Here is a 57,223-nt window from a genome sequence, read left to right as displayed (position 1 = left end):
GTTCTCGCCGTCCGCCTCGCTGTGAAAATAACGCAGGTCGGTGCTCAGGCTGCCGACCGGCAGCGCCAGGGTGTGGGTCAGGCCGAGGAAATGCTGCTCGTAGAAGTCTTCCAGGGTCGCGTAGTAGTACTGCAGCAGCAGATCCTTGCCGACCCGGTAGTCGACGCCGGCGAAATGGAACTTGTTGCTGCGCCGAGTCGTGTTGCCGGGCACGCTGAGCGCCTGGCGGTCGGTGGAGGAACGGCCCTTGGCGCGCTCCAGGGTTCCGCCGATCAGCGTCAGGTTGTCGAACTCCCTGGAGGTGATCTGCCCGCCCGAATAGGTCTGCGGCAGCATGCGGCCGTCGTTGAAGACCACCACCGGCAGGCGCGGCTGCAGGGTGCCGATGTGCGCCTCGGTCTTGGAGATGCGCAGCTTGCCGGTCAGGCCCAGCGAGCTGTAGTGATCCACCGCGCTGTTGTCGTGATCGAGCGGGAAGAGCTGGCCGGGGTTGCGGCTGCGCCCGGCCTTGTCGGTGCGTCCGCCGGAATCCAGCTTGACGCCGAGCATACCGAGGGCATCGAGGCCGAAGCCGACCGGTCCCTGGGTGTAGCCGGAGCGGAAGTTGAGCATGAAGCCCTGCCCCCACTCCTCCTGCTTCGAGGGCGCCTGCGCGCCGCTCTTGTAATCCTGGTTGAAATAGAAGTTGCGCAGGCCGAGGGTGGCCTTGCTGTCGTCGAAGAAACCCGCGGCGGACGCGCATGGCAAAGCCACGACGCCCGCCATTGTGGCCATGGCCAGAATGGACGCTCTCATGCTTCGGCTCCGGAAGCTTGTAATGGTCGGGTCGGCCGGGAGAACGTTTCGTCGTCGAATGGGCTGTCGCGGACCGACCCCCGTGAAGGTGTCGGTTCGAGGAGGTCCCGCGGCGTCAGGCGACGGCCTGGCGCCGGGTGAAGTCCTGCAGGATGTCGCTGCGCAGCTCGGCGAGCCGCGGATGGTCGCGTCGCCGCGGATGGGGCAGATCGACCGGGATGATGCGCCGGATGCGGCCGGGGCGCGGCTCCATCACCACCACCCGGTCGCCGAGCAGCACCGCCTCGTCGACGTCGTGGGTGACCAGTACCGTGGTGATGCCCTCGGTCAGCCAGATGCGCGCCAGTTCGTCCTGCAGTTGCGCACGGGTCAAGGCGTCGAGGGCGCCGAAGGGCTCGTCGAGAAGCAGCACCTTCGGCCGGTTGACCAGCCCGCGGGCGATCGCCACGCGCTGGCTCATGCCGCCGGAGAGCTGCGCCGGCCAGGCCTTGGCGAAGTGGCGCAGACCGACCAGCTCCAGGTGCGCATGGACCCGGGCCAGGCGTTCGGCCTTGTCCAGGGGCGAATTGGCCAGCGCCAGCAGCACGTTGTCCTCCACCGTCAGCCAGGGGTACAGGCGATGGTCCTGGAAGACGATGCCGCGCGCCGGGTCGGTGCCGTGGATCGGCGTGCCGTCCAGGCGCAGGCTGCCGCCACTGGCCTCCTCCAGGCCGACCAGAAGGCGCAGCAGGGTGGACTTGCCGCACCCGCTGCCGCCGACGATGCTGACGAACTCGCCCTGGCGGATATCCAGGGAAATGTCCTCGAGGACGTGCAGCTCGCCGTCCTTGAGGGGAAAACGCTTGTGCACGCCGTGCAGACTCAGAAAACCGCTACCGCTCATCGAAAAGCATCCCTCTCGTTGATTGCCAAAAACAGTGAATCCCGAACTGTCCGTTGCGTCGGGCGGGAAACGGCCGCAGGCCTTTCCCACCATCGGTGCCCTCAGGTGGAAAATCGCTGCGCGCGTTTTCCACCCTACGGCCCTCCCCGCTCAGCGCCCGCCGTCGCGCCAGGCCAGCGCGCGCGCTTCGATCCAGGCGGCCAGGCGGTTGAGAACCAGGCCGACGGCACCGACCACCAGCAGGCCGTAGATCACCTGATCCATCTCGAAATGTTCGCGGCCGTCGATCATGGTGTTGCCGATCCCCGGCGCGGCGGAAAAGAAGTACTCGGCGCCGAGCGTGGCCAGCCAGGCGTAGATCAGCCCCAGGTGCAGACCGGTGAAGATCGCCGGCGCGGCGGACGGCAGCACCAGGCGCAGCAACCGTTGCGTCGGGGTCAGGCCGAGCACCCGGGCCACTTCGAGCAGTTCGCGACGGGTGGAGCGGATGCCCTCGAAGCTGTTCAGCGCCACCGGGTAGAACACCGCCAGGGCGATGAACGCCACCTTGGCCGGCTCGCCGAAGCCGAACCAGGCCGAGAGCAGCGGAATCCAGGCGAACAGGGCGATCTGCTTGAGCGCATGGAAGGTCGGCCCGACCAGCCGTTCGGCCAGCCGCGACAGCCCGAGCAGGCCGCCGAAGGCCAGCCCCGCCAGGCTGCCGAGGGCGAAGCCCGACAGGTTGCGCCCGAGGCTGGCGGCGAGGCCCCGCCACAGCTCGCCACTCACCGCCGCCTGCCAGGCCGCTTCGAGCACCGCCGCGGGGCTGGCGACCAGCCGGGTATCCACCCATTCCTGCGCGGTGGCCAGCCACCAGAGCGCCAGCAGGGCCGCCGGCACCACCCAGCCGCGCAGATCGGGCCGTTTGCGGGTTGCTTCGGACATGCGCGCGCTCCTTCAGAAAGCCTGGCGCTGCCAGCGCCGCAGGCGGGTCTCGATCAGCGCCAAGCCCTGGTCGAGGACCAGACCGACCAGTCCGATCACCAGCATGGCGACGATCACCAGATCGAGCTGGAACATCTGCCGGCCATCGACCATCAGGTAGCCGATGCCCTCGCTGGAGGCCAGCAACTCCACCGTGACCAGGGCGATCCAGCCCTTGGTGAGGGCGAAGCGCACGCCGGTGAAGATGCTCGGCAACGCCGCCGGCAGGATCACCCGGCGCAGGCGCAGCAGCAGCCCGAAGCGGTACACCCTGGCCACCTCCAGGTAGCTCGGCGGGATGTTGCGGATACCGGAGAAGGTGTTGATGGTCAGCGGCACCAGCACCGCCTTGGCGATCACCAGGTACTTCAGCGTCTCGTCGATGCCGACCAGCATCATCAGCAGCGGAATCCAGCCCAGCACCGGCACCTGGCTGATCGCCTGGAACAGCGGCAGCAGATAGGCCTCGACCCGGCGCGACAGACCCATGGCGAGGCCGAGCAGCAGGCCGAGGGCGCCACCGATGGCCGAACCGACCAGCACCCGCTGCAGGCTGATCGACAACTGGAACCAGAGATCGCCGCTCGCCCACAGCTCGCCGAAGGTTTCCAGCACCCGCGACGGTGGCGGCAGGATCTGCGCCGATACCCAGTGCCGCTCGACAGCGACCTGCCAGACGACCAGCAGCAGCACCGGCAGCAGCAGCCCGGCCCCTCCGGCGCCAGCCCGGCGCAGGATGCGGGCGAAAGTCGGCCAGGGGCGGGCCGGTAAGGTGCGGAACGGGTCCGAAGCCTGAAGCGTGCTCATCGGGAAATCCTCCTTGCGCAGAGCGCGGGTTGCGGGTGCTGCGGCAAAGGCCGCAAGAGAAAACCGAGAAACAGCGGAACGAACAGCAGGAACAGCGGCTGCAGACCGAGCCAGCCGCCGAGCGCGCCGCCGAGCAGACTGCCGGCGAGACTGCCGCCCGGACCAGCCAGCACCGCCAGGCCGGCGACGCGGCCGTGACCGAGCTGCGCGCCATGCCGGGCATAGGCGGACAGAGTGACCACCTGCAGCATGCCCAGGCCCAGGCCGAGCAGCAGCGCCCCGCCCCACAGCAGTGGCGCCCGGCCGCTCAGGCCGAGGCCCGCGAGAGCGACGACGCAGAGCAGCAGGCTGGCGACGAAACCGCCCTGGCCGCTGCCGCCGAGCAGTCGGCCGAGACCGAACAGGGCGAAGATATAGGCCAGGCCATGGGCGCTGAGCAGCGCGGCGGCCTCGCCGGCCGACCAGCCGTAGTCCTGCACGGTGATGACGACGATGAAGTAGGAAAAGAACATCGCCGCCGCCTGCACGCAGAACTCCAGCAGGCAGTTGTCGCGCAGCGCCGGCTGTTCGCGCAGCAGTCCCAACTGGCGGCGCAGCGCGGCCAGGCTCAGCCGCTCGGCGCCCTGCCGGCGCGCCGGATAGATATGCAGCACCCGTGGCGCCAGCAGCGCCGGGATGACGAACAACAGGCCGATCGGCAACCAACTGCCGCCCGCGCCCAGCCAGCCGGCGAACAGTGCCGCCAGAGGCGGCGCGAGCAGCAGCATGCCGATCATCTGCGAACCGCGGAACCAGCCGGCGCGCGCCTCGCCGACCAGGGCCAGTTGCTGCATGAACACCGCGTTGAGCGAAACCAGCCGGCACGGCATGCACAGGCCGATCGCCAGGGTCGGCAGCAGCAGGAGCAGCGGCTGGCCGACCAGCGGCAGGAGCTGGAACAGACCGCCGGCCAGCAGGCTGCCGAACACGTACAGGCGCAGCGGACCGAAGTGCTCCACCAGCATCCCGCACGGCAGGCTGGCCAGCAGCAGACCGGTGGTCTGCGCCCCGGCCACCAGCCCCATCTCCAGCGGCGAGGCATCGAGGCTGAGGGCATAGAGCGCGAAGTTCACCTTGGCCAGCCCCACACCGATACCGGACAGGCTGGCCAGCAGGATGAAGCCCATCAGGGTGCGCGTATCGGCGAGGCCGGAAGCGGTCCGGATCATGCGCGCCTCACCTGGCCTGCGGGCGGTTGTCGGCATCGTAGACCGGCCACAGCGTCTGCAGGCCGAGCCGGTCGATGGCGGCGTTCACGTACCCGGGCTCGACCCAGCGGTCGACGTCGACATCGCCGCGCAGCAGGCCCAGCTCCCGGGACTCGCGGACCGTGGCGCGGTAGCGGTCGAGGAAGAAGTCGTCGAGGCGCGGCGAATAGATGCGCGCCAGGGACTGTCCTTCCTGTTCGGCGCGCAGCGCCTCGATCGGTGTGCCGGAGTTGGCCCACAGGCCGAAGGCCGCCTCGCGGTTTTCCTCGGCGGAAACCCAGGCGGCGGTCTTGACCAGCCCGTCGACCACCTTCTGCACGATCTGCGGATACTGGCGCTCGAAATCGCCGTCCACCAGCACGTGGGTCTGGCGGGTCAGCTTGGCGTCGACCGCGCGGGTGTCGTAGACGATCCGGCCGACCCCGGAAGCCTGCAGGTCGAAGGCATGCGAGCCGAACCAGCCGCCGTCGATGTCCTTGGAGGCCAGTGCGGCGATCATGGTGGGAAAGTCCATGTTGATAGTGCGGAAGTCGCGTTCGCGCAGGCCCTCGACCTTCAGCGCGCGCGCGGTGGCCAGTTGCAGGTTGGTGCCCTTGAACTGCGCCACGCGCTTGCCCTTGAGGTCCTGCAGGGTTTTCGCCGGCGAATCGACCGGCACCACCAGATAGGTGGAAGTGAGCAGGCCGTCGGCGGCGATCAGCCGGGTGTTCAGGCCGCCGGCCTTGCCGATCACCGCCGGCAGGTCGCCCTGCCAGGCGAAATCCAGTTGCTTGTTGGCCAGCGCCTCGTTGACCGCGGGACCGGCGCCCTTGAAGTAGATCCACTCGATCCTGATGTTGTCGTCCTTCAGCTCGGCCTCGATGGCCTGGCGCTGGTGGGCCAGACTGGCGATGCCGTTGGAGGCGACCGGCTTGCCCCCCTTGCCGACGGTGGCCAGGCCGAAACGGATCACCTGCGGCGGGTCCGCGGCGCCGGCCGGTGCCACGCCCAGCCAGGCTCCGGCGAACACGGCGATGAGGGAAAGGAACAACTTGTGTTTCATGGATTGGCTTCCTGTGCCCGTATGCCGGGCTGCCCCGTGCAGCCCTGGCGGGTGGAGGCCTGTTCTGCAGGGGTTATGCCAACTATTTCTATTTCTTCATGGTAATGATGCAGAAAAGTCATAAATAGCCGTACCGACCGGCGTAGAGGCGTCGCCCGGGTCCCGACGCGCCCTGGCCCCTCCTCGGGCCCGCGGCCGGTGCTGCGGGAATCCCGGCAGCGGGCTCCGCAGGCTGCGGGAAATGCCACAGTTCGCGGCCATGGCCATGAGGCATGAAGGAGGATCGCGGGTCCGGCGTCGACCGCCGGCTTGCTGGCTATGTCCCGGTCGCCTCCCATTCGCGGATAAATCCGCTCCCACTCCCCGGCGATCGTTCCGATCGCCCGGCACGCCGCTCACGGCCTTCCGCCATGAATAGCCGTCCACGTCGGGAATCGCAGCGTGCCGATACCCTGTCCCGGGAATACGGTCGAGCACTTGTCAAAGCCGAAGGCAGTTCATAAGATAGCGCTGTCTTTAAGATCGATGCAGTATACGTATGACTTTAACTGCATCGTTATCGCTTACTGACGGCAAAATACGCCATATTTCCTGCCAACGAGACAAGGTAGTAACGGTATTATCCTGCGATTACTTTCAATTCTAAAAAGATAGCGCTATCTACCGAGGTGCCTTATGTTTCCATCTATCCATGCCCTGGTGATCATGGGCGTCGCCGGCTGCGGCAAGTCCAGCGTCGGCCAGACGCTCTGCCGGCTCAACGGCGCCACGCCCATCGAGGGCGACGCCTTCCATCCGCCGGAGAACATCCGCAAGATGAGCGCCGGCATCCCGCTGACCGACGAAGACCGCAGCGGCTGGCTGGGCATTCTGTCCGACGAACTGCGCCACGTCGTGGCGGCCGGACGGCTTCCGGTGCTCGCCTGCTCGGCGCTCAAGCGCAGCTACCGCGAGCGCTTGCGTAAAGCCGTGCCCGGGCTCGGCTTCGTCTATCTGGAACTGACGCCCAGCGTCGCCGCCCGTCGCGTCGCCGAACGCCCCGACCACTTCATGCCGGCGAGCATGATCGACAGCCAGTTCGCCACCCTCGAAGCGCCGCATGGCGAACCCCTGACCCTGGTCCTGGACGCCTCTTGCCAGGATGTGCCGCAACTGGCCGCGGCCGCCGATGAGTGGTGGCGTCGGCACCGGCCGAACTGATCGAGGCCGTATATTCTTGATTGAAAGATAGCGCTGTCTCGCACTGCTCCACCCAAAACAACGACAAAGGAGACTTCCCATGCTGGGCCTGTCCCACAACACCCTGCTGCTGCTCGATGCGCTGATCGCCATCGTCGGCCTGATCGTCCTGATCACCCGCTTCAAGCTGCATCCCTTCCTCGCCCTGATCATCTCCGCCCTGTTCCTCGGCCTGACCTCGGGCATGCCGGTGGACAAAGTCGTCAAGGCGTTCCAGGAAGGCTTCGGCGGTGTCCTCGGCTTCGTCGGCATCATCCTCGCCCTCGGTACCATGCTCGGCAAGATGATGGCCGAGTCCGGCGGCGCCGATCAGATCGCCCGCACCCTGATCCAGGCCTTCGGCAAGGAACGCGTGCAGTGGTCGATGATGTTCGCCGCCTTCCTGGTCGGCATCCCGCTGTTCTTCGAGATCGGCTTCGTCCTGCTGATCCCCCTGGTGTTCATCGTCGCCCGGCGCACCGGGGTCTCGCTGATCAAGGTCGGCATCCCCCTGCTCGCCGGCCTCTCGGTGGTCCACGGCCTGGTGCCGCCGCATCCCGGCCCGCTGCTGGCCATCGGCGTGTTCGGCGCGGACATCGGCAAGACCATCCTCTACGGCCTGATCGTCGCCCTGCCGACCGGCATCATCGCCGGCCCGCTGTTCGCCTCCTTCATCGCCCGCCGGGTGCCCGGCACGCCCTCGCCCGAACTGATGGAGCAACTCGCCCATGAGTCCGAGGCCGGCAACCTGCCGAGCTTTTCCGTGACGCTGGTCACCGTGCTACTGCCGGTGTTCCTGATGCTGCTGAAGACCTTCGCCGACGTGGTCCTGCCCGAGGGTCACCTGCTGCGTGGCTGGATGGACCTGATCGGCCACCCGATCAGCGCCCTGCTGCTGGCCCTGCTGCTGTCGCTGTATACCTTCGGCTACGCCCGCGGCTTCGAACCCAAGCGGGTGGCGCGCCTGCTCGAAGAGAGCCTGGCGCCGACCGCCGCCATCGTCATGATCATCGGCGCCGGCGGTGGCTTCAAACAGATGCTGGTGGCCAGCGGGGTGGGCAACGTGATCGGCCAGATGGCGGTGAGCGCGCAGGTCTCGCCGATCCTGCTGGCCTGGCTGGTCGCCGCGCTGATCCGCATCGCCACCGGCTCGGCCACGGTCGCCACCATCACCGGCGCCGGCATCGTGGTGCCGGTGATCGAGATGGTACCGGGAGTCAACCGCGAGCTGCTGGTGCTCGCTACCGGCGCCGGCTCGCTGATCCTCTCCCATGTCAACGACGCCGGTTTCTGGATGGTCAAGCAGTACTTCAACATGACCGTAAGCGAAACCTTCAAGACCTGGACCGCCATGGAAACCCTGCTTTCCGTGGTCGGCCTGGTGTTCATCCTGCTGCTCTCGCTGGTGGTCTGAGCGAAGGCAGAGGCGGTCCCGGCAAGCCGGGATCGCCGCTTCCTCCGCTGCCGTCCAGCCCCAGTCCGGGCGGTTCGCTCCGGCCGGACAGTACCGGCAACGACCGATAACCCCTTTTTCCCGTGGCGGCAGCCTTGGATGCCGCCCGGACATCCGTTCGATCACCAGGCCAACAATAATGAAAAATGCTCCCAAACCCTCTCTGCAGGCTCGCCCCCATACTCTCGTCCTGCCCCTGATTCTGGCGGGAGCCCTGCCAACCGCCCAGGCCGAACTCCTCGAGGATGCCAAGGGCACCCTGACCCTGCGCAACTTCTACATCCACCGCAACTTCGTCGACGACCGCGCCACCCGCAGCAAGGCCGAGGAATGGACCCAGAGCTTCATCCTCGACCTGCAGTCCGGCTACACCGAAGGCCCGGTCGGCTTCGGCATCGACATCCTCGGCCTCCGGTCGGTCAAGCTCGACGGCGGCAAGGGCACCGGCGGCACCCAGCTTTTGCCCGTCGGCAAGGACGGCAAGCCGGCCGACGACTTCGGCCGCCTGGCGGTGGCCGGCAAGCTGCGCTTCTCGAAGACCGAGGCGAAGCTCGGCGAGTGGTCGCCGGCGCTGCCGATCCTGCGCTCCGACGACGGCCGCTCGCTGCCGCAGACCTTCCAGGGCGGCATGTTCACCTCCAAGGAGGTCCGCAACCTGACCCTCTACGGCGGGCGCTTTCGCGGCAACAGCCCGCGCGACGACAGCAGCCTCGAGGACATGAGCTGGGTCGGCAACGCCAGCGTCACCTCCGACCGCTTCAGCTTCGCCGGCGCCGAATACGCCTTCAACGACAACCGCACCCAAATCGGTGCCTGGTTCGGCCAACTGGAGGACATCTACAAGCAGCGCTACTTCCAGGTGCTGCACAGCCAGCCGCTGGGCAAGGACTGGACCCTGGGCGCCAACCTCGGCTACTTCGACGGCGAGGAGGACGGCAGCGCCCAGGCCGGCGACCTGGACAACAGCCTGCTGACCGGGATGTTCTCGCTCAAGCATGGCGCGCACATCTTCTACCTGGGCCTGCAGCGGGTCGGCGGCGACGACCGCTGGCTGCGGGTCAACGGCACCAGCGGCGGCACGGCGGCCAACGACAGCTACAACGGCAGCTTCGACAACCCCCGCGAGCGCTCCTGGCAAGTGCGCTACGACTACGACTTCGCGCCCCTGGGGATGCCCGGCCTGACCCTGATGACCCGCTACATCAAGGGTCACAACGTGCATGCGGGCGGTATCGACGACGGCGAGGAGTGGAACCGCGAGACCCAGTTGAGCTACGTGGTGCAGAGCGGTCCGGCGAAGAACCTGGCCCTGCGCTGGCGGAACTCGACGGTGCGCCGCGACTGGGGCGCCGACAACAAGTTCGACGACAACCGGCTGATCGTCCAGTATCCGCTCTCGCTGTTCTGACAGCGCTTCTGCGGGGCCTGTCGTTCTCCGCGCGCCGATATCCGCACATGCAGCGTTCGTTCAGCGCCACGACAGGCCTTTTTCCAGAAACCGGCCGGAGTCGACTTCCCTCCGCCAGCCGGCGGCATGCACGGCGAAGTCGATCTGGGAAGTCAGGGAGCGGCCACGATCCTTCAGGTATCCGACCATGGAGAGGATCAGGGAAAGGTTATGGCCGATATCACGCAGAGAGCTGCCTTCCCCCGCCCGTCCGAACCTGAACCCATCCGCCATGGATTGGATGTGCCGTTTTTCGAGGTCGGCCACATCGGGCGGAAAACTGAACAGCGAACCGCCTCTGGCGAGAGCGAGCAGTCCATCGCTCGCATAATCGTATACGGCCGCCAGGATGGAGCCTTCCCCGTCGGGAAGGGTCATCGTCCATGAGCAGCTTTTCACCCGCGACTCGACCGCCGCCTTCAGATAATTCCGCCGCCTGAAACGCTCCTGCTCGTCCGCGATGATCCGCATCACCTCCGTCGGACAGGCGGACGCCTCCGCCACGAAACGCTCCTTCACCGGCCGGATGAGCTCGACGAAGCCGGCAGCCGTGATATAGCCATGCCGGTTCCCGGCGATCTTCCGCTCCAGATGCGCCGAAGCGATGGAAACGCCTGCACCGACGTAGAAAGTCGCGCGATCGGCGGCCAGTATCGCGCAATCCCCCATGCTGACTGCCGCAATGAATGTCATATCGCTCTCCCGTCCCATGGGCATACGACAGGCCATGGCGCATCGCCGAGGCTGGAGACGGAAGGCTCGCACCGCTCCTGTCATCCATTCACGATAGGCGCACTTCACGCCCCCATCGCCAGGCGCTCCGGCACCGATGCGAGCTAGAGGCTGGACAGGCTGAGCACCAGCCCCGAGGCGAACAGCAGCCAGAGGACCAGGTAGCGGAACTGCCAGTCGCTCACCCGCCGGTACAGGCGCACGCCCAGCCAGGAGCCGAGCAGGGTGGCGGGCAGGCAGAGCGCGGCCAGCTCCCAGACCTGCCGGGTCAGCAGGCCCTGGCCGGCGTACAGGCCCAGCACCACGCAGAGGATGCCCAGGTTGTAGGGCTGATAGACCCCGCGCTGCATGTCCGCGCTCCAGCCGCGCAGGCCACACCAGATGGTCGGCAACGGGCCCGACAACCCGGCTACCCCGCCGAGGGCGCCGCCACCCGCGCCGACCAGCCCGTCGGCCAGACGCCCACCCCAGAGCGCGACGGTCGGCAGGCGACGCAGAGCGAGCATCAGGCCGGTATAGCCGATCAGCAGGACACCGAGCAGCAGCTTGAAGGTCTGTACCTCCAGAATACGCAGTGCGGCCACGCCCAGCGGTACGCCGGCGAGACCGCCGACGAGGAAGGGCCAGGCCCGCTCCCAGGCGAAGGCACGACGCAGGCTGCACAGAGACTGCACCTGCCCGACCACCGAGCAGAGCACCACCAATGCGGCGGCGATCGCCGGCTCCACGGCATGCAGCCAGAAACCGAGAGCGGTGAGGCCGGTGCCGAACCCGGCCAGGCCGGTGACGAATCCGCCGCTCAGGGCGCCGGCCAGGATGATCGCTTCCGTCTGCACGCATGCCTCTTCATCATGATCCTTGCCGCTCGCATCTTGCGAAGCGGCAGTCCGAGCGGATGCAAACAGCCGAGCGGATGAAATGCAAGCACCGGGAGCCGTTCGCGGCGGCTGCTCCAGGGCGGCGATCAGCGGACGATGGGACGATTTCCGGCGTCGTAGGGGGTCCACAGCTTCTGCAGGCCGAGTTGCTCGATGGCGGTGTCGACATACTTCGGCTCGATCCATCGGGCCACGTCGACGTCGCCGCGGATCAGGCCCAGCTCCTTGGACTCCTGCACCGTGGCGCGGTAGCGGTCGACGAAGAACGCGTCCAGCAGCGGCGAATAGCGGCGCTGGAACGACTGCCCTTCCTGCTCGGCGCGCAGCGCCTCGATCGGCGTTCCGGACTTGGCCCAGAGCGAGAGCACCGTTTCCTTGTTTGCCGGGTCCGAGGTCCAGGCCGCGGTCTTGACCAGCGCGGTCACCACCTTCTGCACCAGCTCGGGATGCTCCCGCTCGAACTCGCCGCGCACCAGCACATGGCCCTGGCGGGTCAGGCGCGGATCGACGGCACGGGTGTCGTAGATGATCCGGCCGACGCCGGAAGCCTGCAGGTCGAAGGCCCGCGCGTCGAACCAGGCGCCGTCGATGTCCTTCGAGGTCAGCGCGGCGCCCATGGTCGCGAAATCCATGTTGAGGGTGCGGAAGTCGCGTTCGCCGAGGCCCTGCCGCTTCAGCGCGCGCAGGATCGCCAGGTGCAGGTTGGTGCCCTTGAACAGCGCCACGCGCTTGCCCTTGAGATCCTGCAGGGTCTTGGCCGGAGAATCGGCCGGCACCACTAGGTAGGTCGAGGTGAGCAGGTTGTCGGCGGTGATCAGCCGGGTGTCCAGGCCGCCGGCCTTGGCGACCACCGCCGGCAGGTCGCCCTGCACGGCGAAGTCCAGTTGCTTGTTGGCCAGCGCCTCGTTGACTGCGGGGCCGGCGCCCTTGAAGTAGAACCACTCGACATTCACGTCGCTGCCCAGCTCCTGCTGGAGGGCCTTGCGCTGGTCGGCCAGGCCGGCCACCCCGCTGCTGGAAAAGGGCACGCCGCCCTTGCCGACCTGGGCGACGCCGAAGCGGATGGTCACGGGTTCGGCATTGAGCGGCAGCGGCGCCAGCAGCAAGGCCGCGCTCAGCAGTCCGGGCAGCAGAGCGGCCAAGGGGTTGTTCTTTTTCATCGCGGATTTCCTTATTCGGCTTGGAAGACTCGGCGGTACGCAAGGCGACTGCCCGAAGAGCGGAGAGCAAGCGCTGTGCCCAAGCACATGCGGCGTCGGGCGCTTTCCCGCCCGGCAAGGCGTGCGGGCCGGATGTCGCGGCCGGGCCGGCCGGGTCCGTGCCCTGCCCGAGCGCGGCAACTGTTGCAAACGGCGCAGTTGCCGCGGCCAAGTGTTGAAAATCCCCCAGCACCTTTTCGCCGCCTCCGCCGGGCGGGCCGCCGGAAACCCCGGCGTTCTCCCGCAGCCCAGGGCCGGCGCGGCCTGCAGCGGCAAAGCGGAACGCTGGCATGCATTCTGCCTCGGCAGTCTGCGCCGCTCTTCCGGCACTGCCCGGAAGCCTTCTTCACGACTCCCTGCCAAGGAACTGTGTCATGAGTAAACGCCAGCTTGCGCTGAACGCCTTCATCCTGCCGACCGGCCACCACATCGCCGCCTGGCGCCGCGCGGACGTGCCGGAGCACGCCAACCACGATTTCGGCGAATACGTCCGCGTGGCGCGCCTGGCCGAGGCGGCCAAGTTCGACGCGGTGTTCGTCTCCGACTCGGTGGCGGTGAACGCGGGCAACGGTGGCAGCGGCCTGGAGGAACTGGCGCTGACCGCCCGCGGTACCCGGCTGGAACCCTTTACCCTGCTCTCGGGGCTGGCCGCGGTGACCGAGCGCATCGGTCTGATCGCCACCGTCAGCACCACCTACAACGAGCCCTATCACCTGGCCCGCAAGTTCGCCTCGCTGGACTGGATCTCCAGGGGACGCGCCGGCTGGAACCTGGTGACCTCTTCGGCGCCGGCCGAGGCGCTGAACTTCAACCAGAGCGAGCTGCCCGAACACGGCGAGCGCTACCGGCGCGCCGAGGAGTTCCTCGAGGTGGTGCAGGGCCTGTGGGATAGCTGGGAAGACGACGCCTTCGTCCGCGACAAGGCCAGCGGCCAGTTCTTCGATCCGGCCAGGCTGCACGTGCTGGACCACCAGGGCGAGCACTACCGGGTGCGCGGTCCGCTGAACGTGGCGCGCCCGCCGCAGGGCTATCCGGTGCTGGTGCAGGCCGGCTCCTCCGAGCCGGGCAAGGAAATCGCCGCGCGCAGCGCCGAGGCGATCTTCACCGCACACCAGACCCTGGAAAGCGCCCAGGCCTTCTACGCCGATGTGAAAGGCCGTCTCGCCAAGTACGGCCGCGCGCCCGAGGAGCTGAAGATCCTCCCGGGCATTTTCCCGGTGGTCGGCCGCAGCGAGGCCGAAGCCCAGGCCAAGTACCGCGAACTGCAGGAACTGATCGACCCGCGGGTCGGCGTCAACCTGCTCAGCGCCCTGATCGGCAGCGACCTGTCCGGCTTCGATGTCGACGGCCCACTGCCCGAGCTGGCGACCACCAACCAGAACAAGAGCCGCCAGGCCCTGCTGCTCGAACTGGCGCACCGCGAGAACCTGACCATCCGCGAACTCTACCTGCGCATCGCCGGCGCCCGCGGCCACTGGACGGTGGTCGGCACCCCGACGCAGATCGCCGACCAGATCCAGACCTGGTTCGAGCAGGGCGCGGCCGACGGCTTCAACGTGCTGGCGCCCTGGCTGCCCGGCGGCCTGGAGGAGTTCATCGACCAGGTGGTGCCGGAACTGCGCCGCCGCGGCCTGTTCCGCGAGGAGTACAGCGGCGCCACCCTGCGCGAGCACCTGGGCCTGGCCCGTCCGGAAAACCAGCATGCCGCCGGGCGCCAGCGGCGCGCGGCGAGCTGATCCCCCGTCCCGGCGGGCCGCCACACGGCCCGCCCCAGCGATTCATCCGCACAAGGAGTTGCCCATGCCGTCTTCCGCCCGCCTGCATCAGGCCGCGCTGCCCGCCGCCGAGGCGATCGTCGTCACCCCGCTGTCCCTGTACATCGGCGCCCAGGTCGACGGGGTCGACCTGTCGCGCCCGTTGCCCTCCGCCCAACGCGAAGCCATCCGCGCCGCCCTGCTGCGCTGGAAGGTGCTGTTCTTCCACGACCAGCACCTCGACCACGCCCAGCAGGTGGCGTTCGGCCGGCAATTCGGCGAACCGACCGTCGGCCACCCGGTGTTCGGCCATGTCGAGGGTCACCCGGAGATCTATTCGGTCGGCCGCGACCGCTTCAAGGCGCGCTTCACCGACGAGCGCCTGGTGCGCCCCTGGAGCGGCTGGCACACCGACGTGAGCGCGGCGCTCAATCCGCCGGCGGCGGCGATCCTGCGCGGCGTGGACATCCCGCCCTATGGCGGCGACACCCAGTGGACCGACCTGGTGGCCGCCTACAATGGCCTGTCGCCGACCCTGCGGGCCTTCGTCGACGGCCTGCGCGGCGAGCACCGCTTCACCCCGCCGGAAGGCGCCGAGGCACGGCCGGGCTTCAGCGAGCCGCTGGCGGTCAGGCCGCTGGTCAGCGAGCATCCGCTGGTGCGCGTGCACCCGGAAACCGGCGAGAAGGCGCTGTTCGTCAGCCCGACCTTCCTCAAGCGCATCGTCGGCCTCAGCCCGCGCGAGAGCGAACAGTTGCTGGAACTGCTCTTCGAACACGCGATCCGCCCCGAATACACGGTGCGCTTCAAGTGGCGACCCGGCTCGCTGGCCTTCTGGGACAACCGGGTCACCGCCCACCAGCCGCCATCCGACATCCACGCCACCGACCTGCCCCGCCAGCTCTACCGCATCACCCTGGTCGGCGACATTCCCGTCGGCCCGGACGGCCGTCCCTCCCGCACCATCGCCGGCGAGCCGGTGCTGGCTCATCCGGCCGCCTGATCCCTTCCCATTCACCCATCGGGGGCGGGCAACGCCAGTCGCCCCCGGTCCACGAGGTATCGCATGACTGTCCTGTACATCGCTTCCGGCGCCTGCTCCCTGGCCGCCCACAGCCTGGTCCACGAACTCGGCCTGCCGATCCAGATCGAGCCGGTGGCCCTGCGCACCCCCGACTCGCCGATCCACGCCGTCAACCCGCTGGGCCGGGTGCCGGCGCTGCAACTGGACGACGGCAGCGTGCTCACCGAAAACAGTGCGCTGCTGCCGTACCTGGCCGACCTCAGGCCGGAAGCCGGGCTGTTCGCCCCGGCCGGAAGCGTGGAGCGCGCACGAATCCAGAGCTGGATCGGCTACCTGACCTCGGAAGTGCATGTCGGCGGCTTCCGTCCGCTGAACCGTCCGGAGCGCTACTCGGCCGACGAAGGCGCGCATCCGGGCATCCGCGCCCAGGCCAGCGAGCAACTGCACCAGGCGCTGGCGCACATCGAACGCCATCTGAACGGACGGCAGTGGCTGGTGGGCGAGCGCTACACCATCGCCGACGCCTATCTCGGGGTGTTCGCCGGCTGGTTGCCGCGTCTCGGCGAGCCTTTCGCCGACCTCGTGCAGATCGCCCGCATCGGCGCGGCCTTCCGCGCCCGCCCGGCGGTCCGCAAGGCGCTGGCCACCGAGGGTCTGCTGTAACTCCCCGTGCTTCCGGCCCGTCCTATCCGCGACGGGCCGCCACATGGGGTACTCTGCCCCTCCACCCATCTCAGCAAAGGAATCCGCGATGATTTACCGCCCACTCGGCAGGACCGATCTCCAGGTCAGCGCGCTGGCGCTCGGCAGCATGACCTGGGGCGAACAGAACGGCGAAGCCGAAGGCTTCGAGCAGATCCGCCGCGCCCAGGCGGCCGGGATCAATTTCATCGATACCGCCGAGATGTACCCGGTGCCGCCGAAGGCGGAAACCGCCGGCGCCACCGAGACCATCATCGGCAACTACTTCAAGCGCCACGGCGGACGCGGCGACTGGGTCCTCGCCACCAAGGCGGCGCCGCCCGGCAACGGCATCACCCACATCCGCGACGGCCGCAACCACTTCGACCGGGCCAACCTGACCGCCGCCGTGGACGCCAGCCTCGCGCGCCTGCAGACCGACTACATCGACCTCTACCAGTTGCACTGGCCGGACCGGCAGACCAACTTCTTCGGCCAGCTCGGCTACCGGCACGACCCGGACGCCCACCTCACGCCGATCGAGGAGACGCTGGAGGTCCTCGACGGCCTGGTGAAGAGCGGCAAGATCCGCCATATCGGCCTGTCCAACGAAACGCCCTGGGGCGTGCACCGCTTCCTGCACCTGGCCGAGACCCGCGGCTGGCCGCGGGTGGTGTCGATCCAGAACCCCTACAACCTGCTCAACCGCAGCTTCGAGGTGGGCCTGGCGGAAATCGCCATCCGCGAACGGGTCGGCCTGCTCGCCTACTCGCCACTGGCCTTCGGCCTGCTCTCCGGCAAGTACGAGAACGGCGCGCAACCGCCCAAAGCACGGCTGACCCTGTTCGAGCGCTTCCAGCGCTACAACAGCCCGCAGGCGCGCCGCGCCGCCAGCGCCTACGTCGCCCTGGCCCGCGAGCACGGCGTCGATCCGGCGCGACTGGCGCTGGCCTACGTCACCAGCCGGCCGTTCCTCACCAGCAACATCATCGGCGCCACCACGCTGGAGCAACTGGACAGCGACATCGCCAGCCTGGAACTGAAACTCAGCGACGAACTGCTCGCCGGCATCGAGCGCATCCACACAGAGCAACCCAACCCGGCGCCCTGAGAACCGCCGCTTTCGCGGGATAGACAACGCCGCGGGCTTGCCCATCGGGTGGATGGCTTCGGCCATCCACCGCCATATCCGCTCCCGCGGATCTCAAGCGTCGCTACGGAGATAAATATCCGGGCGATTGATTTCCATGAAATTCCGCGGCTTCGCCAGTGGCTCGAAACCACAGGGCGCATACACCCCGTGCGCGTCGGCCGTGGCCAGCAATATGCGGCGCAATCCCCGGATATCGGGATGAGCGAGCACCGTATCGATCAGTAACCGGGCGTATCCCCTGCCCCTGTACGGCTCCTCGATGAAGACATCCGCCAGGTAGGCGAAAGTCGCGTAGTCCGTCACGAAGCGGCCGAAGCCGATCTGCTTTCCTTCGTGCAGAAGCCCGAAAGCGAAAGAATTGGCGAAGGCTCTCTCGACTATCTCCAGCGGAATGTTCTTCGACCAGTAGGCGCTTTTCAGCAGCTCGTGGATTCTTTCCAGATCGAGCTCATCCTTGTCGGTCGTCACCCTCAGTTCCGGCGAGGCATTCATATTCATATTCGTCCCTTCTTCAAACCCGCGGCGCACGCGTCTCGGGCAGCAGGTCGTAGCGCTTCAGCAGGGTGCGCAGGGCATGGCGGCTGATGCCGAGGCGGTCGGCGCTGTGCACCTGGTTATAGCGATGGCGGCGCAGGGTGGTTTCCAGCAGCAACGACTCCCAGCGCGCCAGCAGGCCGTCGTCGCCGCGATCGAGCAACTCGCCGAGCTGCTTCTGGATGCCCTGCCAGAGCGGGTCGACTGGGGGCTCGGCGGGTACCGGCCGGGCGCTCGCCGGTGGCGCGCTACGCGGGCGCAGTTGCAGGTGGCGGGCCTCGATCGGCCGGCCGCCGGTCATCAGCGCGGCGGATAGCAGTACGTTCTCCAGTTCGCGGATGTTGCCCGGCCAACTGTGGCCGAGCAGGCGCTCGACGGCGTCCGGCGCCAGCACCGGTTCCGCGCGGGCGTGCTCGCGGGCGAACTGGCCGAGGAAGTGCCGGGCCAGCGGCAGGATGTCGCCGGGCCGGTCGCGCAGCGGCGGAATGGCCAGGGTGACGATGTTCAGGCGGTAGAACAGATCCTCGCGAAAACGCCCGGCGGCGATCGCCGACTGCAGGTCGACGTGGGTCGCGGTGACCAGCCGCACATCGATGGGGATCGGCTTGCGCCCGCCGACCCGCACCACCTCGCGCTCCTGCAGCACGCGCAGCAGCTTGACCTGCAAGGCCAGCGGCAGGTCGCCGATCTCGTCGAGGAACAGGGTGCCGCCGTTGGCCGCCTCGAACCAGCCCTCGCGGCGACCGGCGGCGCCGGTGAAGGCACCGGCCTCGTGGCCGAAGAACTCGCTCTCGGCCAGAGTCTCGCTGATCGCCGCGCCGTTCACCGCGACGAACGGCCCCTTGCGTCCGCTGCGCTGGTGCAGGTGGCGGGCCAGCAATTCCTTGCCGGTGCCGGTCTCGCCCTGGATCAGCACCGGAACCGGGCTGTCGGCGACCAGTTCGGCCTGGGCCAGCAACTGTTGCGAACGCGCGTCGGCAAACAGCAGGGCCTTGGCGCGGATCTCCATGCGACTGTTTTCGTGGGGAGCCAGAGTCAGGACAGGTGCGTTCATGGACGGCCTCGCGGACAGATATATCGGTGCGGCAGGACTCTAGCGGCCATGGCTTATGTTTAAAAATAATCAAATTAGATTTATATATTCCATTTATCATATAAATCCGCCTGTCGAACCGCCCGCACAGGCTGCCGGATAATCGCCAGCCACCTGCGCAAGTTGCGCGAAATCCAACAGTCCTGCAGCCATGAAGCAGCCAAAATCCGCGAAAAACGGGGTATTCGCAGGCTGGCACGCTTTCTGCTCCAGCCTTGGGTGAAAGGCGCGGCCCCACCCCGCCGAACGACCCGCCGCCGACCGACAGCGTCGCGCGGCCCCGACCATTCGCCTGCGGCAAGGAGCCGCAGCGGCACCACAGGAGAAACCCCCATGTCCCTGGATATCCGTCCCGTCACCGGCCGCATCGGCGCCATCGTCAGCGGGGTGCGCCTGACCGATCTGGACGAGGCGCAATTCGCCGAGCTGCAGCAGGCCGTGCTCAAGTACAAGGCACTGTTCCTGCGCGACCAGCATCTGACCGACGCCGAGCAGGAAGCCTTCAGCCGCCGCTTCGGCGATCTGGTGGTGCATCCGACCACCCCCACGGAACAGAACACCGCCGGTATCCTCGAAGTGGACTCCGAGCGCTCGCGGGCCAACTCCTGGCACACCGACATCAGCTTCGTCGTCGACTACCCGAAGATCACCATCCTGCGCGGCGAGGTGATCCCCGAAGCGGGCGGCGACACCGTGTTCGCCAACACCGTCACGGCCTACCAGGAACTGCCCGAGCCGCTGCAGCGGCTGGCCGACAGCCTGTGGGTGCGCCACACCAACGACTACGACTACGCCGCGCCCAAGCAGATCGAAGTGGTGGCCAACAAGCGCTTCCGCGAGCAGTTCACCTCCACCATCTACGAGAGCGAGCACCCGCTGGTGCGCGTGCACCCGGAAACCGGCGAGAAGGCACTGCTGCTCGGCCACTTCGCGGAGAGGATCGTCGGCCTCAACTCGCGCGACTCGCGGGCGCTGCTGGACCTGTTCCAGTCGCACATCGTCAAGCTGGAGAACATCGTGCGCTGGCGCTGGAGCGAAGGCGACGTGGCGCTGTGGGACAACCGCGCCACCCAGCACATCGCCATCGACGACTACGGCAACGCCCGGCGCATCGTGCGCCGCACCACGGTGCTCGGCGAGATCCCGGTGTCGGTCGGCGGCGAGAGCAGCCGGGCGATCAAGCCCAGCCCGGAAAGCCGCATCCCGCGCAGCGAGGAGGATAAGGTCGCGCTGAAGAAGGCCGGCTGAGACCTGCTCCAACCCAGATCGCCCGGCAGCAGGAGGAGGAATCGAGAGAACGGCTTGACATCGCTTTGATGGGAGAGGATTCGTCGCGGTGCTTTCGAGGTTACCGTCGATCGCGAACGGGTCCGCTCCCACTTTTTGTCGCATCCGCAAAAATATCTCCCGCGATCGGCATCGCGCGCCAGGGCCAATCGCATGAAATGCCCGCCCGATACTGGACTGGAAAGGTTGTGTGAACCTTGGCATGGCTGCTTGCCGAGGGGCCGGACACTCCCTGTTTCGGCCCCCCGGCCGAGTCACTTTTTCTTGTCTGGCTGTACAGACCGGAGACCTAGGTGACAGGTGTGCGGGGACATGGTTGACACTTTCGGCAGTGACCTGCCGAGCCAACGACCATGCCCTGGAACATTCAAGACACCATGAACCTACGAGAAGAATTTGTCCTGCTGGCCCAGCAGGAAGGCAGCAACCGCCGTGAGTTGTGCCGACGCTTCGGGATCAGCCCGCAGACTGCGTACAAGTGGCTGGTCCGATATGAACAGCAAGGGCGTGCCGGCCTGGCCGACCTTTCCAGGCGCCCCAAGACCAGCCCACACCTGACATCGCCCAGTCTGGAAGCCCGGGTGGTGGAGCTGCGCCAGGCCCATCCGTGCTGGGGTGGACGTAAGCTGAGTCGGCGCTTGCAAGACCTGGGGCATCCAGCCTTGGCGCCAAGCACCATCACCTCTATCCTGCACCGTCACGGACTGATCGATCCCCTGGCCTCAGAAGCGGCCGTGCCCTGGAAACGCTTCGAGCACGCGGCACCCAACGATCTGTGGCAAATGGATTTCAAAGGGTATTTCCAGACATCCGAAGGCCCCTGTCATCCACTGACCGTGCTGGACGACCACTCGCGTTTCAACCTGGGCCTGCGGGCCTGCGCCTGTCAGCGCCATGGCACCGTGCAGGGTGAACTGATCGGCATCTTCGAGCGCTATGGCTTGCCGGTACGGATCAACACGGACAACGGCGCCCCTTGGGGTGCCTCGCGCCAACCGGGGCAATTGACCGAACTTGCCATCTGGCTGATCCGGTTGGGCATCCGCCTGAGCTTCAGCCGTCCTCGTCACCCGCAAACCAACGGCAAGGATGAACGCTTTCACCGCTCACTCAAGGCCGAAGTCCTCAATGGCCGCAGCTTCCACACCCTGCACCAGGCCCAGGAAGCCTTCGACAACTGGCGTGTGGTCTACAACCACCAGCGACCCCACGAAGCCCTTCGGATGGTCACGCCTGTCACACGCTACCGAGTCAGCCCACGGACTTATCCTGTACAACTGCCCACCATTGAATACGGGCCGGACGATACCGTGGTGACAGTGAAGGCGCTTGGGGCGATCAGGTTCAAAGGACGCAGCTACAAACTCTCCAATCCACTGCGCGACCAGCCGGTGGCCATCCGCCCGAGCGGCGATACCGACGGCTTATACGACGTGTACTTCGTCCATCACAAGCTGATGCAGATTGACCTGCGGGAGTTAGCCAAAACTGACGCATAATCCGTCAACCATGTCCCCGCACATGTGTCCACCATGTCTCCGGTCCGTACATCTGGCCAAGAAAAAGTAACCCAAAAGAAGGCCACCCCCTCATCCGGCCCTGCGCTTCGCTCCGGGTTCCCTCCCTACATCGCCGTTCCAGGGGCCCGCCGCGAAGGGCCATCCATGGCCCATCGCGGCTCTCGCGGCATCCTTGCCGCTCGACCCCTTCCACGACGACTCCGCTCGGCCTCCTGAAGGGGGCATCCGGCGTTGCCTGACAGGCCGAGCCACAAGAAGGGCAAAAGCGCTTTCAGGCAGCTCGGAACCGACTCCCGTTCAGGAGGCCGAGCGCAGGTGTCGCGGAGGGGGACGCGAGGCAGGACGCCGAGCGAGTCGCGAAGGGACAGGGACGTCCCTTCGCGACGTGCCCCCGGAGCGGCGCCGGAGCGAGGGAACCCCGGCGCAGCCGGGGCCGAATGATCGGGCGCGCTTTCTCTTTGGTTACTTTCTCTTTCGCGCGAGCAAAGAGAAAGTGACTCGGCCGGGGGGCCGAAACAGGGACCGTCCGGCCCCTCGGCAAGCAGCTTATGCAGCGGAGCCGAAGGCAACGCCGAAATGCCCGACATACAAGCTTTCCAGTCCGGTATCAGGCAAGCGCTTCATGCGATTGCCCTGCATCGCGCCGCTGCCATCCACATGCTTTTCCGCCACCGGTCCGAGCGACAGTCCGCAGGATCGCCCTCGTCGAATCGTCGCGCCCATGCCAGCCGTCCTCGCGGCAGTGGCAGGGCGCCGCGACAAGAGGCAAGCTAGTCATATGCGTGGGGCCGATCCAAGCGCCCCGCCCTGCCTGCCCCCGACGACAAGAGGCCATCCCATGTACGCCTGGCTCAACGCCCTCCCCAAAGCCGAACTGCACCTGCATCTGGAAGGCTCGCTGGAGCCGGAGCTGCTGTTCGCCCTCGCCGAACGCAACAAGGTCGCCCTGCCCTGGCCCGACGTGGAAAGCCTGCGCAAGGCCTACGCCTTCAACAACCTGCAGGAATTCCTCGACCTCTACTACCAGGGCGCCAACGTGCTGCGCACCGAGCAGGACTTCTACGACCTGACCTGGGCCTACCTGCGCAAATGCAAGGAACAGAACGTCGTCCACACCGAGCCCTTCTTCGACCCGCAGACCCACACCGACCGCGGCATCCCCTTCGAGACGGTACTGAGCGGCATCGGCCAGGCGCTGGAGGACGGCCGCAAACGACTCGGCATCGGCAGCGGGCTGATCCTGAGCTTCCTGCGCCACCTCTCCGAGGAGGAGGCGCACAAGACCCTCGACCAGGCCCTGCCGTTCCGCCACGCCTTCATCGCCGTGGGCCTGGACAGCTCGGAAAAGGGCCATCCGCCGCGCAAGTTCCGCCAGGTGTTCGAGCGCGCCCGCGCCGAGGGCTTCGCCACCGTCGCCCACGCCGGCGAGGAAGGCCCGCCGGAATACATCTGGGAAGCCCTCGACCTGCTCAAGGTCAAGCGCATCGACCACGGCGTGCGCGCCGCCGAGGACCCGCGGCTGCTGGAACGGCTGATCGACGAGCAGATCCCGCTGACCGTCTGCCCGCTGTCCAACGTCAAGCTCCGCGTGTTCAAGGACATGAGCGAACACAACATCCTCAAGCTGCTGGAAATGGGCGTGAAGGTGACGGTGAACTCCGACGATCCGGCCTACTTCGGCGGCTACGTCACGGAGAATTTCGTGGCCCTGCAGGAAAGCCTCGGCATGACCTGCGAACAGGCCGAGCGCCTGGCGCAGAACAGCCTGGACGCCCGTCTGGCCTGAAGGACCCGGCCCATGGCTCTTGTAGGGTGGAAAACTCGCGTCGCGATTTTCCACCGTGACCGCGCCGCTGGTGGGAAAGGCCTGCGGCCGTTTCCCACCCTACAGGGCACCTCTAAAAACGTAGGCGAGGCAGTCAGCGCAAGGCAAAAACAGGCGAAAAAGCGGAGTTTACGCGCTGTAAATGAGCATTTTGAGCCTGTTTTTAACGCAGCGATGACCACGCAGGTAGTTTTTAGATGTGCCCTACATGCGCTACCGTCGAATCCCCGGAGGATGCCGTGATCCAGTTTTTTCTCAACCGCGAACTGCGCAGCGAGCGCGCCCTCGACCCGAACCTCACGGTGCTGCGCTACCTGCGCGAACATCTGCGGCGCACCGGCACCAAGGAAGGCTGCGGCTCCGGCGACTGCGGCGCCTGCACCGTGGTGGTCGGCGAACTGGTCGAGGAAGACGGCCGGGAACGCCTGCGCTACCGCAGCCTCAACGCCTGCCTGACCTTCGTCGCCGCCCTGCACGGCAAGCAGTTGCTGGTGGTCGAAGACCTCGAGCAACGGGGACGGCTGCACGCCGTGCAGCAGGCGGTGGTCGACCGGCACGCCTCGCAGTGCGGCTTCTGCACGCCCGGCGTGGTCATGTCGCTGTTCGCCCTGCAAAAGAACGCCGACGGCCCCGACCGCGAACGGGCCTGCGAAGCCCTGGCCGGCAACCTCTGCCGCTGCACCGGCTACCGGCCGATCCTCGCCGCCGCCGAACAGGCCTGCGGCGCGCCGGAGCCGGACCAGTTCGACGCCGCCGAGGCCGAGACCGTCGCCGCGCTCAAGGCCATCGCCCGGGGCGGCACCGAACTGGCCGGGAACGACCGGCGTTGCCTGCTGCCGGCCAGCGTCGACGAACTGGCCGCGCTCTACGCGGCTCATCCCGAGGCGCGGCTGTTCGCCGGCGGCACCGATCTCGCCCTGGAGGTGACCCAGCAGCACCGCGCCCTGCCGCTGACCATCCACCTCGGCGGCATCGAGGAGCTGAAGCGGCTGACGCCGGGCAGCGAGGCCATCGAGATCGGCGCCGCCACGCCGCTCGCCGACTGCCAGGCGGCGCTGGCCGCCGAATACCCGGATTTCGGCGCCCTGCTCAAGCGCTTCGCCTCCCTGCAGATCCGCAACCAGGGCACCCTGGGCGGCAACATCGGCAACGCCTCGCCGATCGGCGACACGCCGCCGCTACTGATCGCCCTCGGCGCCCGCCTGCTGCTGCGCAAGGGTGGGACCAGCCGCACGCTCGCGCTGGAAGACTTCTTCCTCGACTACAAAGTCACCGCCCTGGAGCCGGGCGAATTCATCGAAAAGATCCTCGTGCCGCGCGCCCGTCCCGGCCAGGCGTTTCGCGCCTACAAGCTGTCCAAGCGCCTGGACGACGACATCTCGGCGGTCTGCGCCGCCTTCAATCTGCTGATCGAGGACGGCCGGGTGCGCGAGGCGCGCATCGCCTTCGGCGGCATGGCGGCGATCCCCAGGCGCGCCACGGCCTGCGAGCGGGCGCTGCTCGGCCAGCCGTTCGAGGCCGCCGTCATCGAGCGCGCCTGCACGGCGCTGGCCGGCGACTTCGACCCGCTCGGCGATTTCCGCGCCAGTCGCGAATACCGCCTGCTCGCCGCGCAGAACCTGCTGCGCAAGGCCTTCCTCGAACTGCACGCGCCGGCGCTGCCGACCCGGGTGACCGACCATGTCTGAACTCATCTCCCACAGCCAGGAAGAACTCGCCGCGCTGTTTCGCGCGGAACTGCTCACCGGCGTCGGCCGCAGCGTCCGGCACGAGAGCGCGGCCAAGCACGCGAGCGGCGCGGCGCTCTACATCGACGACCGCCTGGAATTCCCCAACCAGTTGCACGTCTACGCGCGCCTCTCCGAGCGCGCCCACGCACGCATCGTCCGCATCGACAGCACGCCCTGCTACGCCGTCCCCGGCGTGGCCATCGTCATCACCAGCGCCGACGTGCCCGGCAAGCTGGACATCGGCCCGGTGTTCCCCGGCGACCCGCTGCTCGCCGACGGCAGCGTGCAATACCTCGGCCAGCCGGTGCTGGCGGTGGCCGCCGACAGCCTGGAGAACGCCCGCCGCGCGGCGCTGGCGGCGCTGATCGAGTACGAGGACCTGGAGCCGGTGCTGACGGTGGACGAGGCCCTGCGCCGCCGGCAGTTCGTCCTCGACAGCCACAGCCACCGGCGCGGCGATGCCGCCGCGGCGCTGGCCGAGGCCCCCCATCGCCTCGCCGGCAGCCTGCGGATCGGCGGCCAGGAGCACTTCTACCTGGAAACGCAGATCGCTTCGGTGCTGCCCACCGAGGACGGCGGCATGCTGGTCCACAGCTCGACCCAGCACCCCAGCGAGGTGCAGAAACTGGTCGCCGAGGTGCTCGGCGTGCCGCTGAACAAGGTGGAAGTGGACATGCGCCGCATGGGTGGCGGCTTCGGCGGCAAGGAAACCCAGGCCGCGGCGCCGGCCTGCCTGTGCGCGGTGATCGCCCGCCTGACCGGACGGCCGACCAAGATGCGCCTGCCGCGCAACGAGGACATGCGCATCACCGGCAAGCGCCATCCCTTCCAGGTGGAGTACGAGGTCGGCTTCGACGACGACGGCCGCCTGCACGGCGTGCACATCCAGTTGGCGGCCAACTGCGGTTATTCGCCGGATCTTTCCGGGGCCATCGTCGACCGCGCCATGTTCCATGCCGACAACGCCTACTACCTGGGCGATGCCCTGGTGGAAGGTCACCGCTGCAAGACCAACCTCGCCTCCAACACCGCCTTTCGCGGCTTCGGCGGCCCGCAGGGGATGCTCGCCATCGAGGAGATCATGGACGCCATCGCCCGCCACCTCGGCAAGGACCCGCTCGCGGTGCGCAAGCTCAACTACTACGGCAAGACCGAGCGCAACCTCACCCACTACCACCAGACGGTGGAACACAACCTGCTCGAAGAGATGACCGCCGAGCTGGAGGCAAGCTGCGACTATGCCGCGCGCCGCGAGGAAATCCGCGCCTTCAACGCCCGGAGCCCGGTGCTGAAGAAGGGTCTGGCGCTGACCCCGGTGAAGTTCGGCATCAGCTTCACGTCGAGCTTTCTCAACCAGGCCGGCGCGCTGGTGCACGTCTACACCGACGGCAGCATCCACCTCAACCACGGCGGCACCGAGATGGGCCAGGGCCTCAACACCAAGGTCGCCCAGGTGGTCGCCGAGGTGTTCCAGGTGGATGTCTCGCGCATCCAGATCAGCCCGGCGAACACCGGCAAGGTGCCCAACACCTCGCCCACCGCCGCCTCCAGCGGCGCCGACCTGAACGGCAAGGCGGCCAAGGAAGCCGCGCAGACCATCAGGCAGCGCCTGGTCGACTTCGCCGCCCGGCACTGGCAGGTCGGCGCGGAGGACGTGCAGTTCAAGAACGGCCAGGTGCGCATCCGCGACCGCTACCTGAGCTTCGAGGAACTGGTCCAGGCGGCCTACCTCGGCCAGGTGTCGCTCTCCAGCACCGGCTTCTACCGCACGCCGAAGATCTACTACGACCGCACCCAGGCGCGCGGCCGGCCGTTCTACTACTACGCCTTCGGCATGGCCTGCGCGGAAGTGCTGGTCGACACCCTGACCGGCGAGTACCGGCTGCTGCGCGCCGACATCCTCCACGACGTCGGCGCCTCGCTGAACCCGGCCATCGACATCGGCCAGGTGGAAGGCGGCTTCGTCCAGGGCATGGGCTGGCTGACCTGCGAGGAACTGGTGTGGGACGACAAGGGCCGCCTGCTCACCGCCGGGCCCGCCAGCTACAAGATCCCCACGGTCGCCGACGTGCCGGCCGACCTGCGGGTGAAACTGCTGGAAAACCGCCGCAACCCGGAGGACACGGTGTTCCATTCCAAGGCCGTCGGCGAGCCGCCGTTCATGCTCGGCATCTCGGTGTGGTGCGCGATCAAGGACGCCGTGGCCAGCCTCGCCGACTACCACCTGCAGCCGGCCATCGACGCCCCGGCGACGCCGGAGCGGGTGCTCTGGGGCGTGGAGCAGATGAAAAAGCTGCAGCAGCCCCAAGGTGCGGTGCACGAGCACGCGGGCGAATCGACGTAGGGTGGACAACGCTTTGCTTGTCCACCCCGAGCCCCCGAAGATGGATACGCTGGAAAACGCTGCGCGGTTTTCCAGCCTTCCAAGGACCGAACCATGAGCAACATGAGCTGGATCGACGCCCTCGCCGACCTCAAGCAACGCGGCGAGCCCTGCGTGCTGGTGACCGTGGTCGAGGAGCAGGGCTCCACGCCGCGCGACGCCGGGGCGAAGATGGTGGTCGAGCGCGAGCGGCTGCACGACAGCATCGGCGGCGGCCACCTGGAATTCGAGGCCATGCGGATCGCCCGCGAAATGCTGGAAAGCCGCAGCCGGGCCGCGCGCCTGGAGCGCTTCGCCCTGGGCGCCAGCCTCGGCCAGTGCTGCGGCGGCGCCACCGTGCTGCTGTTCGAGCCGCTGGGCCAGCCGCAGGCGCGCATCGCCCTGTTCGGCGCCGGCCACGTCGGCCGCGCGCTGGCGCCGCTGCTCGCCGGCCTGCCGTGCCGGCTGCGCTGGATCGATTCGCGCGCGCAGGAATTCCCCGACCCGCTGCCGGCCGGGGTGGAACAGGTGATCGACGACGAACCGCTCGATGAAGTCGAGCGGATGCCCGCCGGCAGCTACTTCATCGTCATGACCCACGACCACCAGCTCGACCTGCGGCTCGCCGAGGCCATTCTCGAACGCAACGACTTCACCTATTTCGGGCTGATCGGCTCGAAGAGCAAGCGCGCCCGCTTCGAACACCGCCTGCGCGAACGCGGCCTGCCCGCCGAAACGCTGCAGCGCATGCGCTGCCCGATGGGCCTGCCCGAGGTGAAGGGCAAGCTGCCGCTGGAGATCGCCATCTCCATCGCCGGCGAGGTGATCGCCACCTACAACGCCCGTTTCGGTGAGGAAGCCCAGGGCGGCGAGAGCGTCGCCAGACTGCTGCCGGCCTCGCGGCGCGGTCCGGGCTGAACGGTATGCGGGGTGGAGGACGCCATGCGGTCTTCCAGCCGACGACCGCCCTGCCGGGGGTACGGAACATCCACCGCCAACAGATGAGGGACCGCCCGATGCAAGCCTACCGCGCCGCCCTGCTCCACTGTCTCGCCGATCCCCGCGAGGTCGGCATCGAGCGTTCGTACCAGTATTTCGAGGACGGCCTGCTGCTGGTCGAGAACGGCAGGATCGTCCGGATCGGCGCCGCCGCCGAGCTGCTGCCGGGCCTGCCGGCCGGGGTCGGGGTGGCCGAGTACCGCGATGCGCTGATCGTCCCCGGCTTCGTCGACACCCACATCCATTACCCGCAACTGGACGTGATCGCCTCCTACGGCAGCCAGTTGCTGGAGTGGCTGGAAACCTACACCTTCCCCGCCGAGGCGCGCTTCGCCGACCCGGCGCACGCCCGCGCCCAGGCGCGCCTGTTCCTCGCCGAGCTGTTGCGCAACGGCACCACCACGGCGCTGGTGTTCGCCACCGTGCATCCGCAGTCGGTGGACGCCTTCTTCGAGGAGGCCAGCCGGCTCGATCTGCGGATGATCGCCGGCAAGGTGCTGATGGACCGCAACGCCCCGGACGGACTGCGCGACAGCGCCGCCTCCGGCTACGCCGAGAGCCGCGCGCTGATCGAACGCTGGCACGGCAAGGGCCGCCTGCACTACGCAGTCACCCCGCGCTTCGCGCCGACCAGCACGCCCGGACAGCTCGACCTGGCCGGCCGGCTGCTGCGCGAATACCCCGGCCTCTACCTGCACACCCACCTGTCCGAGAACCGCGCGGAGATCGACTGGGTGAAGGAACTGTTCCCCGAGCGCCGGCATTACCTGGACGTCTACGACCACCACCGCCTGCTCGGCGAGCGCTCGGTGTTCGCCCACGGCGTCCACCTCTGCGACGACGAGTGCCGGCGGCTCGGCGAGAGCGGCTCGGCGGTGGCCTTCTGCCCGACCTCCAACCTGTTCCTCGGCAGCGGCCTGTTCGACCTGGCCCGGCTGGAAGGCCACGGCGTGCGCGTCGGCCTGGGCACCGACGTCGGCGGCGGCACCAGCTTCTCCCAGTTGCAGAGCCTCAACGAGGCCTACAAGGTGCTGCAGTTGCAGGGGCAGAAACTCGACCCGTTCAAGGCGCTGTACCTGGCCACCCTCGGCGGCGCCAGGGCGCTCTACCTGGACGAGCGCATCGGCAACCTGCAGCCGGGCAAGGACGCCGACTTCGTGGTGCTGGACTGCAAGGCCACGCCGCTGCTCGCCCGCCGTCTGGAACAGGCGCGCAGCCTCGCGGAAAGGCTGTTCGCGCTGATGATCCTCGGCGACGACCGCGCGGTGCGGGAAACCTTCGCCGCCGGGCGTTCGGTGCACCGGCGCGACGTCTGAAGCGGCGCACCGCCGCCCTACAGGCAGCGGCGCAGTTCGGTCTTGAGGATCTTGCCGTAGCCGTTCTTCGGCAGCTCCCGGACGAACAGGTAGCGCCTGGGCTTCTTGAACGACGCCAGGCGCGCGACGAACCAGGCGTTGAGCGCCTGCGCGTCCGCCCGTTCGCCAGGGCGGAGGACGACGAAGGCCGCCACGCTTTCGCCCCACTCCGGGTCCGGCTCGCCGACCACCGAGACTTCGGCGATCGCCGGGTGCAGCGCCAGCACCTCCTCCACTTCGCGGGGATAGATGTTGCTGCCCCCAGAGATGATCACGTCCTTGCTGCGGTCGGTGAGGGTCAGCAGGCCGTCGCGGTCCAGGTAGCCGATATCGCCGGTACGCAGCCAGCCGTCCACCAGGGTCGCCGCGCTCGCCGCCGCGTCGCGCCAGTAGCCGTGCATCACGCAGGGACCGCGCACCACGACCTCTCCCGGCCGGCCCGGCGGTAGCGGATCGCCCGCGGCATCCAGCACGCCGACCTCGACGCACGACTGCGGATAGCCGACCGAAGCGGCCAGCCGCGGCCAGTCCGCGCGCGCCCGGTCGGCGATCAGTTCGCGGCACAGCGCGCTGATCGTCATCGGACTTTCGCCCTGGCCGTAGATCTGGATCAGCCGCGGGCCGAAGGTCGCCAGCGCCTCCCGCAGATCGGCCAGGTACAGCGGCGCGCCGCCGCAGACGATGGACTTGATGCCGTCGCCGGCGTAGCCCCGGCGGCGCGCCTCGCCAACCATGCGCTTGAGCATGGTCGGCGCCGCGAACAGGCTCAGGCGCCCCAGCGTCCCGGCCAGCCCGAACAGTTCGGCGGCATCGAAGCCCCGCGAGGCGGGAACCACGTGGCGGGCGCCGCAGCGGACATGGATGAAGTTGTACAGCCCCGCGCCATGCGACATGGGCGCGGCGTAGACGTAGGCATCGTCCGCTTCGACCGGATCGACGTCGACCGGATAGCAGAGGGACATCGCCAGCAGGTTGCCGTGGGACAGCATCACGCCCTTGGCGCGGCCGGTGGTGCCGGAGGTGTAGAACAGCCAGGCGAGATCGTCCGTGCCGCGCCGGACGGGGCTCGCCAGGGCGGGGTCGATCCGCTCCGGTCGCTCGCTGCCGAGGCCGGCCAGCTCCCGGCAGTGCGCGGGCAGCCCGCCGTTGGCGAACAGTTCGCCGTGGTCGGTGAAGATCAGCCGGGCCTGCGCGTCGCCGGCGATCCAGGCGGCCTCGTCGCCATGCAGCTTGTGGTTGATCGGCACCGCCACCGCACCGGCCCACCAGATGGCGTAGAGCAGCTCCAGGTACTCGCAGGCGTTGTGCATGAACAGCGCGACCCGATCCCCCGGCGCGATGCCGTGCTCGTCGCGCAGTCCGCTCGCCCGCGCCGCGGCGGCGGCGGCGAAGGCGCGGTAATCCGCGACCGCGCGTTCGCCCTCGTACAGGGCCGGTCGCGCGGGCCAGCGACGCGCGGCGGCGTCCAGCCAGTCGGCGATGTTCACGGTCAAGCCCCCTGCGCCTGCAGCACGCTGGCGTAGTTCGCCACCGCCATGCCGCCCATGTTGAACACCAGGCCGAACTCCGGCCGGCGCAGGGCGATGCCCACGGGATCGCCGACCAGTTGGCGGAACGCCATGGCGTGCATCGACACCCCGGTCGCGCCAACCGGATGCCCCTTGGCCTTGAGGCCGCCGGAAAGATTCACCGGCAGCCGCCCGCCGGCCAGTACCGTGCCCTCCTCCAGCGCGCGGAAACCCTCGCCCCGCGGCGCCAGCCCCATGGCTTCGTAGATCATCAGTTCGGCGATGGTGAAACAGTCGTGCACCTCGGCGAACTGCAGGTCGGCCAGGCTCACGCCGGCCTGCTCCAGCGCGGAGCGGATCGCCCGCTGCGGGCCTTCGAAGGCGAGAAAGTCCCGTTTCGACAGGGGCAGGAAATCGTTGACCTGAGCCATGGCGCGGATCGCCACGCGGCGGCGGAAACGCTCGGCCCGCCGCGCCGAGGCCAGCACGATGGCCGCCGCGCCGTCGGAGATCAGCGAACAGTCGGTGAGGCGCAGCGGCGGCGCGATCAGCGGGTTGCTCTCGGACACCGTGGCGCAGTGTTCGAGGCTCATCTCCCGGTGCATCTGCGCCAGCGGGTTATGCATGGCATTGGCGTGGTTCTTCACCGCGATGGCGGCCATCGCGCCCAGCGGGTCGCGGTAACGCTCGCCGTATCGCCGGGCGGCCAGCCCGAACTGTTGCGGGAAGCTCAGCGCGGCCTCCTGCGGATCGTTCTGGTAGCCGGCGCCGGCCAGGGCGCGGGTGACCTCCTGGGTGGAATTGGCAGTCATCTTTTCCGCGCCGACCACCAGCACCAGTTCCGCGGCGCCCGAGCGGATCGCGCAGATCCCGGCCTGGATCGCCGCGGAACCCGAGGCGCAGGCGTTTTCGCAACGGCTGGCCGGCTTGAAGCGCAGCGCCGGGTCAGCCTGCAGCGTCAGCGAGGCCGGGAAGCCATCCGGCACCATCCCCGAATTGAAATGACCGAGAAACACCGCGTCGATTTCCGCCGCGTCCACCGCGGCCTCCTCCAGCGCCTCGCGCGTCGCCGCGACGATCAGGTCCTCGAGCGTGCGGCCTTCCAGCCGGCCGAAACGGGTGTGGCCGCTGGCCACGATGGATACCGAATCCGTGATCATGTGAATTGCCTCTGTGTTGTTGTCGGGCCGACCGGGGCCCGGCCGGCAAGGCGGCCTTCGCCAGGGTTTCCCGTCGTTGTCGTGAGACTGGAACGGCGGCACCGAGCGATGCGCGGCGGCATCCTCAATGTGCCGGATTCACGATGGCGCACCCCCGGCATGCCTGCCATTCGTGCAACTACGTATGGACGTGCGTATCGGTTGCCGGACCGGGCGGGTCGGTTAGGCTGTAGATGAAGGCAACGGGAAGGACAGGCAATGACAGCACTCACGCCCGCGCCCGGCGATCTGGCGAGCCTGGCGTTCCGCGTTTCGCCGGCGCCGCAGGTGATCACCGGAAATCGCCTGATACTCGACTGCAACGAAGCGTTCCAATGCCTGTTCGGCTACGAGCGCCGGGAACTGCTCGGCCAGTCGATCCTGCGCCTCTACCCCTCGCGCGCCGACTACCGGGCGATCGGCGAGCGTTGCCTGAGCCGGCTGCGCCGGAGTCGCTCCTACTCCGACGAACGCTTCATGCAGCAGAGCGGCGGCGAAGTCTTCTGGGCGCACGCCGACGGCTACACGCTGACCCCCGAGGAGCCCTTCCGGCTGATGGTCTGGCACTTCGAGCGCATCGACCGGCCCATACGCGCGGCGGTGAACCTGACGCCCCGCGAGCGGGAAATCTCGGCGCACATCGTCAACGGCCTCACCTGCAAGGAGATCGGCCGCAAGCTGGGCATTTCCCACCGCACCGTGGAAGTGCACCGGGCGCGCCTGATGAAGAAACTGGCGGCGAAGAACAGTGCCGATCTGGTGTCGAAAATCATCGTTCTGAACTGACTTCGGCTTGAAGCGCTTCGGCGAAGCGCGACAAGGCGATGCACCCGGCCTTGCCGGGCGCATCGACCGTCCGAACGGATTCAGCGGCTGCAGCAGCGCCGCTTCAGCAGCGCCGAGGCGTCATAGGGCGCCTTGCCCTGCAAGGCCTCCTCGATGCGCAGCAACTGGTTGTACTTGCCCACCCGGTCCGAGCGGCACAGCGAGCCGGTCTTGATCTGCCCGGCGCGGGTCGCCACCGCCAGGTCGGCGATGGTGGTGTCCTCGGTCTCCCCCGAACGGTGCGAGATCACCGCCGTGTAGCCGGCCTGCTGCGCCAGGCGGATCGCCTCCAGGGTCTCGCTCAGGCTGCCGATCTGGTTGAACTTGATCAGGATCGAGTTGCCGATGCCCCGCTCGATGCCTTCCCGGAGGATCTTCGGGTTGGTCACGAACAGGTCGTCGCCGACCAGTTGCACCTTGTCGCCCAGTTTTTCGGTCAGGTAGGCCCAGCCCGCCCAGTCGCTCTCGTCCAGGCCGTCCTCGATCGAGACGATCGGGTAGCGCTCGCACAGGCCCGCCAGGTAGTCGGCGAAGCCCCGGGAGTCGAAGGCCTTGCCCTCGCCGGCCAGCCGGTACTGCCCGTCGTGGTAGAACTCCGAGGCCGCGCAGTCCAGCGCCAGGGTGATGTCCTGGCCCAGCACGTAGCCGGCGCGCTCGACCGCCGCCTGGATCACCACCAGCGCTTCCTCGTTGGAGGACAGGGACGGCGCGAAGCCGCCCTCGTCGCCCACCGCGGTGCTCAGCCCACGCTCGGCAAGCACCTGCTTGAGGGTGTGGAACACCTCGGCGCCGATGCGCAGCGCTTCCTTGAAGCTGGCCGCGCCGACCGGCTGGATCATGAACTCCTGGAGGTCGACGTTGTTGTCGGCATGCTCGCCGCCGTTGAGGATGTTCATCATCGGCACCGGCAGGCTGTACTCGCCGGGGCTGCCGTACAGCTCGGCCAGGTGCGCGTAGAGCGGCAGGCCGCGGGCCGCGGCGGCGGCCCTGGCGGTAGCCAGGGACACGGCGAGGATGGCGTTGGCGCCGAGGATCGCCTTGTTGTCGGTGCCATCCCGTTCGAGCATGGCCTGGTCGACCGCGCGCTGGTCGAGCGCGTCGAGGCCGACCACCCGCTCGCGGATCGCGCCGTTGACGTTGTCCACCGCCTTCATCACGCCCTTGCCTTGATAGCGCAGCGCGCCGTCGCGCAATTCGAGGGCCTCGCGGCTGCCGGTGGAGGCCCCGGAGGGCACGCTGGCCACCCCCGTGGCGCCGCCGGCCAGGGTGACCACCGCCTCGACGGTGGGGTTGCCGCGCGAATCGAGGATCTCGCGGGCGGCGACGTGCTGGATCGAGGTGCTGGGGTTACTCATCGTGTGTCGGGTCCTGTGCAGGGGTTGGAACGGCCTCGCCCGCGGCGAGCAGCTCCTGTTGTTCGGCATGCGAGGCGCGGATGTCGAAGTCGCGCGGCCAGTCCTGAGGTTCGCTCGGTTGCATCGAAGCCCCCTCCGCTCAATGGATGACGTCGCCCACGCGCACGATGCGCAGGGTGTCGGTGCCGCCCTGGGCATGGCCGGCGCCCTTGGTGATCAGCACCAGGTCGCCCTCGGCCACCAGGCGGCGCTGCAGCAGCTCCTTGACCGCCCGGGCGTTCAGCTCGGCCTCGGCGATCCGATCGGCCTCGAAGGGGATCGGGTGCACCCCGCGGAACAGCGCCACCCGGCTCTGCGTGCGCGGATGCCGGGAGAAGGCGTAGATCGGCAGGTGCGAGCGGATCCGCGACATCAGCCGCGGGGTGTCGCCGCTCTCGGTCAGGCAGACGATCGCCTTGACCCCTTCCAGGTGGTTGGCCGCGTACATCGCCGACAGCGCGATGGTCTCGTCGATGCGGTGGAACACCTGGTCCAGGCGGTGCTTCGAGCGGTGCGCCAGCGGGTGCTGCTCGGCGCCGAGGATGATCCGCCCCATGGCCTCCACGGTCTCCACCGGGTAGGCGCCGGCGGCGGTCTCGGCCGAGAGCATCACCGCGTCGGTGCCGTCGAGCACCGCATTGGCCACGTCGAACACCTCGGCGCGGGTCGGCAGCGACTGGGTGATCATGGTCTCCATCATCTGCGTGGCGGTGATCACCGCGCGGTTGAGCACCCGCGCCCGCTCGATGATGCGCTTCTGCACGCCGACCAGTTCGGCGTCGCCGATCTCCACGCCCAGGTCGCCGCGCGCCACCATCACCGCCTCGGAGGCGAGGATGATGCCGTCGAGCACCTGGTCGTCGGCCACCGCCTCGGCGCGCTCGATCTTCGCCACCAGCCCGGCGTTGCCGCCGGCCTCCTGCATCAAGCGGCGGGCGTGCTGCATGTCGGCGGCATCGCGCGGGAAGGACACCGCCAGGTAGTCGACCTGCATGGCGGCGGCGGTCTTGATGTCCGCGCAGTCCTTGTCGGTCAGCGCCGAGGCGGACAGGCCACCGCCCTGGCGGTTGATGCCCTTGTTGTTGGACAGCGGGCCGCCGACCCGCACCGCGCAGACCAGTTCGCTGGCCTTGACCTCGCGGGTCTCGAGCACCACGCGGCCGTCGTCGAGCAGCAGGATGTCGCCGGGGCGGCTGTCGGTGATCAGCGCCTCGTAGTCGATGCCGACGCGGGTCGCGTCGCCGGCGTTCTTGTCGAGGGCGGCGTCGAGGACGAAGGTTTGGCCCTTCTCCAGCAGCACCTTGCCGTCGGCGAAGCGCGAGATGCGGATCTTGGGTCCCTGCAGGTCGGCGAGGATAGCGACGAAGCGCCCGTGTTTGGCGGCCATCTCGCGGACCAGGGTGGCGCGGGCCTGGTGTTCCTCGGCCTTGCCGTGGGAGAAGTTCAGGCGCACCACATCGACCCCGGCCTTGACCAGGCCTTCGATGGCTTCGGGGGTTTCGGTGGCCGGGCCGAGGGTGGCGACGATCTTGGTTCTGCGCTGCATGGCATTCATTCCTCCGAGGGAATTTCTTATGAAAAAGTACTGAGCGAAACAGTCGATAGACTGCCCCTTTTGAACATTCAGCCACCGACAACGGCACCCTGCTCACTACTTAACTTGCAGAGTCAGTGCGTATCGATGACCTACAAAGATATTGGTATCTTTTGCAAGCGCGCCGACCATGGATCAAGTCTCGAACAATATTTCGAGCATGACGATGAAACCATCAACAGCCCATATCGCCCTAATTTGAAATGGCACCTAACCGCGAACTTGAGAGCAGGTTTCCGTTTATACCAGCTGCTTCTTGTGCCCCATATAAGACACGACAGTCTCGAGAGGCGACGAAGTCGAAGATTGAAGAGAATATCATTATCCAGCCAATGGACCGGCCATGCGGCCATACCGCTCATGGATAAGCCGCAAAGCAACCTCCATCACCCGGTCTCGCACCCACCAAATCATGCCGATACTCGAATGCAAGAAAACACCACGCTAGCTCACATAGCCGCACCGTCGAGCGCCAATATGGTATGAGCATTTGTAACGGTCGTAGCAAGGGTATTGATAGTTTCAGAACGCAGCGCTCCTAAAATAGCCGCCGCCTTGGTGTTCTCACTGGCAATGGCGATCACATCCGGAATACGTACCAAGTCTTGCCTGGTGAGGCCAATCACCCTCTCCTGCAGAGCATTCACTGCGGGACGGCCGTGAATGTCGATGAAATCGTACCCCATCAAGTCGCCCACGGTACCGGACAGCCGGGCCTGGGCTATCTCTTGCGGTGAAAACCAGCCCATACGCACCAGATTACTGTCCTCGCTCATATCGCCGATACCGATCAAGGCAAGATCGGCGCGGCGTGCCCGGTCGAGTGTCGCACGTACTGTATCGTTCGCGAGCAACAGACTGCGGAGTTCAGGATTGGCTACCATTGCCGGCGCATAAAGACTTTCACTTTCACCGCCGAAGCGCGCCGCCAGACGTCGGCATATATGATCGGGATTCATATATTCACCCGCTCGCAACGAGCCGCCGATGGCGCAAACGAAGGTGCAATCGCGGCTTGTCGGCAGAAAAACATTATCCGCGACCGCGCCGACATTGCGCCCCATGCCGACAGCCACAATCATTCCATCGGCCAGCGTCTTGTTGAGGTAATTGGCAACCAGGCTGGCTACTGCGGCACGCTGGGTATCGGGATCGGCATGATCCAATGCAATCAATGCACGATCGAGGCGAAAACGCTCCCGCAGCGCCTGCTCCAGCTCATTGCTCACCGTTGGATGTTGTAGCACCCGAACCTCAACGATACCTTCATCGCGGGCACGCTTGAGCAGCCGACTGACCTTGACGCGAGACAGCGAAAGACGTTTGGCGATGGACTCCTGAGTAACATTATCCAGATAATAGAGCATGGCCACTTCGGTCATTAGACCGAACTCATCATTGGTCACACGGCCAACATTGTCATTCATGTACGAACGGCTCCGAATCATTGTCGAAAACGGCATTATCCCTATAATTCACCTATTTCGTCCATTTGACCATTCGCACGCACCGATACATCAGTTCCTCATATGCATCTGCCAAATGTCGAGGACTGTCATGAGAGGTATTCGGTGCGCCACTGACTGCAATCCAGTGGCGGTACGCAACAGCCAGGCTCCGCGACCGATGATTTACCGCCGGGAACGACTGGGTACGACTACCCATCCGCTAAACTACTGGCCACGCAAACGCTCCGCTTTCAAATGATCGTGTGCATCCAACTTCTGCCCCATCCAGCTCCAGAAAATTTACCGACGTCCAAACTTTTCGACCCCGTTATGGGTGCCGAGCAACAGCAGGTCGGCCGGGCGCGCGGCGAACAGACCGTTGCAGACCACCCCGACGATGCCGTTGATATCCGACTCCAATTGCCTGGGGTCGATGATCCGCATGTCGTACACGTCGAGAATCACGTTGCCGTTGTCGGTCACCACCCCTTCGCGATGGACCGGGTTACCGCCCAGCATGACCAGTTGGCGCGCCACGTGGCCACGGGCCATGGGGATCACCTCCACCGGCAGCGGGAAACCGCCGAGAAAATCGACGCGCTTGCTCTCGTCGGCGATGCAGACGAAGGTTTTGGCCACCGCGGCGACGATCTTCTCGCGGGTCAGCGCGCCACCGCCGCCCTTGGTCAGCTCCAGGTGCCCGTTGCACTCGTCGGCACCGTCCACGTAGAACTCCAGCTCGGCGATGCTGTTCAGGTCGTGCACTTCGATGCCATGGCTCCTCAGACGGGCGGCAGTAGCCTCGGAACTGGCCACGGCGCCGTCGAAGTCCATCCGGTGGCGGGCCAGCAGGTCGATGAAGAAGTTGGCGGTGGAGCCGGTGCCGACGCCGACGATGCTCTGCCGCGTGAGATGCGGCAGGATGTGATCGAGGGCGGCCTGAGCCACGGCCTGCTTAAGCTGATCCTGAATCATGAAATTTTGCTCGATCTCTAGGGTCTGTCGAAGTTTTGGCGTGATCCGTATTACCGCGTCAAATGCCGCCGGGTCGGGCCGCCAGCAATGGCTGCTCCCTGCCAAGCCCCACAACGCCGCATGGCGGCATTTGCCGCACGCCCCGCGGATGGGAGCTGCGGAGGAATTGATCCCCCTGCACGAACATCCAGTGCTCGTACAGGGCGATCAGTGCGCCGAGGTGCCTGGGGTCGATGGTCGCCGTCAGCGAGTGTTACCCGGCTGGTTTGGTCCCCTGGGTCCCGCAATCGACGCCCAGATACATGGCTACGCCCTCCCCTCCAGCCCGGCCAGCACGGCCTGCGCCCTGGCGAGCAGGTTCTCGACGCTGAAGCCGAAATGCCGGAACAGCTCCGCCGCCGGCGCCGACTCGCCGAACCCCTCCATGCCGAGCACCGCGCCGTCGAGCCCCACGTAGCGGTGCCAGCTCTCCGGACGCGCCATCTCGACCGCGACGCGGGCCCGCACCGCGGACGGCAGCACCGCCTCGCGGTAGTCCGCCGCCTGCCGCTCGAAACGCTCCAGGCACGGCACCGACACCACGCGGACCGCCCGGCCCGCCTCGCCCAGCGCCTGCGCCGCCGCCAGCGCCAGCGCCACCTCGGAGCCGGACGCCAGCAGGATCAGCTCCGGCGTGCCCGGGCAGTCGAGCAGCACATAGGCGCCGCGCTCGATGGCCGCGCGCTGCCCGGCGTCGCGCGCCGCGGCCGGCAGGTTCTGCCGCGACAGCACCAGCGCCGACGGGCCGTCCCGCCGTTCGAGCGCCGCGCACCAGGCCACCGCGGTCTCCGTCTCGTCGCAGGGCCGCCAGGTTTCCAGGTTCGGCGTCTGGCGCAGGCTGGCGAGCTGTTCGACCGGCTGGTGGGTCGGGCCGTCCTCGCCCAGGCCGATCGAGTCGTGGGTGTAGACGAACACCGCGCGCAGCTTCATCAGCGCGGCCATGCGCACGGCGTTGCGGGCGTATTCCATGAACATCAGGAAGGTGCCGCCGTAGGGGATGAAACCGCCGTGCAGCGCCAGCCCGTTCATCATCGCGCTCATGCCGAACTCGCGCACCCCGTAGTGGATGTAGTTGCCCCCGGGCGCCTCGCCGCCGACCGAGCGGGAGCCGGACCAGCGGGTCAGGTTCGAGGGCGCCAGGTCCGCCGAGCCGCCGAGCAGCTCCGGCAGCAGCGGGCCCAGCGCTTCCAGGACCTGCTGCGAGCTCTTGCGGGTCGCCAGCTCGCGCGCCGCCTGCTGGCAGCCGGCGATCAGCGCGTCGCGCCGCGCGCCCCAGTCGGCCGGCAGCTCGCCGGCCAGGCGCCGCTCCAGTTCGGCGGCCAGCGCCGGGTAGGCCCGCGCGTAGTCGTCGAAGCGTTGTCGCCAGTCCCGCTCCAGCGCCGCCCCGCGCTCGCGCGCGTCCCAGGCCCTGGCGATCTGCGCGGGCACCTCGAAGGGCGCGTGCGGCCAGTCCAGCGCCTCGCGGGCCGCGGCGATCTCCTCGCCGCCCAGCGGGGCGCCGTGGCAGTCGTGGCTGCCGGCCTTGGTCGGCGCGCCGAAGCCGATGGTGGTCTTGCAGCAGATCAGCGTCGGCCGCTCCGTATCGGCCTTGGCCGCCGCCAGCGCCGCCTCGAGCGCGCTGGCGTCGTGGCCGTCGACCGCCTCGACGACCTGCCAGCCGTAGGCGCGGAAGCGCGCCGGCGTGTCGTCGCTGAACCAGCCCGCGACCTCACCGTCGATGGAGATGCCGTTGTCGTCGTAGAACACGATCAGCTTGCCGAGTCCCAGGGTGCCGGCCAGCGAGCAGACCTCGTGGGAGATGCCCTCCATCAGGCAGCCGTCGCCGACGAAGGCGTAGGTGCGGTGGTCGACGATCGCCTGTCCCGGGCGGTTGAAGTCCGCCGCCAGCAGCCGCTCGGCCAGGGCCATGCCGACGGCGTTGGCCAGCCCCTGGCCGAGCGGACCGGTGGTGGTCTCCACCCCCGGCGTGTAGCCGTACTCCGGGTGCCCGGGAGTGCGCGAATGCAACTGGCGGAAGCGCTTGAGCTCCTCGACCGGCAAGTCGTAGCCGGAGAGGTGCAGCAGGCTGTAGAGCAGCATCGAGCCGTGCCCGTTGGAGAGCACGAAGCGGTCGCGGTCGGGCCAGCGGGGGTTGCCCGGGTTGTGGCGCAGGTGGCCGTTCCAGAGCACTTCGGCGATATCGGCCATGCCCATGGGGGCGCCGGGATGGCCGGAGTTCGCCCGTTCCACCGCATCCATGCTCAGGACGCGGATGGCATTGGCCAGGGCGCGTCGGCCCGGTTTCAGGTTCTGGGTCATGCCACACCTCCGGCGAGTCGGGCGCGCAGCAGCGCCTCCAGTTTCAGTTGATCGGCCTCGAAGCCGCGGATGCCTTCGGCCAGCTTCTCGGTGGCCATGGCGTCCTCGTTCATCTGCCAGCGGAACTCGGCCTCGCCGAGCCGCTGCGCCGGGCGGGCCTCGCGTTCGCCCGTATCGGCCAGCGCCGGCGCCAGCACGCCTTCGCTGGCGGCGAGCTCCTCCAGCAGCGCCGGGCTGATGGTCAGCCGGTCGCAGCCGGCCAGCGCGAGGATCTCGCCGACGTTGCGAAAGCTCGCGCCCATGACCACGGTCGGATAAGCGTGGCGCCGGAAATAGTCGAAGATCCGCCGCACCGAGCGCACGCCCGGCTCCTCGGCGGGCGCATAGGCGGTTGCCGGGTCGGCCTGGCGGTACCAGTCGAGGATGCGGCCGACGAAGGGCGAGATCAGGTGGACGCCCGCCTCGGCGCAGGCGCGCGCCTGGGCGAAGCCGAAGATCAGCGTCAGGTTGCACGGGATCCCCTCCTTCTCCAGCACCTCCGCGGCGCGGATTCCCTCCCAGGTGGCGGCCAGCTTGATCAGGATGCGCTCGCGGCCGATGCCGGCCGCCTCGTACAGCCCGACCAGGCGGCGCGCCTTGGCGATGCTCGCCTCGCGGTCGAAGGAGAGCCGCGCGTTCACCTCGGTGGAGACGCGCCCCGGCACGGATGCGAGGATCCGCTCGCCCAGGGCGACCACCAGGCGGTCGCAGGCGTCGTCGACGGCCGCCTCGGGGCTGCGGGCGCCGCCCACCTCGCCGAGGACCCGGGCGACCAGGCCGTCGTACTGGCCGGACTGGACGGCCTTGAGGATCAGCGAGGGGTTGGTGGTGGCGTCCTCGGGCGCGAAACGCCGGATCGCCTCGAGATCGCCGGTGTCCGCCACCACGATGCTGTGCTGTCTCAATTGTTCAAGCAGGTTGGACATGATTCGGGCTCTTGATGGTTGGTGTTCCTGGGTCCGCGGCGTTCAGCTCGGCCAGGCTTTCGTGCAGCGTGCGATGGACCCGGTCGGCGATGGCGAAGCGCTCCGCGCCGGGATGGGCCGGGTCCGGCACCGCCACCACCGGCATGCCGGCGGCCCTGGCGGCGATCACGCCGTTGAGCGAGTCTTCCCAGACCCGGCACTGGTGCCGCTGCGCGCCCAGGCGCTCGGCCGCCAGTTCGAAGACCGCCGGATGCGGCTTGGAACGCGGCACCTCGGTGCCGGAGGCGAACACGGCGATCGGCAGCGCGTGCCGGCGCACCACCGCCGCGATGAAGGGCAGCGGCGAGGAGGACGCGATCGCCAGCCCGACGTGCCGCTCGCGCAGCCAGTCGATGAGTTCGACGGCGCCCGGCATCAGCGGCGCCTCGACGATCGCCCGCCCCATGCGCGCGATCAGCGCCTCGAACAGCGTTCCGGCCTCGACGCCCCGGCCGGCATGCAGGCGGGCCATGTCCTCGCAGAAGGCCCGGCTGCTGACGCCTTTCCAGGCGTGCAGGTCCTGCGTGCCGGGCGCGATCCCGTACAGCTCGTGCAACAGCGCGGCCTGGGTCGACATCCACAGCGGTTCCGAATCGATCAGCAGGCCGTCCATGTCGAAGATCGCGTACTGCATATCCATGTTGCTTGCCCCTATTCCGCGGGTTGTCAGCTCGAATGGCACCTGCGCTGAGTATTCGCGGGCGCTCGAGCTGCAGGCTGTAACCGAAAGGGTGAAAACCTGGATTCCGAGTCCGGACACACTTTCATATGTGCAGGGATAAGTAAGCAGCGTGCTGGGATCGGTCGATAAAATCGATCTTGTTAATCTCACGACGGGTTCTACTACTCACGGATGAGTCGTTATGAATCCTCGACAAGACTGCATTCAGCCCACACCCCGCCGGCCTTACTTAGGCGACTGCTCCCGATCGGCTTTCTCGACGGCCTTGATCCGCTCTACTTTCGGCCCCGAACGGCCGGCCTCGAACTCCGACTCGAGGAAGGATTTGACGATGTTTTTCGCCAACTCGGGACCAATCACCCGCGCCCCGATGGAAACGATCTGCGCATCGTTACTCTTGCGCGCCCGCTCCGCGGAATAGGTGTCGTGCGCCTGCGCGGCGCGAATGCCCTGAATCTTGTTGGCAGAAATAGCCATGCCTATGCCGGTCCCGCAGATCAGCACACCCAGACGGTGCTGGCCGGCGCTAATGGCAGTCGCAACCGCGGTGGCGATATCCGGGTACAGCACCGGATCGGTCGAATAGCAGCCGAAATCCTTAAGTCTGTAGCCCAGATCCTCAATATGGCGTTTGAGCAACTCTTTAAGCTCAAAGCCTGCCTCATCACAACCGATAGCCACAGAAAATGGCTCGTTCATGGTGCTTTCTCCGCTGTTATGTGAAACCGACCACGAAACGATCAAATGATCGCTTACTGAAAATATGTTCGAACATTCTTTTTTCTAAACATCATCTTGTCAAGACAAATACAGAATTAAAATTTAATTTTTTAGCGTAAAAAACAATAAAAAAACATAAATAGCTAACTAATGATATTTTATTCTCACAAAACTCCTCAAAAAATATTGACGAAGGCAATCGCATGGAGAAACATGTGATCGCGCACCGATCATATGATCAGTCGCCAGAACAAGAACCAAACAAGAGGACACGCCAATGGCGTCGACGACATTACTGCTTGAGGCCGAGCGCATCGCTAAGGCCTACGGTGGCGTACCTGCCTTACGTGATGGGCGTCTGGCTCTCAAGGCCGGCACAGTCCACGCTCTCTGCGGCGGAAACGGTGCGGGCAAGTCCACCTTCCTGAGCATCCTCATGGGAATCACCCAACGCGATGCCGGCACCATCCGGCTCGATGGTCGCGAAGTGCACTTCCAGCGCCCCAGCGATGCCCTTGACGCTGGAATCGCCATAATCACTCAAGAGTTGGAGCCCATTCCCGATCTCACCGTCGCCGAGAACATCTGGCTGGGCAGGGAACCACGACACGTCAATTGCCTCATCGACAACCGAGAGCTCAATCGTCGAACCCAGGCCTTGCTGGACGACCTGGGATTCGAGGTAGACGCAAAATTGCCGATGCGCCGTTTAAGCGTCGCGCAAACGCAGTTGGTCGAGATTGCCAAAGCGTTCAGCTACGACTGCCGGGTGATGATCATGGACGAACCGACTTCGGCCATCGGCGAGCGCGAGACCGAAACGTTGTTTGCTGCCATTCGCCGGCTTACCGCTCGTGGCGCCGGTATCATTTATGTCTCCCACAGGCTTAGCGAACTGGCGCAGATCGCTGACGAATACAGCATCTTTCGCGATGGAGCCTTTGTGGAGAGCGGGCTCATGGCCGATATAGACCGCGGGCATCTGGTGCGCGGCATCGTTGGGCGCGAACTGCAGCCGATCAATCACAAACAAAATCGCCAGTGCACCCCGGAAATCTGCCTGGATGTGGCCGGCCTGACTCGTGATGGCGAGTTCCAGGATATTAGCCTGCAAGTGCGCAAGGGCGAGATCCTCGGTATCTATGGCTTGATGGGGTCGGGTCGCAGCGAGTTCCTCAACTGCATCTACGGGCTCACCGCACCTGACGCCGGCCTTGCCCAACTCAACGGCCAGGAACTTCCCATCGGCGATCCGGCCGCGACCATCCGTGCAGGCATCTCGCTGGTCACCGAAGATCGCAAGGAAACCGGTCTGGTACTCGGTAGCAGTATCACCGAAAACATCGCCCTGGCCGCTTACGACAAGTTGTCCAACCTGTCGATTATCAACATGCGCAAGGAACGCAACCTAGCCGAAAGCATGGCACAGCGTTTGCGCATAAAGACTGCCTCTCTCGATTTACCGGTGTCGTCCATGAGCGGCGGCAACCAGCAAAAGGTAGTGCTCGCCAAGTGCCTGTCGACCGAGCCGGTCTGTTTGTTTTGCGATGAGCCGACCCGCGGTATAGACGAGGGTGCCAAGCAGGAAATCTACCGCTTGCTCGATGAATTCGTACGTACCGGCGGGGCCGCCATCGTAGTGTCTTCAGAAGCCCCCGAGGTACTGCACCTGAGCGATCGCATAGCAATATTCAAAGCAGGTCGTCTGGCTGTCACCGTCGATAACGATCAGACCATTACCCAAGAAGCCCTATTGAGTCTTGCCTCATGAATATCATCCTGAACAATCTATCCGGCAATATCGTCCAGCATCGCAAGAAACTGCGCCTTGCCCTGGACCGTTTTGGACTGCCGCTGGTATTCGTCTTGTTGTGCCTCATATTGAGTCTCTCCAGCGAGTACTTCATGACCTGGCGCAACTGGATGGATATCCTTCGACAGACCTCCATCAACGGTATTCTCGCCATAGGCATGACCTATGTTGTCATCACCCGGGGTATCGACCTCTCGGTAGGCTCGATTCTGGCGTTCGCCGGCCTCTGTAGCGCCATGGTGGCAGCACAGGATCATGGCCTGCTGGCTTCGCTCAGCGCGGGCATGTTCGCCGGCGCGGCACTGGGCGCGGTGAACGGATTCATGGTTGCGAACCTTTCCATTCCTCCCTTTGTCGCCACGCTGGGAATGCTCAGTATCGCTCGCGGCATGACTTTCATCCTCAACGATGGCAGCCCGATAACCGAGTTGCCGGAAAGTTATCTGGCGCTCGGTATCGGCAGCCTGGGTCCGGTGAGCATGCCGATCGTGATTTTTGCCATAGTCGCCCTGTTCTTCGCCCTGGTACTCAAGTACACCACCTACGGCCGCTATGTATATGCCGTGGGCGGCAACGAGAAAAGTGCACGCACTTCGGGAATCGGAGTGCGCAAGGTGATGTTTTCCGTTTATATCGTGTCCGGTGTACTGGCCGGGCTCGCCGGAATGGTGCTTACGGCACGCACTACCGCCGCCCTGCCCCAGGCAGGCATGTCCTATGAGCTGGACGCAATCGCCGCGGTGGTTATCGGTGGTACCAGCCTGTCCGGCGGCAGCGGCAATATCGTCGGCACCCTGTTTGGCGCATTGTTGATCGGCGTGATCAATAACGGTTTGAACCTCCTGGGAGTTTCTTCCTATTACCAGCAGGTTGCCAAAGGCCTGATCATCGTGATCGCCGTATTGGTTGACGTTTGGCGTAAAAAGAAACGCTGAAGAAAACGTAAACCTTCGCAACAACTACAAGAGACATATCTGAAATCAGCTCCTCGGATATCCTCTCAATACCCGATCAAAAGACAATAATAAAGGTTATCGCCATGAAACTGACAAGTGTCTTCACTGCCCTCGCAGCAGCTTCTTTCCTCGTCAGTAATATCGCTCAAGCGGAATCCTACAAGGTTGGTGCCGCAGTCTATGGCCTGAAAGGCCAGTTCATGCAGAACTGGGTACGGGAACTCAAGCAGCATCCCGCCGTACTGGACGGCACAGTGCAACTCACCATTTTCGACGGCAACTATGACGCTCTGACCCAGAATAACCAAATCGATACGATGGTCACTCAACAATACGATGCCATCCTCTTCGTCCCCATCGATACCAAGGCGGCTGCAGGTGCTGTCGCCCGTGCCCAGGCGAGCGACGTGCTAGTGATCGCTTCCAACACGAATATCGCCAACTCGAAAGCCCCTTTCATAGGTAATGACGATATCGAAGGAGGACGCCTGCAAGCCCAGGCAATGGTCGACAGGCTCGGAGGCAAGGGCAATGTGGTGATCATACAAGGCCCGATCGGCCAGTCCGCACAGATCGATCGCGAAAAAGGCGAGTTGGAAATTCTGCAGAAGCATCCCGAGATAAAGATCGTCGAGAAAAAGACCGCCAACTGGTCTCGTTCCGAAGCGATGAGCCTCACCGAAGACTGGCTCAACGCCTATCCGAACGGTATCAACGGGATCATTGCGCAGAATGACGATATGGCTCTCGGAGCGCTGCAAGCCGTAAAAGGACGCAACCTCTCGCATCAAGACATGCCGATTACATCGATCGACGGCATGCCCGATGCGATTCGAGTCGCCAAAAATGGCGAAGTGATCACCTTCCTGCAAGATGCCCAGGCTCAATCCCAAGGCGCTCTGGACATAGCCCTGCGCAAGCTGGTCGGTAGCGACTACAAGCCTCGCTCGGTGATCTGGCAACGCTACGCTAAAGATGTGGAGTGGAGCGATGGTACCAGCAAGGCCTATATCTTGCCCTGGGTGCCAGTAACCAGGACCAATGCAGACACGCTGTACCAACAGGTTACCCAAAGTACCAAGTGACCTCACACGAAGACTCTATAGCCTTCAGGAGTTATTACCATGTCCAAATACTTGGATAAGGCGTTCGATCTGCAGGGACGCTGCGCCATCGTCACCGGAGGGGCAGCCGGTATCGGTCTGGCCTGCGCCAGACTGCTCACCGAATGCGGCGCACGAGTCGCCCTGCTCGATCGCAACCCGGCAGTGGAAACCGTTGCCGCCGGCTTGGGCAGCGGACACCTCGGCGTCGCCCTGGACGTACGCCAGCTCGATGAGATCCAGGCAGCAGTGGAGCGCGTGGTCGCCGCCTTCGGCCAAATCGACTATCTGGTCAACAGTGCGGGAGTCGCTCGGCTCGACAAGGCGCTGGATGTCGACGAAGAAAGCTGGGATATCACTCTCGATATAAATCTCAAGGCCAGCTTCTTCGCTGCCCAAGCGGTCGCGCGGCACATGCGCGAGCGTGGCGCCGGACGCATTGTCAATCTCGCATCCCAGGCAGCCGTCATCGGTCTCGATCGCCATGCCGCCTATTGCGCCAGCAAGGCCGCGATAGTCGGCCTGACCAAAGTCTTGGCGATGGAATGGGCCGAGCATGGCATCACCGTCAACGCCGTATCGCCGACCATCGTCGAAACCGAGCTGGGCAAGCAGGCTTGGGCGGGGGAAGTCGGAGAGCGGGCCAAACAGCAGATCCCCGTGGGCCGCTTCGCCCAACCCGAAGAAGTTGCCAGCCTGGTGCTTTATCTACTCAGCGACGCAGCAGCGATGATCACTGGTGAAAATGTGGTCATCGATGGCGGCTACACCATCAAGTAAAAAATACTTAAAAGGAAAGTCATGAATCGCATCATTAACGATCCGGATCTGTTGGTCGAACACATGCTCCAGGGCGTACTCGTCGCCCATCCGGAACTTACCCAAGCCAAAGACAACCAGCGCGTGGTCTACAACGCCAACCTCGCGCAAGACGGTCGGGTCGGTATCGTCACCGGCGGTGGTTCGGGCCACGAACCCGCTTTCCTCGGCTACGTCGGTCCGGGCCTCGTGGACGCCGTGGCGGTTGGCGAAATCTTCTCCTCCCCCACGGCCAAAAGCTTCTTCGATGCCTTCTGCATCGCCGAACGCGGCGCGGGCATCGCCTGCCTCTACGGCAACTACGCCGGCGACAACATGAACGTCAAGTTGGCGATGAAGATGGCGGCCAGCAAGGGTCTCGTTGTGCGTACGGTCGTTGCCAACGACGACGTCGCCTCGGCGCCTCCGGAAGACATCGCCAAACGCCGGGGGGTAGCCGGGGAAATCTTCATGTGGAAGATCGGCGGGGCAGCAGCAGCTCAAGGCTACGACCTGGACGGCGTCATCCGCGTTGCGCAGAAGGCAGTGGATCAGTGCCGTTCCATCGGCGTCGGCCTCAGCCCTTGCACCATCCCGGCGGTAGGCAAGCCCAACTTCCAGATCCCCAACGGCCAGATGGAACTGGGTATCGGCCATCACGGGGAACCCGGTATCGAGGTCGTTACCACGGAATCCGCCGCGCGCATGGCCGAACGCATGCTCGATTACATTCTCGCCGATCGCGACTTCACCGTGGACGATAGCGTAGTGGTATTGGTCTCCGGCCTTGGCGCGACCCCGGTCATGGAACTGTATATCTATTACGCCGAAGTAGAACGATTGCTCAAGGAGCGTGGCTTGCGCGTGCACCGCTGCTATGTCGGTAACTATTTTACTTCCCTGGAAATGATGGGCGTCACCCTCAGCGTGCTGGGTCTGGACGCCGAACTCGCCAGCCTGATCGATCAGCCTTGCCGTTCCATCGGTATGACCCAAACGGAGTGATATATGAACCAGTCATTTTCCGGTACCGACGGTGCCTCCATCATTAGCGATTTGGTCGAAGTAATCGTTGCCAACCGTGAGTACTTGAGCGAAGTGGATGGCGCCATTGGCGACGGCGATCATGGCATCAACATGGCTAAAGGATTCGCCCGTTGCGGCAAGAACCTTGAAGGCCGCGAACTTTCCCTCGCCGAAGCCCTCGATGAACTGACCCTTTCCCTCATGGAGGGTATCGGCGGCTCCATGGGTCCCTTGTACGGCAGCTTGTTCATCGGCATGGCCGATCAGGTGCGTGGCTGTCAGGAAATCGATGCCGAGATCTTTGCCCGCATGCTGCGTGGCGGTCTCACATCGCTTCAAGACATCAGCGATGCTGGGGTGGGCGACAAATGCCTGATGGATGCACTGATACCGGCGGTGGAAGCTTTCGAACAGGCACATTCCCGAGACACCGAATTTACCGAAGCCTTGAGAGAGATGAAGCTCGCCGCAGCCCGCGGTCGTGACTCGACCCGTGACCTGGTCGCCCGTATCGGCCGGGCCAGCCGTCTCGGCGAACGTTCACTGGGCGTGCTTGACGCCGGCGCCGTGTCCTGTTGCCTGATTCTCACCCGATTGGCCGATTCGGCGGAAGCCCGGTTACACAGTTAATTCATGTCATGCGCGCTTGCCAATATTCGGCGAGCATTGAATTCGGCAAGATGTGGATTCTCTTTACAGCTTGCCCACGAATTGACCGATATGACTGGGTATCCAGCCTTATCAACTTCGAATATGGACTTGAGCGCCATTCGAAATAACTTCGGAGTCTATTATCGAGCGGCAGACACTCGCCAATACCAAAGACCCCAATTGCATTAATGCTGCTTGGCTGGCGCTATATCGATCAGGCTGACAAACAACCACAACCATTTCCCGTATGCCGAACAGGCTTATAAGTCATGGTGCTTCAATGTCGCTGACTTCGATATCAGTGGCCAGCTACAAGTCTGGCTAAAACGAAAAGGTAAAGTCATGATAGTTTTTCCTAGTATTCAGGACATTCCGGAGAAGTACCGCCTGGGCGCGCCCATCGAACAGCGCGACTACCTGGTCGACGGCGAACTGCGCCGCTGGGACGGCCCGCTGGCCGCCGTGCGCAGCCCCATCCACCTGAAGACCGCCAAGGGCGACGAGCAGGTCGTCCTCGGCAGCACCCCGCTGCTCGACGCCCAGGCTGCGCTGGGCGCCCTGGACGCCGCGGTCAGGGCCTACGACAACGGCCAGGGCCTGTGGCCGAGCATGCCGGTGGCCGGGCGCATCCAGCACGTCGAGACCTTCCTGGCCCGCATGCGTGAACAGCGCGAGGCGGTGGTCAAACTGCTGATGTGGGAGATCGGCAAGAACCTCAAGGACGCCGAGAAGGAATTCGACCGCACCTGCGACTACATCGTCGACACCATCCACGAACTCAAGGAACTCGACCGCCGCTCCAGCCGCTTCGAGCTGGAGCAGGGCACCCTCGGCCAGATCCGCCGCGTGCCGCTGGGCGTGGCGCTGTGCATGGGCCCCTACAACTACCCGCTGAACGAGACCTTCACCACCCTGATCCCGGCGCTGATCATGGGCAACACCGTGGTGTTCAAGCCGGCCAAGTTCGGCGTGCTGCTGATCCGCCCGCTGCTCGAGGCGTTCCGCGACAGCTTCCCGGCCGGGGTGATCAACGTCATCTACGGGCGCGGCCGCGAGACCGTCAGCGCGCTGATGGAAAGCGGCAAGGTGGACGTGTTCGCCTTCATCGGCACCAACAAGGGCGCCAGCGACCTGAAGAAGCTGCACCCGCGCCCGCACCGCCTGCGCGCAATCCTCGGCCTGGACGCCAAGAACCCCGGCATCGTCCTGCCCGAGGTGGACCTGGACAACGCGGTCGGCGAGGCGATCACCGGCGCCCTGTCGTTCAACGGCCAGCGCTGCACGGCGCTGAAGATCCTCTTCGTCCACGAACAAGTGGTCGACGCCTTCCTGGAGAAGTTCAACGCCAGGCTGGCCGCGCTCAAGTCGGGCATGCCCTGGGAACCAGGGGTGGCGCTGACCCCGTTGCCGGAGCCGGGCAAGACCGATTTTCTCGCCACCCTGGTGGCCGACGCCCTGGCCAAGGGCGCGAAGGTGGTCAACCCCGGCGGTGGCGAGGTGCGCGAGACCTTCTTCTACCCGGCGCTGCTCTACCCGGTGAGTCCGCAGATGCGCGTCTACCAGGAGGAGCAGTTCGGCCCGCTGATCCCGGTGGTGCCTTACCGCGACCTGCAGACGGTGATCGACTACGTGCGCGAGTCGGACTTCGGCCAGCAGCTGTCGATCTTCGGCAACGACCCGCAGCAGGTCGCCAGGCTGGTGGATGCCTTCGCCAACCAGGTCGGGCGGATCAACCTCAACACCCAGTGCCAGCGCGGGCCGGACAGCTTCCCGTTCAACGGCCGCAAGAACTCGGCGGAGGGGACTCTGTCGGTGTACGACGCGCTGCGGGCGTTCTCGATCCGCACGCTGGTGGCGACCAAGCTTCAGGAGGACAACAAGCAGTTGATCAGCGACATCATCCGCAACCGCGAGTCGAGCTTCCTGACCACCGATTATCTTTTTTGAACCAGGCCCAAGTCTTTATCGGGCCCTCATGATCAGTCCGAGTCGACTCATTGACCAACAATGAGCGTAATCATCGACACTAACGCAAACGCAGACTGCATTAATGATGAAAACAACAAATGGAGAAAACAATAATGACCTCCGTGGCTAAAGAGAGTATTTCCACCCGCAGACTGAATAACATTCCGAAAACCATGAAGGCCGTGATGGCCTACGCACCTGGCGACTACCGCCTGGAGGAAGTAGCGGTACCAAAGGCCGGACCGGGCGAAATCATAGCCAAGGTCGAAGCCTGCGGCATCTGTGCAGGCGATATCAAGTCCTTCGGTGGCGCACCCAGCTTCTGGGGAGACGAAACCCAGCCGGCCTATATCAAGGCGCCAATGATTCCAGGACATGAGTTTATCGCTCATATCGTCGAACTGGGCAAAGGCGTTGAAGGCTACGAACTGGGCGATCGCGTGATCTCCGAGCAGATTGTGCCCTGCTGGAACTGTCGTTTCTGTAAACGTGGCCATTACTGGATGTGCCAAAAGCACGACCTCTACGGCTTCCAGAACAACGTGAACGGTGCAATGGCCGAGTACATTAGGTTCACCAAAGAGAGTATCAACTATAAGGTTCCGCGGGATCTGCCGATCGAGAAGGCGGTACTTATCGAGCCCTATGCCTGCTCGATGCATGCGGTACAGCGTGCGCAAATCCAGTTCGGAGATGTGGTAGTACTCGCGGGCGCCGGTACCCTGGGCTTAGGGATGATCGGCGCGGCCAAGAAGGCCGGCCCCGGAAAACTGGTCGTGATGGATTTGTTCGAGGATCGACTCGAGCTGGCGAAGAAATTCGGTGCCGATCTTGTCATCAATCCTGCGAAAGAGGATCCCGTGGCCCGGATCAAGGAGATCACCGATGGTTATGGTTGCGATGTCTATATCGAAGCGACCGGGCATCCGAAGTCCGTGGAACAAGGCTTATCGATGATCCGCAACCTTGGACGCTTCGTCGAGTTCAGTGTTTTCAAGGACCCGGTAACCGTCGACTGGAGCATCATCAGTGACCGCAAGGAGCTCGATGTTCTCGGTGCGCACCTCGGTCCCTATTGCTACCCGCTGGTAATCGAAGGTATTGCCGACGGTTCCCTGCCGACCGAGGGTGTCGTCACCCATAACTTCCCCTTAGAGCGCTTCATGGATGGTTTCAAACTCGCAATGAGCGGCAAGGACTCCCTGAAAGTGATTTTGACTCCTTGAGACGATAAATATTCAGTCTCGCCGATGGGGCCCCGGCCCCATCGTTTTTCATGCATCCAGCGATCGCAATATTCGATCGCCACGCCGGCCATAACTACAACAAGTACAATAATGAACGACATGACTTGCCCACCGAGCACACTCGGCTCACCACGGGCCGTAACAATCCGGCCTCCCCATATACTCAAGACACCGCCAGCCCACTCGGACAACCAAGGCATACCCAGGAAAACCCTGTCTTCTTACTCGCAAGAAAAACGAAAGCCACATTACGCTCAAGAAGACACCTTCGCGGTTGAAAATCTTTTCAGGGTTTAGTTCTAGACCAGACATTTCCTCCTTCCGATTTCGCCCGGATTAGATACCAGCCTTCGGCTCATGGCATCCGTGCTTCGTGGTGAGGGATCTTTTGATTTTTTGCGGAAAATCTTCACTGGTAATAAAAATAATGAAGAACTGCAATCATCGTTTTTTTCAGCTCCATAGCCTCCAACCGATATCAACGGCTATCCGAAGGAGGACTCCACTTGCACTTTATGCCTGCCTCGTTCTCACTTGGCAGGCCCATGCTCTGGATTTCAGTGGTTATCTGCGTAGCGGGGTTGGCGGCTCGACCGAAGGCGGTACCCAATCCTGTTTTCAATTGCCCGGCGCACCGTCGAAATATCGGCTCGGCAACGAGTGCGAACAGTACTTCGAACTGGCCCTGCAGCAAGACTTGCTCAGCTTTGGCGACGGCTCGACGATTGGCGTCTACAGCATGGCGCAGTTGTACAACCAGTATGGCCACTCATTGAAATTCAGCGATGAGCACGGTTTCAGCCGCCTGAGCCAATGGTACGTCGAGTGGAAGGACATGCCGGCCCTCAACGGTGGTTCCTTCTGGTTCGGTCGCCGCTGGTACAAACGTAACGACATTCACATGTCGGACTTTTTCTACTGGAACCAGAGTTCCACCGGCTTCGGCTTTAACGAAGTTTCCATCGGCGATCTCAAATACAGTTATGTGTTCTCGCGCAAGGACAACCAGGATCAGGAACCCTACGTCAATCGCCATGACTTCAATGTCGATGGCTTCGAGCCAAATCACAACGGCAAGCTGGAAGTGGGTTTCAGTTATATTCAAAAACCGGACAGCCGCGACGCTCATAGTGGCTGGTCGTTGGCCATTCAGCACAAACAGAAGGATTTCCTCGGTGGACTTAACACCCTGGCGTTGCAATATGGTCGTGGACCGGGCACCGGTCTGAGTTACACGGGCGACGCCAGCCTGAACAACGGCGATAAAAGCTGGCGTCTGGTCGAGTACTTCGACTGGGAGATGACACCACGTTTCAGCGGTCAGTTCGCAGTGGTCTATCAGAAGGACATTCGCCCCGACGGCGACGATCAGCGCTGGCTATCCGTTGGGGTGCGGCCGGTCTATGCCTTCACCGAGCAGTTCAAGCTGAGCGCCGAAGTGGCGCGCGATCAAATCAAGGCAAGCAATGGCACCCGCAAATTGACCAAGTTCACCATCGCGCCAACCTGGTCGCCGGCCGGACCAGGCTTCTGGAAACGTCCGGAGATTCGCCTCTATTACACTTATGCTGCCTGGAACGAGGCGGCGCAACGTGCGGCCGCTCCCGAATCCACGCTATCGGACACCGGCACCTTCGGTTCCGACCGTCATGGCGCAAACTTTGGTATGCAACTCGAGTATTGGTGGAAATAGAGCATTCGGCTCGGGAGAGCAGGCGGGGCCCACGATGAACGAGCCCCGGCTCGTCCCGGCAGTGCCGAAGGCTGCTCGACCGATCAGCGCCGACCCTCAACCCAGGCCAGCCTTTCCAGGGACGTCAGCCATGCCATGAAGCCGACATCCACACGATTTTCGATCTCGTATTCGAAAGCCTGGCCAGCTCAGTCCTCCATGTATTCCGCCAAGGTATCGGGGCGGCAGACGATCAGGGTGCGCTGCTCGAAGCGAATCACGCCCTGGCGGGCGAACTGGTTGAGGACCCGGTTCACCGTCTGCCGGCAGGAGCCGACCAGATACGCCAGTTCCTGGTGAGTGATACGCACGTGAAAGCGGATTTCCCCTTCCCGCGATTCGCCCCAGTTGCGCGCCAGACGCATCAGCACGCGCGCCAGGCGCGCTTCGGCACGGCGTCCGGTCTTGTCGGCGACGGCATCGCAGGCCAGCCGGAGGCGTCCGCTGACCTGGCGGATGACATTGATCGCCAACTGCGGATGCAGGTGCAGCAGGCGCTCGAACTCGCCCCGGCTCAGGCTGCGGATCACAGCGCGTTCCTGGACCTGCGCGTTGACCGACTGTTCCTCGGCCCCGGATATTCCTCCGGCTCCGAACAGATCGCCGGGCACGCAGAACCAGAACACGGTGATTTCGCCCTGTCCGGACAGGTGGAAGATCTTCACCCGCCCCTCTTCGAGCATGTAGATGCGGCTGGCCGGGTCGTTGGCGCGGAACACCATGCTGCCCCGGCGGTATTCGCGGCGCTCGGTGGCATTCATCACTTCGTCGCGCGCCTCGGGAGACAGTCCGGCGAACAGATCGAACCTTTCCCAATACCAGGGAATGACAGGCTCTTTTTTTATAGCTTTAAGCATTTAGCATAAAAAAATTGAGTCTAAATTTTGTCGCACCGGCGACAGACCGTCGGCGGGTCTGGCGCAAGAATCCCAGCCGTTCCTCGAACGAATCATATACGGCGCTCCGGGCCGAACCGGCTGGCCGGCCAAGTATTTGTTCGTCTTATGTTATTCCATCGAAGAATTAAAAACCGAATACATATAAACGCTTGAGGCTTTTCACGATGTCCAAGAGCAAGTCCCCGCCCTTTCGCACGCCCGCTCCGCTGCCGGCGGGAAAATATCTGCGGCTGCTGGGCAAGCCATTGTTGCTGGGGCTGCCGTGGGCGGTTCTGCTGGCCCTGTGGACGGCGGTGCCCCATCTGAGCGAACGCTATGCCGCCCTGGTTCCTTCGCCGGCGAGCGTGCTGCGCCACGCGCTGCCGATGCTCGCCGACGGCAGTCTGTTCGTGCATTGGGCGGCCTCCGCCTCAAGAGTGATCGGCGGTGTCCTGCTGGGGGTGCTGGCGGCGGTGCCGGTGGGTTTCGTGCTCGGCTGGTACGCCGGCGCCCGGCGGCTGCTGACGCCGCTCCTGAACTTTTTCCGCGCCCTGCCGCCGATCGCGCTGATTCCGCTGACGATCGTCTATTTCGGCATCGGCGAGGCGGCGAAGATCCTGGTGCTGGTCTACGCCGCGTTCTTCACCGCGGTGGTGGTGCTCTACGAGGGCATCTCGCGGATCGCGCCGATCTACGTGAACGTCGCCCGCACCCTGGGCGCCAGCGAGCGCGAACTCTTCCTGCGCGTCGTCCTGCCGCTGGCGCTTCCCCATGTACTGACCGCCACCCGCGTGGCGCTCGGCGTGGGCTGGATGACCCTGGTGGCTTCCGAGCTGGTTTCCGCGCAGAACGGGCTGGGCTCGATGATCCAGGTGGCTGCCTCCTACTTCCAGTTGGAAGTCATCTACCTGGGGCTGATCTGCATCGGTTTCACGGCCATGGCCATGGACTTCCTGCTGGTTCGCCTGAGCGCCCGGCTGGTCGGCTGGCAGGAAAGGGTGAAGTGATGGGCGGCATAGAGTTTCGCAACGTGTCGGTGCGCTATCCCGCCGCGCCCAACGACGGCTGGGTGGTGAAGAACCTGTCCCTGAGCCTGGCCAAGGGCGAGTTCGTCTCGCTGATCGGCCCTTCCGGCTGCGGCAAATCCACCCTGCTCAAGCTCGCCGCGGGAATGCAGGCGCCGACGCTCGGCAGCCTGAGCATCGACGGCCGGCCGATCACGGGGCCGGGCCCGGAACGCGGCGTGGTGTTCCAGGAGTACGGCGTGTTCCCCTGGCTCAGCGTGCGGCAGAACATCGAGTTCGGCCTGACCCTGCGCGCCAACCGCCGCGCCCCGGCCGAACGCGCCGCCATCGTCGACAAGTACCTGGAGCTGATGGGCCTG

50 protein-coding genes (2 of these 50 running past the window's edge) are annotated in these 57,223 nt (G+C 65.4%); 26 read left to right on the top strand and 24 right to left on the bottom strand.

Annotated elements, in window-relative coordinates:
- From AVCA_RS10275 to AVCA_RS10250, 6 genes are all read right to left on the bottom strand, one after another.
- Positions 1-795, bottom strand: the 5' portion of a protein-coding gene (locus AVCA_RS10275) for an OprD family porin (RefSeq protein WP_012700845.1). The gene continues 537 nt to the left of window position 1, outside the view; 795 of the gene's 1,332 nt are visible here — the first part of the coding sequence; it begins with the start codon at positions 793-795; the stop codon falls past the left edge of the window.
- A gap of 115 nt (positions 796-910) precedes the next feature.
- The gene (locus AVCA_RS10270; protein WP_012700844.1) at positions 911-1,678 is read right to left on the bottom strand and encodes an ABC transporter ATP-binding protein; all 768 of its coding nucleotides are present in this window, start codon (positions 1,676-1,678) and stop codon (positions 911-913) included.
- A 150-nt stretch (positions 1,679-1,828) separates the two neighbouring features.
- The gene (locus AVCA_RS10265; RefSeq protein WP_012700842.1) at positions 1,829-2,602 is read right to left on the bottom strand and encodes an ABC transporter permease; all 774 of its coding nucleotides are present in this window, start codon (positions 2,600-2,602) and stop codon (positions 1,829-1,831) included.
- 12 nt (positions 2,603-2,614) lie between these two features.
- Positions 2,615-3,448, bottom strand: a complete 834-nt coding sequence (locus tag AVCA_RS10260; protein ID WP_012700841.1) for an ABC transporter permease — start codon at positions 3,446-3,448, stop codon at positions 2,615-2,617.
- On the bottom strand, positions 3,445-4,656 hold the full coding sequence (locus AVCA_RS10255) for an MFS transporter (protein WP_012700840.1): 1,212 nt from the start codon (positions 4,654-4,656) through the stop codon (positions 3,445-3,447). The genes AVCA_RS10260 and AVCA_RS10255 overlap by 4 nt, the downstream gene beginning before the upstream one ends.
- Before the next feature lie 7 nt (positions 4,657-4,663).
- Positions 4,664-5,737 (bottom strand): ABC transporter substrate-binding protein, encoded by a 1,074-nt coding sequence (locus tag AVCA_RS10250; RefSeq protein WP_012700839.1) that lies wholly within the window; start codon positions 5,735-5,737, stop codon positions 4,664-4,666.
- Positions 5,738-6,412: 675 nt separating this feature from the next.
- On the opposite strand from AVCA_RS10250, the gene AVCA_RS10245 reads away from it, so the two are divergent.
- The 3 genes from AVCA_RS10245 (at position 6,413) to AVCA_RS10235 (ending at position 9,816) form a co-directional block, all read left to right on the top strand.
- Positions 6,413-6,937, top strand: a complete 525-nt coding sequence (locus AVCA_RS10245) for a gluconokinase (RefSeq protein ID WP_012700837.1) — start codon at positions 6,413-6,415, stop codon at positions 6,935-6,937.
- Positions 6,938-7,016: 79 nt separating this feature from the next.
- Positions 7,017-8,369, top strand: coding sequence for a GntP family permease (locus AVCA_RS10240; protein WP_012700836.1), 1,353 nt, complete (start codon positions 7,017-7,019; stop codon positions 8,367-8,369).
- Positions 8,370-8,547: 178 nt separating this feature from the next.
- Positions 8,548-9,816 (top strand): OprD family porin, encoded by a 1,269-nt coding sequence (locus AVCA_RS10235; RefSeq protein WP_012700834.1) that lies wholly within the window; start codon positions 8,548-8,550, stop codon positions 9,814-9,816.
- Positions 9,817-9,876: 60 nt separating this feature from the next.
- On the opposite strand, the gene AVCA_RS10230 is transcribed toward AVCA_RS10235, so the two are convergent.
- From AVCA_RS10230 to AVCA_RS10220, 3 genes are all read right to left on the bottom strand, one after another.
- Positions 9,877-10,548 carry a hypothetical protein gene (locus tag AVCA_RS10230; protein ID WP_231876421.1) on the bottom strand — a complete coding sequence of 224 codons (672 nt, stop codon included), beginning with the start codon at positions 10,546-10,548 and terminating at the stop codon, positions 9,877-9,879.
- Positions 10,549-10,691: 143 nt separating this feature from the next.
- Positions 10,692-11,423, bottom strand: a complete 732-nt coding sequence (locus AVCA_RS10225) for a sulfite exporter TauE/SafE family protein (protein ID WP_012700832.1) — start codon at positions 11,421-11,423, stop codon at positions 10,692-10,694.
- 128 nt (positions 11,424-11,551) lie between these two features.
- Positions 11,552-12,625: an ABC transporter substrate-binding protein gene (locus tag AVCA_RS10220; RefSeq protein ID WP_012700831.1), complete on the bottom strand. Its 1,074-nt coding sequence runs from the start codon at positions 12,623-12,625 to the stop codon at positions 11,552-11,554.
- A 413-nt stretch (positions 12,626-13,038) separates the two neighbouring features.
- Between AVCA_RS10220 and AVCA_RS10215 the strand changes: the two genes are divergently transcribed.
- The 4 genes from AVCA_RS10215 to AVCA_RS10200 all read left to right on the top strand — a co-directional run bounded on the left by AVCA_RS10215 (position 13,039) and on the right by AVCA_RS10200 (position 17,234).
- Positions 13,039-14,400: an LLM class flavin-dependent oxidoreductase gene (locus tag AVCA_RS10215; protein ID WP_012700829.1), complete on the top strand. Its 1,362-nt coding sequence runs from the start codon at positions 13,039-13,041 to the stop codon at positions 14,398-14,400.
- A gap of 64 nt (positions 14,401-14,464) precedes the next feature.
- Positions 14,465-15,421 carry a TauD/TfdA dioxygenase family protein gene (locus AVCA_RS10210; protein WP_012700828.1) on the top strand — a complete coding sequence of 319 codons (957 nt, stop codon included), beginning with the start codon at positions 14,465-14,467 and terminating at the stop codon, positions 15,419-15,421.
- Between the two features lie 63 nt (positions 15,422-15,484).
- Positions 15,485-16,105: a glutathione S-transferase N-terminal domain-containing protein gene (locus AVCA_RS10205; RefSeq protein ID WP_012700827.1), complete on the top strand. Its 621-nt coding sequence runs from the start codon at positions 15,485-15,487 to the stop codon at positions 16,103-16,105.
- Between the two features lie 88 nt (positions 16,106-16,193).
- Complete coding sequence (locus tag AVCA_RS10200) at positions 16,194-17,234, top strand: NADP(H)-dependent aldo-keto reductase (RefSeq protein WP_012700826.1); 1,041 nt, start codon at positions 16,194-16,196, stop codon at positions 17,232-17,234.
- A gap of 93 nt (positions 17,235-17,327) precedes the next feature.
- On the opposite strand, the gene AVCA_RS10195 is transcribed toward AVCA_RS10200, so the two are convergent.
- Together AVCA_RS10195 and AVCA_RS10190 are read right to left on the bottom strand one after the other, a co-directional pair.
- Positions 17,328-17,774, bottom strand: a complete 447-nt coding sequence (locus AVCA_RS10195; RefSeq protein WP_012700825.1) for a GNAT family N-acetyltransferase — start codon at positions 17,772-17,774, stop codon at positions 17,328-17,330.
- A gap of 13 nt (positions 17,775-17,787) precedes the next feature.
- On the bottom strand, positions 17,788-18,819 hold the full coding sequence (locus AVCA_RS10190) for a sigma-54 interaction domain-containing protein (RefSeq protein WP_012700824.1): 1,032 nt from the start codon (positions 18,817-18,819) through the stop codon (positions 17,788-17,790).
- 417 nt (positions 18,820-19,236) lie between these two features.
- Between AVCA_RS10190 and AVCA_RS10185 the strand changes: the two genes are divergently transcribed.
- Positions 19,237-20,151, top strand: a complete 915-nt coding sequence (locus tag AVCA_RS10185) for a TauD/TfdA dioxygenase family protein (protein WP_012700822.1) — start codon at positions 19,237-19,239, stop codon at positions 20,149-20,151.
- Positions 20,152-20,543: 392 nt separating this feature from the next.
- Positions 20,544-21,689 (top strand): IS481-like element ISAzvi11 family transposase, encoded by a 1,146-nt coding sequence (locus AVCA_RS10180; RefSeq protein WP_012699574.1) that lies wholly within the window; start codon positions 20,544-20,546, stop codon positions 21,687-21,689.
- Between the two features lie 567 nt (positions 21,690-22,256).
- Here AVCA_RS10180 and AVCA_RS26385 read toward each other — a convergent pair.
- Positions 22,257-22,433, bottom strand: a complete 177-nt coding sequence (locus AVCA_RS26385; RefSeq protein WP_156483777.1) for a hypothetical protein — start codon at positions 22,431-22,433, stop codon at positions 22,257-22,259.
- A 115-nt stretch (positions 22,434-22,548) separates the two neighbouring features.
- Between AVCA_RS26385 and AVCA_RS10175 the strand changes: the two genes are divergently transcribed.
- The 5 genes from AVCA_RS10175 to guaD all read left to right on the top strand — a co-directional run bounded on the left by AVCA_RS10175 (position 22,549) and on the right by guaD (position 29,942).
- Positions 22,549-23,496 carry an adenosine deaminase gene (locus tag AVCA_RS10175; protein WP_012700820.1) on the top strand — a complete coding sequence of 316 codons (948 nt, stop codon included), beginning with the start codon at positions 22,549-22,551 and terminating at the stop codon, positions 23,494-23,496.
- Positions 23,497-23,774: 278 nt separating this feature from the next.
- Positions 23,775-25,223: a xanthine dehydrogenase small subunit gene (xdhA, locus tag AVCA_RS10170; RefSeq protein WP_041807154.1), complete on the top strand. Its 1,449-nt coding sequence runs from the start codon at positions 23,775-23,777 to the stop codon at positions 25,221-25,223.
- Positions 25,216-27,609, top strand: a complete 2,394-nt coding sequence (gene xdhB / locus AVCA_RS10165) for a xanthine dehydrogenase molybdopterin binding subunit (RefSeq protein WP_012700818.1) — start codon at positions 25,216-25,218, stop codon at positions 27,607-27,609. Before xdhA ends, xdhB begins: the two co-directional genes overlap by 8 nt.
- Before the next feature lie 93 nt (positions 27,610-27,702).
- A complete protein-coding gene (gene xdhC, locus AVCA_RS10160) occupies positions 27,703-28,545 on the top strand; it encodes a xanthine dehydrogenase accessory protein XdhC (RefSeq protein ID WP_012700817.1) in 843 nt (280 codons plus the stop codon).
- 98 nt (positions 28,546-28,643) lie between these two features.
- Positions 28,644-29,942, top strand: a complete 1,299-nt coding sequence (gene guaD, locus AVCA_RS10155) for a guanine deaminase (protein ID WP_012700816.1) — start codon at positions 28,644-28,646, stop codon at positions 29,940-29,942.
- Between the two features lie 17 nt (positions 29,943-29,959).
- Here guaD and AVCA_RS10150 read toward each other — a convergent pair whose 3' ends face one another.
- Positions 29,960-31,468, bottom strand: a complete 1,509-nt coding sequence (locus AVCA_RS10150; protein WP_012700815.1) for a class I adenylate-forming enzyme family protein — start codon at positions 31,466-31,468, stop codon at positions 29,960-29,962.
- Positions 31,469-31,470: 2 nt separating this feature from the next.
- The gene (locus tag AVCA_RS10145) at positions 31,471-32,649 is read right to left on the bottom strand and encodes an acetyl-CoA acetyltransferase (protein ID WP_012700814.1); all 1,179 of its coding nucleotides are present in this window, start codon (positions 32,647-32,649) and stop codon (positions 31,471-31,473) included.
- Between the two features lie 258 nt (positions 32,650-32,907).
- Between AVCA_RS10145 and AVCA_RS10140 the strand changes: the two genes are divergently transcribed.
- Positions 32,908-33,474, top strand: coding sequence for a LuxR family transcriptional regulator (locus AVCA_RS10140; protein WP_012700812.1), 567 nt, complete (start codon positions 32,908-32,910; stop codon positions 33,472-33,474).
- 80 nt (positions 33,475-33,554) lie between these two features.
- Here the strand turns inward: AVCA_RS10140 and eno are convergent, their stop codons facing one another.
- The 9 genes from eno to rpiB form a co-directional block, all read right to left on the bottom strand.
- The gene (gene eno, locus AVCA_RS10135; RefSeq protein ID WP_012700811.1) at positions 33,555-34,868 is read right to left on the bottom strand and encodes a phosphopyruvate hydratase; all 1,314 of its coding nucleotides are present in this window, start codon (positions 34,866-34,868) and stop codon (positions 33,555-33,557) included.
- Positions 34,861-34,992, bottom strand: coding sequence for a hypothetical protein (locus tag AVCA_RS27035; protein ID WP_012700810.1), 132 nt, complete (start codon positions 34,990-34,992; stop codon positions 34,861-34,863). The genes eno and AVCA_RS27035 overlap by 8 nt, the downstream gene beginning before the upstream one ends.
- A gap of 15 nt (positions 34,993-35,007) precedes the next feature.
- Positions 35,008-36,453, bottom strand: coding sequence for a pyruvate kinase (gene pyk / locus AVCA_RS10130; protein ID WP_012700809.1), 1,446 nt, complete (start codon positions 36,451-36,453; stop codon positions 35,008-35,010).
- 497 nt (positions 36,454-36,950) lie between these two features.
- Entirely contained in the window at positions 36,951-37,928 is a 978-nt protein-coding gene (locus AVCA_RS10125) for a sugar-binding transcriptional regulator (RefSeq protein WP_085930869.1), read from the bottom strand.
- Positions 37,929-38,249: 321 nt separating this feature from the next.
- Complete coding sequence (gene rpiA, locus AVCA_RS10120) at positions 38,250-38,924, bottom strand: ribose-5-phosphate isomerase RpiA (RefSeq protein WP_012700806.1); 675 nt, start codon at positions 38,922-38,924, stop codon at positions 38,250-38,252.
- Between the two features lie 306 nt (positions 38,925-39,230).
- Positions 39,231-41,261: a transketolase gene (tkt, locus tag AVCA_RS10115; protein ID WP_050764380.1), complete on the bottom strand. Its 2,031-nt coding sequence runs from the start codon at positions 41,259-41,261 to the stop codon at positions 39,231-39,233.
- A complete protein-coding gene (tal, locus tag AVCA_RS10110) occupies positions 41,258-42,226 on the bottom strand; it encodes a transaldolase (protein WP_012700804.1) in 969 nt (322 codons plus the stop codon). Before tal ends, tkt begins: the two co-directional genes overlap by 4 nt.
- Entirely contained in the window at positions 42,210-42,905 is a 696-nt protein-coding gene (locus tag AVCA_RS10105) for an HAD family hydrolase (RefSeq protein WP_236616374.1), read from the bottom strand. Before AVCA_RS10105 ends, tal begins: the two co-directional genes overlap by 17 nt.
- A 267-nt stretch (positions 42,906-43,172) precedes the next feature.
- Positions 43,173-43,646, bottom strand: coding sequence for a ribose 5-phosphate isomerase B (rpiB, locus tag AVCA_RS10100; protein ID WP_012700802.1), 474 nt, complete (start codon positions 43,644-43,646; stop codon positions 43,173-43,175).
- Between the two features lie 298 nt (positions 43,647-43,944).
- Between rpiB and AVCA_RS10095 the strand changes: the two genes are divergently transcribed.
- The 9 genes from AVCA_RS10095 to AVCA_RS10055 all read left to right on the top strand — a co-directional run bounded on the left by AVCA_RS10095 (position 43,945) and on the right by AVCA_RS10055 (position 54,922).
- Positions 43,945-45,438, top strand: coding sequence for a sugar ABC transporter ATP-binding protein (locus AVCA_RS10095; RefSeq protein ID WP_012700800.1), 1,494 nt, complete (start codon positions 43,945-43,947; stop codon positions 45,436-45,438).
- Positions 45,435-46,415 carry an ABC transporter permease gene (locus AVCA_RS10090; RefSeq protein ID WP_085930849.1) on the top strand — a complete coding sequence of 327 codons (981 nt, stop codon included), beginning with the start codon at positions 45,435-45,437 and terminating at the stop codon, positions 46,413-46,415. The genes AVCA_RS10095 and AVCA_RS10090 overlap by 4 nt, the downstream gene beginning before the upstream one ends.
- Before the next feature lie 104 nt (positions 46,416-46,519).
- Positions 46,520-47,521: a substrate-binding domain-containing protein gene (locus tag AVCA_RS10085; protein WP_012700798.1), complete on the top strand. Its 1,002-nt coding sequence runs from the start codon at positions 46,520-46,522 to the stop codon at positions 47,519-47,521.
- A gap of 39 nt (positions 47,522-47,560) precedes the next feature.
- Positions 47,561-48,319: an SDR family oxidoreductase gene (locus AVCA_RS10080; RefSeq protein WP_012700797.1), complete on the top strand. Its 759-nt coding sequence runs from the start codon at positions 47,561-47,563 to the stop codon at positions 48,317-48,319.
- A gap of 21 nt (positions 48,320-48,340) precedes the next feature.
- On the top strand, positions 48,341-49,342 hold the full coding sequence (locus tag AVCA_RS10075; protein WP_012700796.1) for a dihydroxyacetone kinase subunit DhaK: 1,002 nt from the start codon (positions 48,341-48,343) through the stop codon (positions 49,340-49,342).
- A 3-nt stretch (positions 49,343-49,345) separates the two neighbouring features.
- Positions 49,346-49,993 carry a dihydroxyacetone kinase subunit DhaL gene (gene dhaL / locus AVCA_RS10070; protein WP_012700795.1) on the top strand — a complete coding sequence of 216 codons (648 nt, stop codon included), beginning with the start codon at positions 49,346-49,348 and terminating at the stop codon, positions 49,991-49,993.
- A gap of 363 nt (positions 49,994-50,356) precedes the next feature.
- Positions 50,357-51,961: an NADP-dependent glyceraldehyde-3-phosphate dehydrogenase gene (locus tag AVCA_RS10065; protein ID WP_012700794.1), complete on the top strand. Its 1,605-nt coding sequence runs from the start codon at positions 50,357-50,359 to the stop codon at positions 51,959-51,961.
- A gap of 134 nt (positions 51,962-52,095) precedes the next feature.
- A complete protein-coding gene (locus tag AVCA_RS10060; RefSeq protein WP_175556022.1) occupies positions 52,096-53,208 on the top strand; it encodes an MDR/zinc-dependent alcohol dehydrogenase-like family protein in 1,113 nt (370 codons plus the stop codon).
- 496 nt (positions 53,209-53,704) lie between these two features.
- Positions 53,705-54,922 (top strand): maltoporin, encoded by a 1,218-nt coding sequence (locus tag AVCA_RS10055; RefSeq protein WP_041807534.1) that lies wholly within the window; start codon positions 53,705-53,707, stop codon positions 54,920-54,922.
- Positions 54,923-55,110: 188 nt separating this feature from the next.
- On the opposite strand, the gene AVCA_RS10050 is transcribed toward AVCA_RS10055, so the two are convergent.
- Positions 55,111-55,818, bottom strand: a complete 708-nt coding sequence (locus AVCA_RS10050) for a Crp/Fnr family transcriptional regulator (RefSeq protein WP_012700790.1) — start codon at positions 55,816-55,818, stop codon at positions 55,111-55,113.
- 206 nt (positions 55,819-56,024) lie between these two features.
- Between AVCA_RS10050 and AVCA_RS10045 the strand changes: the two genes are divergently transcribed.
- Complete coding sequence (locus tag AVCA_RS10045; protein ID WP_012700789.1) at positions 56,025-56,846, top strand: ABC transporter permease; 822 nt, start codon at positions 56,025-56,027, stop codon at positions 56,844-56,846.
- A protein-coding gene (locus AVCA_RS10040; RefSeq protein WP_012700788.1) for an ABC transporter ATP-binding protein crosses the window boundary here: on the top strand, positions 56,846-57,223 show its 5' end (the start). 438 nt of this gene lie beyond the right edge of the window; the window shows 378 of its 816 coding nt (coding positions 1-378); its start codon is at positions 56,846-56,848; its stop codon lies beyond the right edge, outside the window. Before AVCA_RS10045 ends, AVCA_RS10040 begins: the two co-directional genes overlap by 1 nt.

It is taken from the genome of Azotobacter vinelandii CA, assembly GCF_000380335.1.
Lineage (GTDB): Bacteria > Pseudomonadota > Gammaproteobacteria > Pseudomonadales > Pseudomonadaceae > Azotobacter > Azotobacter vinelandii.
The sequence above is the reverse complement of the archived record's forward strand: the minus strand, read 5'-3'. Positions and strand labels throughout refer to the sequence as shown.

Coding starts and splice junctions, on each gene's coding strand:
- rpiA (WP_012700806.1), bottom strand. CDS start 38,924: ATGATTCAGGATCAGCTTAAGCAGGCCGTGGCTCAGGCCGCCCTCGAT.
- AVCA_RS10105 (WP_236616374.1), bottom strand. CDS start 42,905: ATGGATATGCAGTACGCGATCTTCGACATGGACGGCCTGCTGATCGAT.
- AVCA_RS10220 (WP_012700831.1), bottom strand. CDS start 12,625: ATGAAAAAGAACAACCCCTTGGCCGCTCTGCTGCCCGGACTGCTGAGC.
- AVCA_RS10235 (WP_012700834.1), top strand. CDS start 8,548: ATGAAAAATGCTCCCAAACCCTCTCTGCAGGCTCGCCCCCATACTCTC.
- AVCA_RS10065 (WP_012700794.1), top strand. CDS start 50,357: ATGATAGTTTTTCCTAGTATTCAGGACATTCCGGAGAAGTACCGCCTG.
- AVCA_RS10140 (WP_012700812.1), top strand. CDS start 32,908: ATGACAGCACTCACGCCCGCGCCCGGCGATCTGGCGAGCCTGGCGTTC.
- AVCA_RS10195 (WP_012700825.1), bottom strand. CDS start 17,774: ATGAATATGAATGCCTCGCCGGAACTGAGGGTGACGACCGACAAGGAT.
- AVCA_RS10210 (WP_012700828.1), top strand. CDS start 14,465: ATGCCGTCTTCCGCCCGCCTGCATCAGGCCGCGCTGCCCGCCGCCGAG.
- AVCA_RS10050 (WP_012700790.1), bottom strand. CDS start 55,818: ATGCTTAAAGCTATAAAAAAAGAGCCTGTCATTCCCTGGTATTGGGAA.
- AVCA_RS10125 (WP_085930869.1), bottom strand. CDS start 37,928: ATGAATGACAATGTTGGCCGTGTGACCAATGATGAGTTCGGTCTAATG.
- AVCA_RS10190 (WP_012700824.1), bottom strand. CDS start 18,819: ATGGAGATCCGCGCCAAGGCCCTGCTGTTTGCCGACGCGCGTTCGCAA.
- AVCA_RS10180 (WP_012699574.1), top strand. CDS start 20,544: ATGCCCTGGAACATTCAAGACACCATGAACCTACGAGAAGAATTTGTC.
- AVCA_RS10270 (WP_012700844.1), bottom strand. CDS start 1,678: ATGAGCGGTAGCGGTTTTCTGAGTCTGCACGGCGTGCACAAGCGTTTT.
- AVCA_RS10215 (WP_012700829.1), top strand. CDS start 13,039: ATGAGTAAACGCCAGCTTGCGCTGAACGCCTTCATCCTGCCGACCGGC.
- AVCA_RS10075 (WP_012700796.1), top strand. CDS start 48,341: ATGAATCGCATCATTAACGATCCGGATCTGTTGGTCGAACACATGCTC.
- dhaL (WP_012700795.1), top strand. CDS start 49,346: ATGAACCAGTCATTTTCCGGTACCGACGGTGCCTCCATCATTAGCGAT.
- AVCA_RS10250 (WP_012700839.1), bottom strand. CDS start 5,737: ATGAAACACAAGTTGTTCCTTTCCCTCATCGCCGTGTTCGCCGGAGCC.
- AVCA_RS10080 (WP_012700797.1), top strand. CDS start 47,561: ATGTCCAAATACTTGGATAAGGCGTTCGATCTGCAGGGACGCTGCGCC.
- AVCA_RS10260 (WP_012700841.1), bottom strand. CDS start 3,448: ATGAGCACGCTTCAGGCTTCGGACCCGTTCCGCACCTTACCGGCCCGC.
- xdhB (WP_012700818.1), top strand. CDS start 25,216: ATGTCTGAACTCATCTCCCACAGCCAGGAAGAACTCGCCGCGCTGTTT.
- AVCA_RS10240 (WP_012700836.1), top strand. CDS start 7,017: ATGCTGGGCCTGTCCCACAACACCCTGCTGCTGCTCGATGCGCTGATC.
- tal (WP_012700804.1), bottom strand. CDS start 42,226: ATGTCCAACCTGCTTGAACAATTGAGACAGCACAGCATCGTGGTGGCG.
- AVCA_RS10175 (WP_012700820.1), top strand. CDS start 22,549: ATGTACGCCTGGCTCAACGCCCTCCCCAAAGCCGAACTGCACCTGCAT.
- AVCA_RS26385 (WP_156483777.1), bottom strand. CDS start 22,433: ATGGGCGCGACGATTCGACGAGGGCGATCCTGCGGACTGTCGCTCGGA.
- AVCA_RS27035 (WP_012700810.1), bottom strand. CDS start 34,992: ATGCAACCGAGCGAACCTCAGGACTGGCCGCGCGACTTCGACATCCGC.
- AVCA_RS10245 (WP_012700837.1), top strand. CDS start 6,413: ATGTTTCCATCTATCCATGCCCTGGTGATCATGGGCGTCGCCGGCTGC.
- AVCA_RS10255 (WP_012700840.1), bottom strand. CDS start 4,656: ATGATCCGGACCGCTTCCGGCCTCGCCGATACGCGCACCCTGATGGGC.
- guaD (WP_012700816.1), top strand. CDS start 28,644: ATGCAAGCCTACCGCGCCGCCCTGCTCCACTGTCTCGCCGATCCCCGC.
- AVCA_RS10145 (WP_012700814.1), bottom strand. CDS start 32,649: ATGATCACGGATTCGGTATCCATCGTGGCCAGCGGCCACACCCGTTTC.
- AVCA_RS10085 (WP_012700798.1), top strand. CDS start 46,520: ATGAAACTGACAAGTGTCTTCACTGCCCTCGCAGCAGCTTCTTTCCTC.
- pyk (WP_012700809.1), bottom strand. CDS start 36,453: ATGCAGCGCAGAACCAAGATCGTCGCCACCCTCGGCCCGGCCACCGAA.
- AVCA_RS10185 (WP_012700822.1), top strand. CDS start 19,237: ATGTCCCTGGATATCCGTCCCGTCACCGGCCGCATCGGCGCCATCGTC.
- AVCA_RS10230 (WP_231876421.1), bottom strand. CDS start 10,548: ATGACATTCATTGCGGCAGTCAGCATGGGGGATTGCGCGATACTGGCC.
- AVCA_RS10205 (WP_012700827.1), top strand. CDS start 15,485: ATGACTGTCCTGTACATCGCTTCCGGCGCCTGCTCCCTGGCCGCCCAC.
- xdhC (WP_012700817.1), top strand. CDS start 27,703: ATGAGCAACATGAGCTGGATCGACGCCCTCGCCGACCTCAAGCAACGC.
- AVCA_RS10095 (WP_012700800.1), top strand. CDS start 43,945: ATGGCGTCGACGACATTACTGCTTGAGGCCGAGCGCATCGCTAAGGCC.
- AVCA_RS10200 (WP_012700826.1), top strand. CDS start 16,194: ATGATTTACCGCCCACTCGGCAGGACCGATCTCCAGGTCAGCGCGCTG.
- tkt (WP_050764380.1), bottom strand. CDS start 41,261: ATGACCCAGAACCTGAAACCGGGCCGACGCGCCCTGGCCAATGCCATC.
- rpiB (WP_012700802.1), bottom strand. CDS start 43,646: ATGAACGAGCCATTTTCTGTGGCTATCGGTTGTGATGAGGCAGGCTTT.
- eno (WP_012700811.1), bottom strand. CDS start 34,868: ATGAGTAACCCCAGCACCTCGATCCAGCACGTCGCCGCCCGCGAGATC.
- AVCA_RS10090 (WP_085930849.1), top strand. CDS start 45,435: ATGAATATCATCCTGAACAATCTATCCGGCAATATCGTCCAGCATCGC.
- AVCA_RS10265 (WP_012700842.1), bottom strand. CDS start 2,602: ATGTCCGAAGCAACCCGCAAACGGCCCGATCTGCGCGGCTGGGTGGTG.
- AVCA_RS10045 (WP_012700789.1), top strand. CDS start 56,025: ATGTCCAAGAGCAAGTCCCCGCCCTTTCGCACGCCCGCTCCGCTGCCG.
- AVCA_RS10060 (WP_175556022.1), top strand. CDS start 52,096: ATGACCTCCGTGGCTAAAGAGAGTATTTCCACCCGCAGACTGAATAAC.